The 56925-nt window shown below is 69.4% G+C and carries 53 protein-coding genes, 1 tRNA gene and 1 pseudogene (2 of these 55 cut by a window edge); 39 read left to right on the top strand and 16 right to left on the bottom strand.

Annotation, left to right across the window (positions count from 1 at the left end; all coding sequences use genetic code 11):
* From MMA15_RS20185 to MMA15_RS28300, 8 genes are all read left to right on the top strand, one after another.
* Window positions 1-4: the 3' end of an SCO3933 family regulatory protein gene (locus tag MMA15_RS20185; RefSeq protein ID WP_241061544.1), read on the top strand. It extends 341 nt beyond the left edge of the window; 4 of the gene's 345 nt are visible here — the last part of the coding sequence; its start codon lies off the left edge, out of view; the stop codon is at window positions 2-4.
* A gap of 20 nt (window positions 5-24) precedes the next feature.
* Window positions 25-1380 (top strand): FtsK/SpoIIIE domain-containing protein, encoded by a 1356-nt coding sequence (locus MMA15_RS20190; RefSeq protein WP_241063318.1) that lies wholly within the window; start codon window positions 25-27, stop codon window positions 1378-1380.
* A 12-nt stretch (window positions 1381-1392) separates the two neighbouring features.
* Window positions 1393-1587, top strand: a complete 195-nt coding sequence (locus tag MMA15_RS20195) for a hypothetical protein (RefSeq protein ID WP_241061545.1) — start codon at window positions 1393-1395, stop codon at window positions 1585-1587.
* 139 nt (window positions 1588-1726) lie between these two features.
* Window positions 1727-1972, top strand: coding sequence for a hypothetical protein (locus MMA15_RS20200; protein WP_241061546.1), 246 nt, complete (start codon window positions 1727-1729; stop codon window positions 1970-1972).
* Complete coding sequence (locus tag MMA15_RS20205) at window positions 1969-3318, top strand: replication initiator (protein ID WP_241061547.1); 1350 nt, start codon at window positions 1969-1971, stop codon at window positions 3316-3318. Before MMA15_RS20200 ends, MMA15_RS20205 begins: the two co-directional genes overlap by 4 nt.
* Entirely contained in the window at window positions 3308-3505 is a 198-nt protein-coding gene (locus MMA15_RS20210) for a helix-turn-helix transcriptional regulator (protein WP_241061548.1), read from the top strand. Before MMA15_RS20205 ends, MMA15_RS20210 begins: the two co-directional genes overlap by 11 nt.
* Window positions 3502-4875: a tyrosine-type recombinase/integrase gene (locus MMA15_RS20215; protein WP_241061549.1), complete on the top strand. Its 1374-nt coding sequence runs from the start codon at window positions 3502-3504 to the stop codon at window positions 4873-4875. The genes MMA15_RS20210 and MMA15_RS20215 overlap by 4 nt, the downstream gene beginning before the upstream one ends.
* A gap of 194 nt (window positions 4876-5069) precedes the next feature.
* The gene (locus tag MMA15_RS28300) at window positions 5070-6032 is read left to right on the top strand and encodes a restriction endonuclease (RefSeq protein WP_241061550.1); all 963 of its coding nucleotides are present in this window, start codon (window positions 5070-5072) and stop codon (window positions 6030-6032) included.
* A 156-nt stretch (window positions 6033-6188) separates the two neighbouring features.
* Here MMA15_RS28300 and MMA15_RS20225 read toward each other — a convergent pair.
* A tRNA-Arg gene (locus tag MMA15_RS20225) sits at window positions 6189-6260 on the bottom strand.
* 194 nt (window positions 6261-6454) lie between these two features.
* Between MMA15_RS20225 and MMA15_RS20230 the strand changes: the two genes are divergently transcribed.
* The 24 genes and pseudogenes from MMA15_RS20230 to MMA15_RS20345 all read left to right on the top strand — a co-directional run bounded on the left by MMA15_RS20230 (window position 6455) and on the right by MMA15_RS20345 (window position 32507).
* Window positions 6455-6961 carry a response regulator gene (locus MMA15_RS20230; RefSeq protein WP_241061551.1) on the top strand — a complete coding sequence of 169 codons (507 nt, stop codon included), beginning with the start codon at window positions 6455-6457 and terminating at the stop codon, window positions 6959-6961.
* Window positions 6962-7105: 144 nt separating this feature from the next.
* Window positions 7106-8083: a DALR anticodon-binding domain-containing protein gene (locus MMA15_RS20235; protein WP_241061552.1), complete on the top strand. Its 978-nt coding sequence runs from the start codon at window positions 7106-7108 to the stop codon at window positions 8081-8083.
* A gap of 220 nt (window positions 8084-8303) precedes the next feature.
* Window positions 8304-9719: a diaminopimelate decarboxylase gene (lysA, locus tag MMA15_RS20240; RefSeq protein WP_241061553.1), complete on the top strand. Its 1416-nt coding sequence runs from the start codon at window positions 8304-8306 to the stop codon at window positions 9717-9719.
* A gap of 96 nt (window positions 9720-9815) precedes the next feature.
* Window positions 9816-11105, top strand: coding sequence for a homoserine dehydrogenase (locus MMA15_RS20245; RefSeq protein ID WP_241063319.1), 1290 nt, complete (start codon window positions 9816-9818; stop codon window positions 11103-11105).
* Window positions 11106-11211: 106 nt separating this feature from the next.
* On the top strand, window positions 11212-12291 hold the full coding sequence (gene thrC, locus MMA15_RS20250; RefSeq protein ID WP_241061554.1) for a threonine synthase: 1080 nt from the start codon (window positions 11212-11214) through the stop codon (window positions 12289-12291).
* A gap of 543 nt (window positions 12292-12834) precedes the next feature.
* Complete coding sequence (thrB, locus tag MMA15_RS20255; RefSeq protein ID WP_241061555.1) at window positions 12835-13782, top strand: homoserine kinase; 948 nt, start codon at window positions 12835-12837, stop codon at window positions 13780-13782.
* A 435-nt stretch (window positions 13783-14217) separates the two neighbouring features.
* Window positions 14218-16242 carry a transcription termination factor Rho gene (rho, locus tag MMA15_RS20260; RefSeq protein ID WP_241061556.1) on the top strand — a complete coding sequence of 675 codons (2025 nt, stop codon included), beginning with the start codon at window positions 14218-14220 and terminating at the stop codon, window positions 16240-16242.
* A gap of 584 nt (window positions 16243-16826) precedes the next feature.
* Window positions 16827-17954 carry an LCP family protein gene (locus tag MMA15_RS20265; protein WP_241061557.1) on the top strand — a complete coding sequence of 376 codons (1128 nt, stop codon included), beginning with the start codon at window positions 16827-16829 and terminating at the stop codon, window positions 17952-17954.
* A gap of 208 nt (window positions 17955-18162) precedes the next feature.
* Window positions 18163-18387 carry a 50S ribosomal protein L31 gene (gene rpmE, locus MMA15_RS20270; protein WP_070010905.1) on the top strand — a complete coding sequence of 75 codons (225 nt, stop codon included), beginning with the start codon at window positions 18163-18165 and terminating at the stop codon, window positions 18385-18387.
* Window positions 18388-18488: 101 nt separating this feature from the next.
* Window positions 18489-19565, top strand: a complete 1077-nt coding sequence (prfA, locus tag MMA15_RS20275; protein ID WP_241061558.1) for a peptide chain release factor 1 — start codon at window positions 18489-18491, stop codon at window positions 19563-19565.
* A 33-nt stretch (window positions 19566-19598) separates the two neighbouring features.
* Complete coding sequence (gene prmC, locus MMA15_RS20280; protein WP_241061559.1) at window positions 19599-20480, top strand: peptide chain release factor N(5)-glutamine methyltransferase; 882 nt, start codon at window positions 19599-19601, stop codon at window positions 20478-20480.
* Entirely contained in the window at window positions 20480-21127 is a 648-nt protein-coding gene (locus MMA15_RS20285) for an L-threonylcarbamoyladenylate synthase (RefSeq protein WP_241061560.1), read from the top strand. The genes prmC and MMA15_RS20285 overlap by 1 nt, the downstream gene beginning before the upstream one ends.
* A gap of 152 nt (window positions 21128-21279) precedes the next feature.
* Complete coding sequence (locus MMA15_RS20290; protein WP_241063320.1) at window positions 21280-22017, top strand: arsenate reductase/protein-tyrosine-phosphatase family protein; 738 nt, start codon at window positions 21280-21282, stop codon at window positions 22015-22017.
* A gap of 211 nt (window positions 22018-22228) precedes the next feature.
* Window positions 22229-23680, top strand: a complete 1452-nt coding sequence (locus MMA15_RS20295) for an MraY family glycosyltransferase (RefSeq protein ID WP_241061561.1) — start codon at window positions 22229-22231, stop codon at window positions 23678-23680.
* A gap of 236 nt (window positions 23681-23916) precedes the next feature.
* Window positions 23917-24372 carry a Cg1360 family ATP-synthase-associated protein gene (locus tag MMA15_RS20300; RefSeq protein ID WP_241061562.1) on the top strand — a complete coding sequence of 152 codons (456 nt, stop codon included), beginning with the start codon at window positions 23917-23919 and terminating at the stop codon, window positions 24370-24372.
* A 285-nt stretch (window positions 24373-24657) separates the two neighbouring features.
* Complete coding sequence (gene atpB, locus MMA15_RS20305; RefSeq protein ID WP_241061563.1) at window positions 24658-25464, top strand: F0F1 ATP synthase subunit A; 807 nt, start codon at window positions 24658-24660, stop codon at window positions 25462-25464.
* An 85-nt stretch (window positions 25465-25549) separates the two neighbouring features.
* Window positions 25550-25792, top strand: coding sequence for an ATP synthase F0 subunit C (gene atpE, locus MMA15_RS20310; protein WP_241061564.1), 243 nt, complete (start codon window positions 25550-25552; stop codon window positions 25790-25792).
* Between the two features lie 42 nt (window positions 25793-25834).
* The gene (locus MMA15_RS20315) at window positions 25835-26374 is read left to right on the top strand and encodes a F0F1 ATP synthase subunit B (RefSeq protein WP_241061565.1); all 540 of its coding nucleotides are present in this window, start codon (window positions 25835-25837) and stop codon (window positions 26372-26374) included.
* Window positions 26371-27180 (top strand): annotated as a pseudogene (locus MMA15_RS20320) (F0F1 ATP synthase subunit delta); the annotation flags it as partial. The gene MMA15_RS20315 and the pseudogene MMA15_RS20320, both read left to right, overlap by 4 nt.
* A gap of 125 nt (window positions 27181-27305) precedes the next feature.
* Complete coding sequence (atpA, locus tag MMA15_RS20325) at window positions 27306-28877, top strand: F0F1 ATP synthase subunit alpha (protein WP_241061566.1); 1572 nt, start codon at window positions 27306-27308, stop codon at window positions 28875-28877.
* A 3-nt stretch (window positions 28878-28880) separates the two neighbouring features.
* Entirely contained in the window at window positions 28881-29825 is a 945-nt protein-coding gene (locus tag MMA15_RS20330) for a F0F1 ATP synthase subunit gamma (RefSeq protein WP_241061567.1), read from the top strand.
* A gap of 2 nt (window positions 29826-29827) precedes the next feature.
* Window positions 29828-31270 (top strand): F0F1 ATP synthase subunit beta, encoded by a 1443-nt coding sequence (gene atpD / locus MMA15_RS20335; protein ID WP_241061568.1) that lies wholly within the window; start codon window positions 29828-29830, stop codon window positions 31268-31270.
* 105 nt (window positions 31271-31375) lie between these two features.
* Window positions 31376-31756 carry a F0F1 ATP synthase subunit epsilon gene (locus MMA15_RS20340; protein ID WP_241061569.1) on the top strand — a complete coding sequence of 127 codons (381 nt, stop codon included), beginning with the start codon at window positions 31376-31378 and terminating at the stop codon, window positions 31754-31756.
* A gap of 187 nt (window positions 31757-31943) precedes the next feature.
* Window positions 31944-32507: a DUF2550 domain-containing protein gene (locus MMA15_RS20345; protein WP_241061570.1), complete on the top strand. Its 564-nt coding sequence runs from the start codon at window positions 31944-31946 to the stop codon at window positions 32505-32507.
* A gap of 39 nt (window positions 32508-32546) precedes the next feature.
* Here the strand turns inward: MMA15_RS20345 and MMA15_RS20350 are convergent, their stop codons facing one another.
* The 3 genes from MMA15_RS20350 to MMA15_RS20360 all read right to left on the bottom strand — a co-directional run bounded on the left by MMA15_RS20350 (window position 32547) and on the right by MMA15_RS20360 (window position 35726).
* Window positions 32547-33485 carry an AEC family transporter gene (locus MMA15_RS20350; RefSeq protein ID WP_241061571.1) on the bottom strand — a complete coding sequence of 313 codons (939 nt, stop codon included), beginning with the start codon at window positions 33483-33485 and terminating at the stop codon, window positions 32547-32549.
* A gap of 118 nt (window positions 33486-33603) precedes the next feature.
* On the bottom strand, window positions 33604-34272 hold the full coding sequence (locus tag MMA15_RS20355; protein ID WP_241063321.1) for a response regulator: 669 nt from the start codon (window positions 34270-34272) through the stop codon (window positions 33604-33606).
* Between the two features lie 65 nt (window positions 34273-34337).
* A complete protein-coding gene (locus MMA15_RS20360) occupies window positions 34338-35726 on the bottom strand; it encodes a sensor histidine kinase (RefSeq protein ID WP_241061572.1) in 1389 nt (462 codons plus the stop codon).
* Window positions 35727-35923: 197 nt separating this feature from the next.
* On the opposite strand from MMA15_RS20360, the gene MMA15_RS20365 reads away from it, so the two are divergent.
* Window positions 35924-36526: a hypothetical protein gene (locus MMA15_RS20365; RefSeq protein WP_241061573.1), complete on the top strand. Its 603-nt coding sequence runs from the start codon at window positions 35924-35926 to the stop codon at window positions 36524-36526.
* 76 nt (window positions 36527-36602) lie between these two features.
* Here the strand turns inward: MMA15_RS20365 and MMA15_RS20370 are convergent, their stop codons facing one another.
* The 5 genes from MMA15_RS20370 to MMA15_RS20390 all read right to left on the bottom strand — a co-directional run bounded on the left by MMA15_RS20370 (window position 36603) and on the right by MMA15_RS20390 (window position 40574).
* The gene (locus MMA15_RS20370) at window positions 36603-36824 is read right to left on the bottom strand and encodes a hypothetical protein (protein WP_241061574.1); all 222 of its coding nucleotides are present in this window, start codon (window positions 36822-36824) and stop codon (window positions 36603-36605) included.
* Window positions 36825-37028: 204 nt separating this feature from the next.
* Entirely contained in the window at window positions 37029-38249 is a 1221-nt protein-coding gene (locus MMA15_RS20375) for a senescence-associated domain-containing protein (protein WP_241061575.1), read from the bottom strand.
* Between the two features lie 233 nt (window positions 38250-38482).
* Entirely contained in the window at window positions 38483-39100 is a 618-nt protein-coding gene (locus MMA15_RS20380; protein ID WP_241061576.1) for a hypothetical protein, read from the bottom strand.
* Between the two features lie 185 nt (window positions 39101-39285).
* On the bottom strand, window positions 39286-39903 hold the full coding sequence (locus tag MMA15_RS20385) for a hypothetical protein (RefSeq protein ID WP_241061577.1): 618 nt from the start codon (window positions 39901-39903) through the stop codon (window positions 39286-39288).
* A gap of 62 nt (window positions 39904-39965) precedes the next feature.
* Window positions 39966-40574, bottom strand: coding sequence for a hypothetical protein (locus tag MMA15_RS20390; RefSeq protein ID WP_241061578.1), 609 nt, complete (start codon window positions 40572-40574; stop codon window positions 39966-39968).
* Between the two features lie 801 nt (window positions 40575-41375).
* On the opposite strand from MMA15_RS20390, the gene MMA15_RS20395 reads away from it, so the two are divergent.
* Window positions 41376-42551, top strand: a complete 1176-nt coding sequence (locus MMA15_RS20395) for a glycoside hydrolase family 3 N-terminal domain-containing protein (RefSeq protein ID WP_241061579.1) — start codon at window positions 41376-41378, stop codon at window positions 42549-42551.
* 224 nt (window positions 42552-42775) lie between these two features.
* Here MMA15_RS20395 and MMA15_RS20400 read toward each other — a convergent pair whose 3' ends face one another.
* Window positions 42776-43348 (bottom strand): cob(I)yrinic acid a,c-diamide adenosyltransferase, encoded by a 573-nt coding sequence (locus tag MMA15_RS20400; protein ID WP_241061580.1) that lies wholly within the window; start codon window positions 43346-43348, stop codon window positions 42776-42778.
* Between the two features lie 185 nt (window positions 43349-43533).
* Window positions 43534-45237 (bottom strand): APC family permease, encoded by a 1704-nt coding sequence (locus MMA15_RS20405; protein ID WP_241061581.1) that lies wholly within the window; start codon window positions 45235-45237, stop codon window positions 43534-43536.
* A 679-nt stretch (window positions 45238-45916) separates the two neighbouring features.
* On the opposite strand from MMA15_RS20405, the gene MMA15_RS20410 reads away from it, so the two are divergent.
* The 3 genes from MMA15_RS20410 (at window position 45917) to MMA15_RS20420 (ending at window position 50263) form a co-directional block, all read left to right on the top strand.
* Window positions 45917-46765, top strand: coding sequence for a 3-hydroxyacyl-CoA dehydrogenase family protein (locus MMA15_RS20410; RefSeq protein ID WP_241063322.1), 849 nt, complete (start codon window positions 45917-45919; stop codon window positions 46763-46765).
* Between the two features lie 203 nt (window positions 46766-46968).
* Window positions 46969-47322 (top strand): STAS domain-containing protein, encoded by a 354-nt coding sequence (locus MMA15_RS20415; RefSeq protein WP_241061582.1) that lies wholly within the window; start codon window positions 46969-46971, stop codon window positions 47320-47322.
* A gap of 121 nt (window positions 47323-47443) precedes the next feature.
* On the top strand, window positions 47444-50263 hold the full coding sequence (locus MMA15_RS20420; RefSeq protein ID WP_241061583.1) for an ATP-binding protein: 2820 nt from the start codon (window positions 47444-47446) through the stop codon (window positions 50261-50263).
* 125 nt (window positions 50264-50388) lie between these two features.
* On the opposite strand, the gene MMA15_RS20425 is transcribed toward MMA15_RS20420, so the two are convergent.
* Together MMA15_RS20425 and nucS are read right to left on the bottom strand one after the other, a co-directional pair.
* Window positions 50389-52083, bottom strand: coding sequence for a hydrogenase maturation protein (locus MMA15_RS20425; RefSeq protein WP_241061584.1), 1695 nt, complete (start codon window positions 52081-52083; stop codon window positions 50389-50391).
* 245 nt (window positions 52084-52328) lie between these two features.
* A complete protein-coding gene (nucS, locus tag MMA15_RS20430; protein ID WP_241061585.1) occupies window positions 52329-53000 on the bottom strand; it encodes an endonuclease NucS in 672 nt (223 codons plus the stop codon).
* Between the two features lie 233 nt (window positions 53001-53233).
* On the opposite strand from nucS, the gene MMA15_RS20435 reads away from it, so the two are divergent.
* Window positions 53234-53626, top strand: coding sequence for an SCO5389 family protein (locus MMA15_RS20435; RefSeq protein WP_241061586.1), 393 nt, complete (start codon window positions 53234-53236; stop codon window positions 53624-53626).
* Between the two features lie 137 nt (window positions 53627-53763).
* Here the strand turns inward: MMA15_RS20435 and MMA15_RS20440 are convergent, their stop codons facing one another.
* On the bottom strand, window positions 53764-55026 hold the full coding sequence (locus MMA15_RS20440; protein ID WP_241061587.1) for an LLM class flavin-dependent oxidoreductase: 1263 nt from the start codon (window positions 55024-55026) through the stop codon (window positions 53764-53766).
* A 210-nt stretch (window positions 55027-55236) separates the two neighbouring features.
* Between MMA15_RS20440 and MMA15_RS20445 the strand changes: the two genes are divergently transcribed.
* Entirely contained in the window at window positions 55237-55569 is a 333-nt protein-coding gene (locus tag MMA15_RS20445) for an Rv1322 family protein (RefSeq protein ID WP_241061588.1), read from the top strand.
* Between the two features lie 97 nt (window positions 55570-55666).
* Here MMA15_RS20445 and MMA15_RS20450 read toward each other — a convergent pair whose 3' ends face one another.
* Both MMA15_RS20450 and MMA15_RS20455 read right to left on the bottom strand, forming a co-directional pair.
* Window positions 55667-56683, bottom strand: coding sequence for an ABC-2 membrane transporter-related protein (locus tag MMA15_RS20450; RefSeq protein ID WP_241061589.1), 1017 nt, complete (start codon window positions 56681-56683; stop codon window positions 55667-55669).
* Window positions 56680-56925 carry the end of an ABC transporter ATP-binding protein gene (locus MMA15_RS20455; protein WP_241061590.1) on the bottom strand. The gene runs 705 nt beyond the window's last position, so the window shows 246 of its 951 coding nt (coding positions 706-951); the start codon falls outside the window, past its right edge; its stop codon occupies window positions 56680-56682. Before MMA15_RS20455 ends, MMA15_RS20450 begins: the two co-directional genes overlap by 4 nt.

The following is a 56925-nucleotide window of genomic DNA, read 5'->3' on the forward strand; positions in this document are numbered from 1 at the left end:
GTGATCCATTCGGCAACCGCTTCTATGCACTCGGCCGGTAGCGGCTGGCCGAGTGGCGTGCTGGTGGTCGCCGCCGCGCTTGCGTCGGGCCTGCTTATCGCGGGCCCGGCCCTGCGCCGGCACTACCCGGTGGTCTGGTGGGTGTGCATCGGCTTCCCTGCCGCATGCATACGCGTCGTACGGACCTGGCGCCCTCTGATGGCCGGATGTGGCCTGGCGATCAGCCGTAGGGCCGCGCTGACGGTGGTCTCCGGCCTCGTCGGCAACGGTGCCCCGCCGCCTCAACCGCGCGTACCGCGACGGGGGTTGGTGATTCCCACACGCGACGGCTTCCGTCTCCTCATACGCATGCTGCCCGGTCAGGTGCCGGAGGACTTCGTCAAGGCGGCTCCGGCCATGGCGCATGACTGGGAGGTCCATGCGGTCCGCGTGAGCACATGGAGGCCGGGTGTTGTACGGGTCGTCGCCTCGGCAACGGACCCGTTGAGGGAGCCGCGCATACCGCGACAGCGAACGCCTGGGCGTCTGCTTCGCGTCACTGTGGGCGTCCTGGAGACCGGCGCTCAGTGGGTCATGGATCTCCGGCAAGTCCCGCACTGGCTGATTGTGGGCGCGACTCGTTCCGGAAAGTCCACGCTGATCAACGCCCTGGTCGCAGGTCTCTCGCGACAGCGAGTGGCGCTGGTCGGTATCGACTGCAAGGGCGGGATGGAGCTTTCGCTCTACGGGCCTCGGCTGTCGGCGCTGGCGACCAACCGCGGGCAGGCAGTGAAACTGCTTCGTGCGCTGGTCGACCTGACCTTGGACCGAATGACGATCTGCCGCGAAGCACGTGTACGGAACGTGTGGGGACTGCCGGAGAAGCAGCGTCCGGTCCCGGTCGTCGTCATCGTCGACGAGCTGGCGGAGCTGTTCCTCGTTGCGAGCCGGGGTGAGAAGGGCGAAGCGCAGGCAGCGGCAACAGCGCTCATCCGGCTCGCTCAACTCGGTGCCGCGCTCGGGGTGTTCCTCGTCGTGGCCGGGCAACGGGTCGGCTCTGATCTCGGACCCGGCGTGACAGCGCTAAGGGCGCAACTCGGCGGCCGGATATGTCACCGAGTGGCCGACCCGGGCACGGCAGAGATGGCTCTCGGCGACCTCAATCCGGACGCCCTGCATGCGGCTCAGTCCATCACCCCGGAGCAAGCCGGCACGGCGATCCTCGCCTCGGCGGACGGGTGGGACCGCGCTCGATCCCATCTGGTCTCCGAGATGGAGGCGGAAGCTATCGCGGCCGAGTGCGCCCATCTGACGCCGTGCGTACCGGAGTTGGCGGAAGCCGTCGGCGCCACCTCAGCCGGACCGTTCACGCACATCGAACGACTCGACAGCGACGAATGAGAGGGGAAGAGCGTGCTCGTAACGATGTCAGGTGCGCTGCTGCTCGGCCTGCTGATCGCACTTCTGATCCGTGTCCGCTACCTGCGGTGGCTCGAAGTCCTGCTCTGCTCGGTCTTCGGCTTCCTGCTCGCGAAGACCGCCGCGGCGCCGGTCGTACAGGCCGTGATCGAAGGCGTCGGCGGATTCCTCGGCCAACTCCAGTTCTGAAACCGGACCTCTGGAGACGGTCATGACCTACCCGCTCACTTGCAAAGCGGGCTCCCGACGGGGCGCGAAGTCGCCAAACCCGACCCCGTCAGGGCCCTACTCCATCCACCTCATGAACAGCGAAAGGAGCAGCCTCACCTTGTCCACTGCGCCTCGATCGCGCAAATCGCCGCGCCCCTGGTGCGAACTGAGAGACGACGAGCGGCCGGCCTGTGCCGGACAGGAACAGGTCGTTCTAGTCAGCACCGACGACGAAGAGCACTGGACGTGCCCCGAGCACGCCGCCGCTCTGTGGCTGACCGAGCCGACGCTGCGCTTCTCCGCCAAGTCGCGGCAGGGAGCCATCGCGGAAGCGATGCGGCACGCCTTCGGGGGTGGCCGATGACCGCACACCACGTCGCCGGCCTTCTCGACCGTGCCACCCGACCCGACTTCGACGCATGGCGCCGACACATCGTCCGGCTCGGCGGGTGCACGAATCCCGTGCACCTCATCGGTCGGTCGGTACTCGTCGATACGGCAACCGGGGAAGCCCTGCACGAAGTCGGTCTGGACGGTGCCGACGGTCGGCTGGTGACAACTTGCGGCAACCGCCGAGCCACTGTGTGCCCCGCCTGCTCACGCGTCTACCGCGCGGACACGTATCAACTGATCCGTGCCGGGCTGGCGGGTGGGAAGGATGTGCCGAAAGAAGTGGACGCGCACCCGCGGGTGTTCGCCACTCTGACGGCTCCGGGCTTCGGCGCGGTCCACTCTCACCGCGAAAGGGACGGTCGCCGTCTGGCCTGTCGTCCCCGCCGGGCGGGGGAGAGGTGCCCACACGGGGCCTTCGTCGGCTGTCATCTGCGGCATGTGGAGCATGATCCGCGGCTCGGCGAACCGCTCTGCGCTCGTTGCTACGACTACGCGGGCGCAGTGCTCTGGCAGGCGCAGGCGGGGGAGTTGTGGCACCGGTTCACGCTGGAGCTGCGTCGGGAACTCGCCCGCATGGTCGGGCTGTCCCGTACGGACTTCGCGAACTCGGCTCGACTCTCGTACGCCAAAGTCGCGGAGTACCAGCGGCGGGGCTTGGTCCACTTCCATGCCGTGATCCGCCTCGACGGTCCGGAAGGGCCGGAGATGGGGCCGCCTGGGTGGGCGACAACGGATGTGCTGTCGCCGGCAGTTCGGCAAGCCGCCGAACGTGTCAGAGTTCTGGCAGTCGGGTCGGACGTCGTAGGCCGACGGCTGCTGCGTTTCGGACCGCAGGTCGACGTACGGCCTGTGACGTCGGCCGACATCGGCGGCCTGTCGTCGGCTGCCGTCGCTGCCTACATCGCCAAGTACGCGACGAAGGGAGCCGAGAGCGCCGGCGCTGTAGACCGACGCATCTACCGGTCTTCCGACCTGGCCGAGCTACCCGTGCGAGACCACACGCTGCGCATGATCGGCACGTGCTGGTGGCTCGGCGGGCTGGAGCCCTTCGAGCCGCTACGGCTGCGCCGCTGGGCGCACATGCTCGGCTATCGGGGTCACTTCTCGACCAAGTCACGCCGCTACTCGACCACGTTGACGACGCTGCGCAACGCCCGCACCGAGCATCGCGCGGAGGAACAGCGGCAGAGGCTCGGCCTGACTGATCGCTCGACCGCTCTCGTCGGCGACTGGCGCTACGCAGGTCGCGGCTACAGCGCGGAGGCTGCCCTCATCGCCGCTTCGCTACGTGAGGGGGGTGGCGGGCATGGCACGTAGCAGAAGCGAACTCCTCACGGTCCGAGAGGTCCTGGACGAGCTGGGTGGAGTGTCGCGGCGCACCTTCTACCGCTGGCGCGAACTGCGTATCGCTCCGCGCTGCATACGGCTGCCCAACGGCGAACTTCGCGTACGACGCGATGCGCTGGACGACTGGCTCAAGGACAGGGCGGAGGGGGCCGTATGAAGTCGTACAAGGTCTCCGTCTGGAAGCTCAGCGCGAACCGTTCCGCCAAGAAGCCCACGTACTTGGCTCGTTGGTCCGTGGACGGCCAGCCATTCCACGAGACGTACAAGACGAAGGCACTTGCGGATCGCTTTCGGGCCAAGCTCCTTCGAGCCGTCGACAAGGGCGAACCCTTTGACACGGTGACGGGCCTGCCCGATTCGCTGCGCAGCGGCAAGGCAGCGCTGAGCCTGCTGGAGCTTGCAGTGAAGTATGTGGATCACCGGTGGCCCACCTCGTCAGCGAAGCAGCGCGACAGCATGACCGATGCCTTGGCTGTTGCGGTCCCGGCCCTGACCAGAGCAGTTCGGAGTCGACCTGAGCCGCCGGTGCTTCGCCGGGCAATTCGTTCCTACCTGCTGCCCACTCCGCGACGTACACGAGAGAGGCCGGAGGAGATCGAGGGAGCTGCCCAGTGGTTGGAGCGGGCATCCCTGCCTGTCGCTGAGCTGACTGACGTCGACCGTGTCCACACGCTCGTGGATGCCTTGGGTCGGAAGCTCGACGGGAAGCCGGCGGCCAATCAGACCTACCGGCGGCGTCGAGCCGTGACATACAACGCGCTCGAATATGCGGTGGAGCTAGACCTGTTGGCGGCCAACCCGCTCGACAAGGTTCGGCGGAAGCGCGGTCAACGACCCGTGCAGGAAGTCGACAACCGCGTTGTGGTGAACCCCCGACAAGCGCGGGAACTGCTCACCGCGGTCACGTACGTCGGGGGCTGGGAGCGGGCTTCCGGCCGGCGGCTGAGGGCGTTCTTCGGGTGCCTGTACTACGCGGCAATGCGTCCCGGCGAAGCTCTTGGTCTCCGAGATGGTGACTGCGATCTGCCGGAAACGGGGTGGGGACGCCTCACAGTGGAGGAGACCCGGCCTTCCGTCGGAAAATCCTGGACTGATTCGGGTGAGGCGCACGACCGGCGCGGACTCAAGCAGCGCAGCCCGGGTGAGGTACGTATCGTGCCGATCCCTCCGCCACTGGTGCGCATGCTGCATGAGCACCTGGAGGAGTTCGGCACGGCCGACGACGGCCGGATCTTCGCGAGTGAGCGCGGCAACGTCGTCGCGTCCTCGTCGTACTACCGCGTCTGGCGACAGACCCGAGAACTGGGGCTCCAGCCGGACCAAGTTGGCACGGTGCTGGCGGCCAAGCCGTACGACCTGCGGCACGCCTGCGTCTCCCAGTGGCTCAACTCCGGTGTCCCTGCTCCCGAGGTTGCCCGACGAGCTTACCACTCGGTGGAGGTTCTGCTCAAGATCTACGCCAAGTGCATCGACGGCCAAGAGGAGGAGATGAACGACCGGATCATGAGGGGACTGCAAGAGATCTGACTACGCCGCCAACCAGTATGGGGAGCTCTCGTGATCTTGAGAGCTCCCCTCTCGTCGTAAAACATGATGTGTCCTGTCAGTTACGCTTAGCATCGCTTAATGACGTTGTGAGTTGAACGTTGACGGGCGTATCGCGCTGAGACGGCCAAGCAGCTAAGCCTGAAGGGACGGGCCTTGGGGTGACGACGAGGGTTGTGCACGACGACTCTTACCACTGGACTCCTGAGCTGCTTGAACTACTCATCGAGACCATCCCGTTGCTGTGTAGGAGCAAGGTTTCGGTTCTGGACTTTTTGCGCAGCGCAGGTGTTGATGAGCAACTTCTGGCTGGACTTCGCCGCCGGGTGCGCCAGGACCGTGACTCCATCAGCAAGTATGCGATCGCTCGAGATGTTCTGCGTCAGCTGAATGAGCGGGGAGACCGGGGCTTGGGAGTGCGCCGTGAGGTGCTCCGCCGTGTCACCGAGTTCGAAGACTTCGCCACCTGTTGGCCGGATGACCAGTTGAAGGCGGAGGGACTGGTCGCCAAGATCCGCAAAGTTGTCGACGTCAAGGACTCGTTCACCCGCATGCGGTTGCAGCAAGAGGAGGAGCGGAAACGAGGTCAGTCTGAGCGCCAGGCACGTCAGCAGCAAGCGGCTCAGCGGCGTCAGCGATACGCAACCCTGCGTGCAGAGCTGTCGGCCTTGTTCAGCATGCCAGATCCCCACGAACGCGGCGTGGCTCTCGAGGCCCTGCTCAACAAGATCTTCGCTGTGGATGGCCTGTTGATACGTGAAGCCTTTGTTCTCCGCACGGAGGATGGCCAAGCGGCTGAGCAGATCGACGGTGCTATTGAGCTCGACGGTTCGCAGTACCTCGTAGAGGTCAAGTGGTGGGGTGCGCCGCTAGGGAAGGGGCCTGTTGCGGAGCACTTGGTCCGGGTCTATGGCCGGGCTGAGGTGCGTGGCCTCATGATCTCAGCCTCCGGTTTCACTGGCCCGGCTGTTGAAGAATGTACTCGTGTGTTGGCGCAGCGAGTGATGGTCCTGGGGGAACTGCGGGAGCTCGTGCTCCTGCTTGAGCAGGAACGTGACCTCGTGGAGTGGCTGCGCGAGAAGGTTCGCCGCGCGGTGATCGACCGCGAGCCCCTTCGGCTCCTCGGTGTCGACTTCTAACCGGTTGACCTGGAACTACGCCAACAAGATCATTACGTCGTCATTACGTGATCACTGTCATGAGGCTGCTCCGAGCCGCATCCGCCTGCACACGCAACAACGCCCCGCAACCAATATCAGCACTGGTCACAGGGCGTTTCGGCACTTGATGAGAAGTACCCCCGGCAGGATTCGAACCTGCGCACACGGCTCCGGAGGCCGTTGCTCTATCCCCTGAGCTACGGGGGCTCGTCGCGCTGTCAGCGGCGACAGGAAGAACAGTACCAGCTTGGCGGTGGTGCACCGGAACCGGGTTTTAGGGGTGCGAGGCCGGGCGACGGGGGTGGTGGGAGGGTCGCACGAAGGGGTGGAGGGTACGGCCCGCAGGGGTGGAAAAGGGCAAAAGCCGGACGCCGGGGGAGGGGTGTGCCTAGGCTCGGTGTGTGCCAGGTACCTCTGGCCGGGTCCTCGTCGTGGACGACGACAAGGTCATCCGGCAGCTCATCAAGGTCAATCTCGAGCTGGAAGGCTTCGAGGTGGTGACCGCTGCCGACGGTGTCGAGTGTCTGGACGTGGTGCACGGAGTACGGCCGGATCTCGTCACCCTCGATGTGGCGATGCCCCGGCTCAACGGGCTGCGTACCGCAGAGCGGCTGCGTTCCGATCCGCGCACCCGGCACATCCCGGTCGCGATCGTCAGCGGACGTTCGCAGCTCGACGGAGAGGACGGCAAGGAGCCGCAGGTCGACGCGTTGCTGGCGAAGCCTTTCGAGCCGTCCGAACTCGTGCGCATGGTACGGCAGTTGACGGGGCGTACCGGCGGTGGCGAGGACCGCAGGGGGGACGCGGGCGAACAGGAGAGCCGGTTGGTTGGCCGGCTCACCACTGAGCCCTCTGAGTCCTCCTTGCCGAGGCTTCCGTCGAGCCTTCCGCTCCGAGCGTCTTCGTGAGTCTTCGAGCGCTGCGCCTGGGGTGCCCCATCGCCCCGCGTCGACGCGTCGCCGTGGCCGTCGCCGCGCCACCGTCTCACCGTCGACGCCCGCCAGCTGAATCCCGTTCGCGCCGACCCACCCCCTCTCCCATACGCTTGCTCTGTGACACCCGCCCAGCTCTCCCGCACCGTGCTGCACGCCGTACGTCGTGCCGCCGAGGACGGCGAACTCGGGGCGGTACGCACGAGCACCGGGCTGCCACAGCGGGTGACCGTCGAGTCGTCGCCGCGGCGCGGGCCGGGGGACTACGCGGTGAGCGTGGCCTTCCGGCTGGCGGGTCCTTCGGGGATGACGCCGTACGACGTGGCCTGCGTGCTGCGGGCCAGGCTCTTGCGGGAGGACGGAGTCCGTGCTGTGGAGATCGCCGGGGGCGGGTTCCTCAACGTCACCCTCGACGGCCGTGCGCGGGCGGACCTCGTAGCGGAGTTGGCACGGCCGTCCCACCGGCGGTCACACCAGCCGTCCCACCGGCGGTCACACCGGCCGCTCCACCGCGAACCCGAGACGCACCTCGCGCCCGACCCCGAGACCGACCCTGAACCCGATCCCGGACCCGGGACCGAGGTCACCGACACCCCCGCCGTCGACATCGCGCGCTGGAGTGCCGTCACCGGTGAGGCTCCGGCGGCGCTGACCGTACGTACGGCGGAGGCGAGCACTCTCTTCCGCGTGCAGTACGCGCACGCGCGGGCGTGCGCGCTCGTACGCAACGCCCATGACCTGGGATTCGGCAGCGAACCGCACGCGGCACACGAGGCGCACGAACCGCACGAGGCGCACGAACCGCACGAGGTGCACGCCGCACACGAGGCGCACGCGACGGACGGCGGCGCGCTGCTCTCGTTGCTCGCCGACCATCGGCGCGTCAGCGAGGAGTCGGCACCCGCGCAGCATGCGCGCCATCTGGTCGCCGTGGGCGACGCCTTCTTCGACTTCCACGACCAGTGCCCGCCGCTGCCCAGCGGTGACGAGAAACCCGGGGCCGCCCACCGTGCCCGGCTGGCCCTCGTCGAAGCCACCGGGACTGTGCTGGCAGGCGGCCTGAACCAGCTCGGCGTGAGCGCACCCGCGCATCTCTGAACACCCGGGACCGCAGAACCACGAGACCTGAGAGCCGGAGGAACAGGGGCCGGGTGAGCCCGCCGTCTACGGCGAGCGCCCGAGTCATCCGAGAGCCCCCGACCCCCCCCCAGACCCCCAAGTCCTAGGCCCATCTCCGGGCCATCCCCGGGACCATCCCCAGAGCCAGTCCCGACACCAGCCCCCAAGACTTCGTACGACATCGCAAAGGACCCACCGCATGAGCCGCTCCGCGCACCCCGCAGGGCCCCGCTACGCCGACGTGCTTCCCGAGGGCCACTACACCGCACCCCCGGCCGACCTCAACGAGCTGGACGCCCGCGTCTGGTCGAAGACCGCTGTGCGTACTCCCGCCGGTTCGCTGTCCGTCGGCGGGATCGATGTGAAGGATCTGGCCGAGGAGTTCGGCACCCCTCTCTTCGTGCTCGACGAGGCCGACTTCCGCTCCCGCTGCCGTGCTTGGCGTGACGCCTTCGGCGACGACGCCGACGTCTTCTACGCGGGCAAGGCCTTCCTCTCCCGTGCCGTGGTGCGCTGGCTGACGGAAGAAGGGCTGAATCTCGACGTCTGCTCCGGCGGCGAGCTGGCCGTCGCCCTCGCCGGCGGCATGCCACCGGAGCGGATCGCGCTGCACGGCAACAACAAGTCGTACGCGGAGATCGAGCAGGCGATCGAGGCGGGAGTCGGCCGGATCGTGCTGGACTCCTTCCAGGAGATCGTCCGGGTCGCCCATATCGCGGACCGGCTCGGGCGGCGTCAGCCCGTACAGATCCGGGTGACGGTCGGAGTCGAGGCGCACACGCACGAGTTCATCGCCACGGCGCACGAGGACCAGAAGTTCGGGCTGGCGCTGGGCGGCGGCTCCCATCCGGACGCCGGGGGCGGGCAGGCGGCCGAGGCCGTACGGCGTGTGCTGAAGCTGGACAGTCTCGAACTGGTCGGCATCCACTCGCACATCGGCTCGCAGATCTTCGACACCTCGGGTTTCGAGGTGGCGGCGCACCGCGTCGTCGGGCTGCTCGCCGACATCCGGGACGAGCACGGCCTGGAGCTGCCCGAGATCGACCTGGGCGGCGGTCTCGGCATCGCCTACACGCCGGAGGACGACCCGAGCGAGCCCCACGACATCGCGGCCTCGCTCCGCGAGATCGTCCGCCGGGAGTGCCGCGGGGCCGGGCTCGCCGTGCCGCGGCTGTCCGTCGAGCCGGGGCGTGCGGTCGTAGGCCCGTCGGCGTGCACGGTCTACGAGACGGGCACCGTCAAGGAGCTTCAGGGGCTGCGTACGTATGTGAGCGTGGACGGCGGAATGTCCGACAACGTCCGTACGGCGCTCTACGACGCCGAGTACAGCGTCTCGCTCGTCTCGCGGGCCTCGACCGCGGGGCCGATGCTCTCCAGGGTCGTCGGCAAGCACTGCGAGAGCGGCGACATCGTGGTGCGTGACGCGTTCCTGCCCTCCGATGTGGCGCCGGGCGACCTGCTCGCCGTACCGGCGACGGGGGCGTACTGCCGGTCGATGGCCAACAACTACAACCACGCGCTGCGTCCGCCGGTCGTCGCCGTGCGGGACGGTGGGGCGCGGGTGATCGTGCGGCGGGAGACGGAGGAGGATCTGCTGCGGCTGGATGTCGGTTAGCGAGACATTCGTCCCACATCCTGGAACGAGCGTGGAATCTCCGTACCCGTACGTGAGACTGACAGCACAGGAAATGACGAAAGGCGAGGTCGGATGATGCGTACGCGTCCGCTGAAGGTGGCGCTGCTGGGCTGTGGGGTCGTCGGCTCAGAGGTGGCACGCATCATGACGACGCACGCGGACGACCTCGCCGCCCGGATCGGCGCCCCCGTAGAGCTGGCCGGCGTCGCGGTACGGCGCCCCGACCGGGTGCGCGAGGGAGTGGACCCGGCGCTGGTGACGACGGACGCCGCCGCGCTCGCCCGGCGCGAGGACGTCGACGTCGTCGTCGAGGTGATCGGCGGCCTCGAACCGGCACGCAGGCTCATCACCTCCGCCTTCGAGCACGGCGCGAGCGTCGTCACGGCCAACAAGGCGCTGCTCGCCGAGGACGGCTCGACCCTCCACGAGGCGGCCGAGAAGCACGGCGGCGACCTCTACTACGAGGCGGCCGTGGCGGCGGCGATTCCGCTGGTCAGGCCGCTGCGCGAGTCGTTGGCGGGCGACAAGGTCAACCGTGTGCTCGGCATCGTCAACGGCACCACCAACTTCATCCTCGACCGCATGGACTCCACCGGCGCCGGCTACGGCGAGGCGCTGGACGAGGCCACCGCGCTCGGTTACGCCGAGGCCGATCCGACGGCCGACGTCGAGGGCTTCGACGCCGCGGCCAAGGCGGCCATCCTCGCGGGCATCGCCTTCCACACCCGCGTACGCCTGGACGACGTCTACCGCGAGGGCCTCACCGACGTCAGCGCCGCCGACATCGCCTCCGCGAAACGCATGGGCTGCACGGTCAAACTGCTCGCCATCTGCGAACGGGCCGCCGACGGCCGCTCCGTGACCGCCCGCGTGCATCCGGCGATGATCCCGCTCGGCCATCCCCTCGCGGGCGTACGAGAGGCGTACAACGCGGTCTTCGTCGAATCCGACGCGGCGGGCCAGTTGATGTTCTACGGGCCGGGCGCGGGCGGCGCCCCCACGGCCTCCGCGGTGCTGGGCGACCTGGTGGCCGCCTGCCGCAACAAGCTCAACGGGGCCCGGGGGCCCGGCGAATCGGCGTACGCGCAGCTTCCGGTCTCACCGATGGGCGAGGTCGTCACGCGCTACCACATCAGCCTCGACGTGGCCGACAAGCCCGGCGTCCTCGCCCAGGTCGCCACCACTTTCGCGGAGCACGGCGTCTCCATCGACACCGTGCGCCAGCAGGGCAAGGACGGCGACGCATGGCTCGTCGTCGTCACCCACAGCGCGCCCGACGCGGCGCTGAGCGCGACCGTCGAGGCGCTGCGCGACCTCGAGACCGTGCGTGGCGTGGCCAGCATCATGCGGGTCGAGGGCGAGTGAGCCTCATGGGCGTTACGGGCTCCACGACGCGGACGAGGCGTGAGAGGCGTAGATGCGGGGACCCGAACGGGCCCCGGGCACAGGGGAATCGAGGACAGTGACCACCATGGAATCCGCACCACCCGCCACCTCCCGCCAGTGGCGAGGCGTCATCGAGGAGTACCGCGACCGGCTTCCCGTCCGCCCGGGGACCGCTCCCGTCACCCTGCGCGAGGGCGGCACACCGCTCGTGCCCGCGCAGCTCCTCTCCGAACTGACCGGCTGCGACGTCCACTTGAAGGTCGAGGGCGCCAACCCCACCGGCTCGTTCAAGGACCGCGGCATGACGATGGCGATCACACGCGCCAAGGAGGAGGGCGCGCAGGCGGTCATCTGCGCCTCCACGGGCAATACTTCGGCGTCCGCGGCCGCCTATGCCGTACGTGCCGGGATGGTGTGCGCCGTGCTGGTCCCGCAGGGCAAGATCGCGCTGGGCAAGATGGGCCAGGCGCTGGTGCACGGCGCCAAGATCCTTCAGGTGGACGGCAATTTCGACGACTGCCTCACGCTGGCCCGGGGCCTGTCGGAGAAGTACCCGGTGGCGCTTGTCAATTCGGTCAACCCCGACCGCATCGAGGGCCAGAAGACAGCGGCGTTCGAGATCGTCGACATGCTCGGGGACGCACCGGACGTACATGTCCTTCCCGTAGGCAACGCGGGCAACATCACGGCGTACTGGCGTGGTTACGGCGAATACCTCGCCGACGGCCCCGCGACCCGCACCCCGCGCATGTGGGGCTTCCAGGCGTCCGGTTCCGCGCCGATCGTGCGCGGGGAGCCGGTGAAGGACCCGAGCACGATCGCCACCGCCATCCGGATCGGCAACCCGGCGTCATGGGAGTCGGCGGAGCGCGCGAGGGACGAGTCGGGCGGCTTCATCGACTCCGTGACGGACCGTCAAATCCTGCGTGCGTACAAGCTGTTGTCGTCCCGCGAGGGCGTCTTCGTCGAACCGGCGTCCTCCGCCTCCGTCGCGGGACTGCTCCAGGCCGCCGAGCAGGGCCGGCTGGAGCCGGGCCAGCGCGTGGTGTGCACGGTCACGGGCAACGGCCTGAAGGACCCCGACTGGGCGGTGGCGGGGGCCCCGCAGCCCGTCACGGTGCCGATCGACGCGGACGCGGCAGCCGAACGCCTCGGCCTGGCCTGACAGTTGGCCGGACGTCGGCAGCTCCGCACCGACTGCCCGCCGCTCGTGCGGCCGCACGTCCGGCCGCACGTGAGACCGCACGGCCGGGGCCGCCACCGCGGTCGCGTTCCTGCCTGCGGCTTCGCCTCCCGCGTTCCGCAGGCACGCGTCCGGGCCCGCTTTTCGGCCTGATCCCGTACGGGTCCCGGCCATACGGTTCGTACGCGCCGGCGGCGGGCAGTCATCCGTCGACCGGCGCGGCACCCCGCGTCCGGCGATGAAAGCCGTCCGGTACGGAGACCGGTGGCGAGGGAGCGCGCAGCCGCTTGCGACACGCATCGTGCGCCTCCCGTGCGCCCTGTGTCGCCACTGAACCTTCCTTCGATAAGCTTGCGTTCATCCCACCCCCCGTACTCACTCCGGGGCATCTGCTCGTCCTGCGCGGGAGGCCCCACCCGGTCCGGCGGGCCGGAACGCAACGGGTCGCGTGGCCGTGACCCTCCCGGCGTCGCCGCCGTGGTCCATGGGAAATCGCGTCAACAATCCAAGGAGAGTCATCGGGAGATGGCCGGTCCCGCCTTCCGCGCCGCCGCTGTCCGCGTGCGCGTTCCCGCCACCAGCGCCAATCTCGGCCCCGGCTACGACGCGCTGGGCCTCGCGCTGGGTCTCTACGACGACGTCGTCGTCCGGGTCGCCGACTCCGGCCTGCACGTCGACATCGCGGGAGAGGGCGCCGAGACGCTGCCGCGCGACGAGGACCATCTGCTCGTACGTTCCCTGCGTACCGCCTTCGATCTGCTCGGCGGCCAGCCGCGCGGACTTGAGGTCGTCTGCGCCAACCGCATCCCGCACGGACGCGGGCTGGGCTCCTCCTCCGCGGCGATCTGCGCGGGCATCGTGGCCGCCCGAGCGGTCACCACGGGCGGCGACGCCAAGCTGCACGACGCGGCGATGCTGGAGCTGGCCACCGAGATCGAGGGCCACCCCGACAACGTGGCGGCCTGTCTGCTTGGCGGCTTCACGCTGGCGTGGATGGACGCGGGCGCGGCTCGTGCGATCAGGATGGAGCCCTCGGAGGCGGTCGTGCCGGTGGTCTTCGTACCCGCGAAGCCGCTGCTGACGGAGACCGCCCGTGGCCTGTTGCCCCGTCATGTCCCGCACGTGGACGCCGCGTTCAACACCGGCCGTGCCGCGCTGCTCGTAGAGGCGCTGACGAGGCGCCCCGACCTGCTGCTGCCGGCGACGGAGGACAGGCTGCACCAGGAGTACCGCGCGCCCGCCATGAAGGAGAGCGTGGAATTGGTGAACCGGCTGCGGGCGGACGGCGTCCCAGCAGTTGTCTCGGGTGCGGGCCCCACGGTGCTCGCACTGCCCGAGGGCCACGGAGCCGCCGACAAGGTGGCTCAGCTCGCGGGCGAACAGTGGACGGCGAACAGATTGAGCCTCGACACCGCGGGTGCCAGCGTCCTGCCGCTGAAGGCGGACGGCGCGGACCGCGGCGCATCTCAGTGACGACGTTGTACGGCCCGGCGGAGCCGGTGAGGGCCTGGGAGAGGCCCATGATCCAGGAAGGGGGAATGTTTGTTGGGTCCGGTAGTGTTAACCTCAAGTCAGTGCTCGCAGTCTCGTGATCCACACGTGAAACTCTGTGGTGGTCCGTAGAGTGCAGTGCTTGAGTGATCCCCCAGGGCACAGGCCCAGGATCGCCTCTTCCTCCAGGAGCCTCCCACGCTGCTTCGCCTTGCGGAGCGGTCCTGAGCACGCTCCGGAGCCGACGTGCAGGACGCACATTCTCCTTGCACGCCGAACCATGAATCGATCTCCCCGCCACACATCCAGGCGGGAACCACCGTTTCGGCCAGGTCCGCGCGCACAGGACCATTGCCGGACAGCACGACCGGTCGCCGAGCCAGACAGGCCGACGTCCGCTCCAGGGAAGGACCCTTTGTGAGCGACACCACCGATCTGATGGGCGTGAACGCCGCTCCCCCTGAGTCCGACGGCTCGGGTGGCGACTCCTCCGGGAGCGCAGCGGAGAAAGCCGACGCGCCTGCCACGGACGCTGCTGCCGCGCCTGCAACCGGTGCTGCGCCCAAGCGCCGGCGCTCCGGCACCGGGCTCGAGGGCATGGTGCTCGCCGAGCTTCAGCAAGTTGCCTCCGGTCTCGGTATCAAGGGCACCGCACGTATGCGCAAGAGCCAGCTGATCGAAACCATCAAGGAGCGGCAGGCGGGCGGGAGTTCGTCCGGCGGTGCCGACTCCGCCGCCCGTGGCGGTGGCTCGGAGAGCGGCGCCGCCGAAGGCGACGAGCAGTCCGCCAAGCCGAAGCGCCGGACCACCTCCCGGGCGCGTACGGGCGAGGGCGAGGCGGACGCCCAGCAGGACTCCGCCCAGATCGACATTCCGGGACAGCCCGCGAACGAGGAGAAGCCCGGCGGCGACCGCCGGGGCCGGCGCGAGCGCGGCGAGGGCGGCGGCAAGGCCGAAGCCTCCGCGGACACCGCGGAGGGCAAGAGCGACGGCCGCGACGGGGGCGGTCAGCAGAACAAGGGCGACGGCGGCGGCCGTGGCGACGGCTCCCGCGGTGACCGCGGCGAAGGCGGCGGTGGCCGTCAGCAGCAGGACCGCCCCAAGCGTGACCGCCAGCGCGGACGCGGCGGCAAGGGCGGCGAAGGCGGCGGCCAGAACCAGGGCAACCAGAACCAGGGCGGCGGACGCCGTGACGACGACGACTTCGAAGGCGGCCGTCGTGGTCGGCGGGGTCGTTATCGGGATCGTCGTGGGCGTCGTGGTGGTCGTGAGGATGCGGAGCCGCAGATCGCTGAGGATGATGTGCTGATCCCGGTGGCGGGGATCTTGGACATTCTCGATAACTATGCGTTCGTGCGGACGTCGGGTTATCTGCCGGGTCCGAATGATGTGTATGTGTCGTTGGCGCAGGTGCGGAAGAACGGTCTGCGTAAGGGTGATCACGTCACGGGTGCGGTGCGTCAGCCGCGTGAGGGGGAGCGGCGGGAGAAGTTCAATGCGCTGGTGCGGCTGGATTCGGTGAACGGTGCGTCGCCGGAGGGTGGTCGTGCGCGGGCGGAGTTCAACAAGCTGACGCCGTTGTATCCGCAGGAGCGGCTGCGGTTGGAGACGGAGCCGAACCGGTTGACGGCGCGGATCATCGATCTGGTGTCGCCGATCGGGAAGGGGCAGCGGGGTCTGATCGTGGCGCCGCCGAAGGCGGGGAAGACGACGGTTTTGCAGTCGATCGCGAATGCGATCACGGTGAACAATCCGGAGTGCCATCTGATGGTGGTGCTGGTCGATGAGCGGCCGGAGGAAGTCACCGATATGCAGCGGTCGGTGAAGGGTGAGGTGATCTCCTCGACCTTCGATCGTCCTGCGGAGGATCACACCACGATCGCGGAGTTGGCGATCGAGCGGGCGAAGCGGCTGGTGGAGCTGGGTCACGATGTGGTGGTGTTGCTGGACAACATCACGCGGCTGGGCCGGGCGTACAACCTGGCGGCTCCGGCGTCGGGGCGGATTCTCTCCGGTGGTGTGGATTCCACGGCGTTGTATCCGCCGAAGAAGTTCTTCGGTGCGGCGCGCAACATCGAGGACGGGGGGTCGCTGACGATTCTGGCCGCGGCGCTGGTGGAGACCGGGTCGCGGATGGATGAGGTGATCTTCGAGGAGTTCAAGGGCACCGGGAACATGGAGTTGAAGCTGGACCGGAAGCTGTCGGAGAAGCGGATCTTCCCGGCGGTGGATGTGGATGCCTCTGGTACCCGTAAGGAGGAGATCCTCATGGCGGGTGACGAGTTGCAGATCATCTGGAAGCTCCGCCGGGTGCTGCACGCCCTGGATCAGCAGCAGGCCATCGAGTTGCTGCTGGACAAGATGAAGCAGACCAAGTCCAACACCGAATTCCTCCTCCAGATCCAGAAGACCACGCCCACACCGGGCAACGGCTCCGACTGACGGACGGTACGGACAGCGCGTACCCGGCGGACAGCGCATGCCGGTTCGCGAAGGCACAGCGGCGAGGGCCGTCCCACCACGAGAGGTGGGGCGGCCCTCGCCGTGTGTGACGAGGAGTGAGACCTTGCACACAGCCGCCTCCGCGCCGCGGGCGTCCCCGTACCCCCGCCGTGGATGCAACGTCCCAGGTCGAACGGGGTGAAGCGCCTCATCGGTGCGAAACGGCGCATCCTCACCGACGGGGCATCCCGGTCACGCGGTGTGCAACCCTTCCGGTTGGCGTTCACGTACGCGTGGCGTTCTCACGGCCCCTCGTGCCGCGCGGGCAGTCCGGCGGCACCGGCCACAGCCCCCCGCAGCACGGCGGTCACGCCTTCGTCGCCGCCTCTTAGGTACAGGGCTCACGAAGGGCGTAGAAAACAAGCACGCTCGCAGCGCATCCATGGCAGTTCCCCACCCGCAGCCGGGAGGGCGGAGCCCGTAACCGCACGGCGGGCGACGCGGCGCACCCCCACCCACACCCCCACATCAGGCACACCGGCGCACACCACGAACGAACCCGGGCACGACTGAGGCAGGCGAAGATGGCGGACGACAGCACGAGCGGGCAGGGCGCGGCCACGGGCCGCTCCGGCGGCGGATTCCGCGCCACCGGCCGCCGTCGCAAGCCGCACGGCCGCAGACGCCGGGTGCTCAAGGCCGTGGCCTGGAGCGTGGTGGCCGCCGCCGTCCTCGCAGGCACCGGTCTCGGCTTCGCCTACTTCAAGCTCGACGGCAACATCTCCGGCGTCGACATCGACGCCAAGCTCGGCAAGCACCGGCCGGGGAACACCCCCGACGGCTCGATGGACATCCTCGTCCTCGGCTCGGACTCCCGCTCGGGCACCCACGGCAAGTACGGCAAGGACGGGGGCGGCGCCCGTTCCGACACCGCGATGGTCCTGCACGTCAACAAGGAGCACGACAAGGCGAGCGTGGTCTCGATACCGCGCGACACCATCGTCGAGCGCCCCGAGTGCGTAAGGAACGACGGCGGCGGCACCGCACCCGCGCAGCGCACGATGTTCAACTCCGCGTACGAGACGGGCGGCCCGGCCTGCGCCGTGAAGACGGTGGAGTCGATGTCCGGCGTGCGCATGGACCACTACGCGGAGGTCGACTTCGCCGGGTTCAAGAAGCTGATCGACCGCCTCGGCGGCGTCGAGGTCACCACCAAGAAGCCGATCGACGACCCGGACAGCCATCTGAAGCTGAAGCCGGGCGAGCACAAGCTCGGCGGCGAGCAGTCCCTCGGCCTGGTACGTACGCGCCACGCTGTCGGCGACGGCAGCGACCTCGGCCGGATCCGGCTACAGCAGGCGTTCGTGAAGGCGCTGATGGACCAGGTCGACAGCGTCGGGGTGTTCAGCAGCCCGAAGAAGCTCTACGAACTGGCCGACAGCGCCACATCGGCCGTGACCACCGACTCCGACCTGGACTCGGTCGGCGACCTCGCCGGGCTGGCGAGCATGCTCAAGGGCGTCGAGTCCGAGGACGTACACATGTCGACGCTGCCGGTGACGTACGACCCGCAGGACCCCAACCGGGTCGTGCCGATGGAGTCCAAGGCGGCGAAGATGTGGGCCGCGATCAAGCGGGACGCGGCCGTGCCCGAGTCCGCCGAGAAGGGCTCGGCGAGCGACGGGAACGACGCGGGGAGCGTCGTCGGCTGAGGCGCCAGGGGCCGGGCGCCCGGGCCCCGCGTTCGGCGCGACGAACCGCCCCCGCGCCCCCGCCGGGCGCCTCCGCAGCGGGAATATCCGCCGCCCGCCCCCGGTTTTGGGAGGTACGGCCAGTGATGGCAGACTGGACCGTCGGCCCCGGTTCACGGTGGACAAGCCCGTCCTCCGACCCGGTGCCCTCCAGGAAATAGGAGACACCTTGAAGCGCGACATCCACCCCGAGTACGTAGAGACCCAGGTGAGCTGCACCTGCGGCAACTCCTTCACGACTCGCAGCACCGTGAGCGGCGGCCAGATCCGGGCCGACATCTGCTCCGCGTGCCACCCCTTCTACACCGGCAAGCAGAAGATCCTCGACACCGGTGGCCGTGTGGCCCGGTTCGAGGCCCGCTTCGGCAAGGGCGCCGGTTCCGCCAAGAAGTAGCACCTCCCGAGCGCCGGTCCTCGGCACGCCCCGCCGGGCGTGCGGGGCCGGCGCTCTTTCGCGCTGCCTGGCTCTTCCTTCTTCACGTAAAGGGACAAACGATGTTCGAGGCGGTCGAGGAACTGATCGGTGAGCACGCCGAGTTGGAGACACAACTCGCCGATCCCGCGATCCACGCCGACCAGGCGCGCGCCCGCAGGCTCAACAAGCGCTACGCGGAACTCTCACCGGTGATCGCCACGTACCGCTCGTGGAAGCAGACCGGGGACGACATCGACACGGCACGCGAACTCGCCTCCGACGACCCGGACTTCGCCGCCGAGGTGAAAGAACTCGAAGCCCAGCGCGAGGAGTTGACGGAGAAGCTGCGTCTGCTGCTCGTGCCGCGCGACCCCAGCGACGACAAGGACGTCATCCTGGAGATCAAGGCCGGGGAGGGCGGCGACGAGTCCGCTCTCTTCGCCGGGGATCTGCTGAGGATGTATCTGCGCTACGCGGAGCGCGTCGGCTGGAAGACGGAGCTGATCCAGTCCACCGAGTCCGACCTCGGCGGCTACAAGGACGTCCAGGTCGCCGTGAAGACCAAGGGCAACGGCGCCGCCGAGCCCGGCCAGGGCGTGTGGGCGCGGCTGAAGTACGAGGGCGGGGTGCACCGGGTGCAGCGCGTGCCCGCGACCGAGTCGCAGGGCCGCATCCACACCTCAGCGGCGGGCGTGCTCGTACTGCCCGAGGCCGAGGACGTCGACGTCGAGATCAACGCCAACGATCTGCGCATCGACGTCTACCGCTCGTCCGGGCCCGGCGGCCAGTCCGTCAACACCACCGACTCCGCGGTGCGCATCACCCACGAGCCGACCGGCATCGTCGTCTCCTGTCAGAACGAGAAGAGCCAGCTTCAGAACAAGGAGCAGGCGCTGCGCATCCTGCGTGCCCGGCTGCTGGCCGCCGCGCAGGAGGAGGCCGACCAGGAGGCGTCGGACGCCCGCCGCAGCCAGGTGCGTACGGTGGACCGGTCGGAGCGCGTGCGGACGTACAACTTCCCGGAGAACCGGATCTCGGACCACCGGGTCGGCTTCAAGGCGTACAACCTCGACCAGGTGCTCGACGGCGATCTCGACGCGGTGATCCAGGCGTGCGTCGACGCCGACTCCGCGGCCAAGCTGGCCGCGGCCCAGTAAGCGCGCGTACGGACGGCTGGTACGGAAGAGAAGATGCTGCATTCGTCCGGGGGGCGGCCCCAGAACCCACGCGGCCTGCTGATCGCCGAGGTGGCGCAGGCGACTCAGCGGCTCGCCGACGCCGGTGTGCCCTCGCCGCGGTTCGACGCCGAGGAGCTGGCCGCGTACGTGCACGGCGTCAAGCGCGGCGAGCTGCATCTGGTGCCCGACTCCGACTTCGACGCCCGTTACTGGGAGGCGGTCTCCCGCCGCGAGGCACGTGAGCCGCTTCAGCACATCACGGGCCGTGCCTTCTTCCGCTACCTCGAACTCCAGGTAGGGCCGGGGGTGTTCGTGCCCCGCCCGGAGACCGAGTCGGTGGCCGGCTGGGCGATAGACGCGGTAAGGGCGATGGACGTCGCCGAACCGCTCATCGTCGATCTGTGCACCGGGTCGGGAGCCATCGCGCTCGCCCTCGCACAGGAGGTGCCGCGCTCACGTGTGCACGCCGTGGAGCTGGACGAGGGCGCCTACGGCTGGGCCGCGAAGAACGTCGAGGGCAGCCGCGTCGTCTTGCACCACGGCGACGCGCTGACCGCCCTCCCCGAACTCGACGGCCAGGTCGACCTGGTGGTCTCCAACCCGCCCTACATCCCGCTCACCGAATGGGAGTATGTGGCACCCGAAGCCCGCGACCACGACCCGGAGTTGGCGTTGTTCTCCGGAGAGGACGGGCTGAGCACGATCCGCGGCCTGGAACGCACGGCACACCGGCTGCTGCGCCCCGGCGGCCTCGTCGTGGTCGAGCACGCGGACACCCAGGGCGGCCAAGTCCCCTGGATCTTCACCGAGGACCGCGGCTGGGCCGATGCGGCGGACCACCCCGACCTCAACAACAGGCCCCGATTCGCCACAGCCCGCAGGGAGGTGCCGTGATGGCACGGCGTTATGACTGCACCGACGCGACAGACCGCAAGACCGGCCTGCGCGAGGCCGCCTCCGCGGTACGCCGCGGTGAACTCGTCGTGCTTCCCACGGACACGGTGTACGGCATCGGTGCCGACGCCTTCAGTCCCGACGCCGTCGGCGATCTGCTGGAGGCCAAGGGCCGTGGCAGGAACATGCCTTCGCCGGTGCTCGTCGGCTCCCCGAACACGCTGCACGGACTGGTCACGGACTTCTCCGAGTCCGCCTGGGAGCTGGTCGACGCGTTCTGGCCGGGCGCGTTGACGCTTGTCGCGAAGCACCAGCCCTCGCTGACGTGGGACCTGGGCGACGCCCGCGGCACCGTGGCCGTACGCATGCCGCTGCACCCCGTGGCGATCGAACTGCTCAAGGAGTTCGGCCCGATGGCCGTCTCCTCCGCCAACCTCACGGGACACCCCGCGCCGCAGGACTGCGACGCCGCGCAGGAGATGCTGGGCGACTCCGTGGCCGTCTACCTCGACGGCGGGCCGACGCCCGACTCCGTGCCGTCCTCGATCGTCGACGTCACCGGCACGAAGCCGGTGCTGCTTCGTACGGGTGCGGTGAGCGCGGAGGAGCTGCGCAAGGTCGTGCCCGATCTGGAGGTGGCGCCATGAGCGCGGCGGGGGCGTCCGCGGGGGCGGTACGGGCGGCACGGGAGACCACAGGGGTACGGGAGACCGGAGCGGTACGGGAAGCAGGCGCCGCGGAGGCGGCACGGGGCCGGCGGCGCCCCCGGGCACGGGCGGCGGGCCGGGAGATGCCCGCAGTGAACACCCCGTACGGGCGTGGCACCGCGGACTCGGGCGGCATAAGCGGCGCCAACGGGCCCGGCTGGGGCGCCGGTTCGGGCCAGGGCTCCGGCCCGGGGTCGGGCGCGGGCTCGACCCCCGGCGCTTTCCGCATCCTCCACGTCTCCACCGGCAACGTCTGCCGCTCGCCCCTGACCGAGCGGCTGACCCGTCACGCCCTGGCGGAGCGGCTCGGGGACGGCACAAGCGGCGGCATCGTCGTGGAGAGCGCCGGCACCTGGGGCCACGAGGGCGCACCGATGGAGGACCACGCGGCCGAGGTGCTGCTGGAGCACGGAGCGGACCCGGAGGGCTTCCGCGGCCGCGAGCTGCTCGACGAGCACGTCATCCGCGCCGATCTCGTGCTCACCGCGACCCGCGACCACCGGGCGCAGGTCGTCTCCATGGGGCACTCGGCGGGTCTGCGTACGTTCACGCTCAAGGAGTTCACGCGCCTCGTACGGGCGATAGACGCGGCGACCCTGCCCGATCCGCGCTCCTCCCAGGGCGTCGTCGAGCGTGCCTACGCGCTGGTGCAGGCGGCTGCGGCACTGCGCGGCTGGCTGCTGGCGCCCAGTCCGGAGGCGGACGAGATCCACGACCCCTACGGTGCCCCCATTCCGTACTTCCGTTCCGTGGGTGACGAGATCAGCAAGGCACTCGATCCGGTCGTCACGGCGCTGACGGGAGTCCCCGCGCGGAGCCGCCGTACATGACGCCGCTCGTGATCCAGTACGCGATCCGGTACGGGCCCGCGCGCAAGCCCGCGCACGGGCCGGGGTACAAGCCCGGCTACGAGCCCCCGCCCACGGCGGCCTCGTCCATGGGCCGGACGGTGCCGCGGAAGCCGGAGGACGTGAAACCGCCGGTCCCGCGCAGGTGTCCTATGGTGTGGGGCCAAGGAACAGCGAAACCCCTGGGGAACCCGTGCGTGAATATCTGCTGACGCTCTGTGTCGCGGCGGCGGTCACCTACCTTCTGACCGGGCCGGTACGGAAGTTCGCCATCGCGGCGAAGGCCATGCCGCAGATCAGGGCGCGCGATGTGCACCGCGAGCCGACGCCGCGCCTCGGCGGCATCGCGATGTTCGGCGGTCTGTGCGCGGGTCTGCTGGTGGCGTCGCAACTCACCAACATCGGCGAGCTGTTCGTCCTCTCCGACGAGCCGCGTGCGCTGCTGTCGGGCGCCGGTCTGATCTGGCTGCTCGGCGTGCTCGACGACAAGTGGGGCGTGGACGCCCTGGTGAAGCTGGGCGGGCAGATGATCGCCGCCGGCGTCATGGTGCTACAGGGGCTGACGATCCTGTGGCTGCCGGTCCCGGGCGTGGGCAACGTCGCGCTGACGCAGCTCCAGGGCACGCTCCTCACGGTCGCGCTCGTCGTGATCACCATCAACGCCGTGAACTTCGTGGACGGTCTGGACGGTCTGGCCTCCGGCATGGTCACCATCGCCGCCGCCGCGTTCTTCATGTACGCGTACCGGATCTGGTACGGCTACGGGGTCGAAGCCGCCGCGCCCGCAACGCTGTTCGCTGTGCTGCTGATGGGCATGTGCCTGGGCTTCCTGCCGCACAACATGCATCCCGCGCGGATCTTCATGGGCGACTCGGGATCGATGCTGATCGGTCTCGTACTGGCCGCGGGCGCGGTCTCGATCACCGGTCAGGTGGACCCGGACCTCATGGTGCAGCACACCGGGTCCGTGCGTTCCGCGGTGCACACGATGGTTCCCCTGTACATGCCGCTGCTGCTGCCGTTGACGATCATCGCGATCCCCGTCGCGGACCTGGTGCTCGCGATCGTGCGCAGGACGTGGCGCGGTGAGTCGCCGTTCGCGGCGGACAAGGGGCATCTGCACCACCGGCTGCTGGAGATCGGGCACTCGCACAGCCGCGCGGTGCTGATCATGTACTTCTGGTCGGCGCTGATCGCCTTCGGGGCGGTGGCGTTCTCCGTGCAGAGCTCCAGCCTCGCCATCGTGCTCGCGATCGTGCTGCTGAGCGCCGTCGGGCTCGTGGTGCTGCTGCTGCCGCGCTTCACGCCTCAAGTTCCGCGCTGGGCCTATGCGTTCGTACCGCCGAGGTATCGGCGTGCCGAAGAGCTCGCGACGGAGGGTGCGGAGACGAATACAGAAAGCATCGGACCGGAATCCAGTATTCCGTCCGATACGCCTTCTTTGGTGAATTTCGAGAAGAATGCCCAATTCCCAACAGGGAACGGGAATTCGCCCGCGACCGCCGCCGCCGAGGGCGCGGAAAAGGCCGAAACCGCACCTCAGCCCGCATTCGCGGGGCTCAACGGCGCCACCGCGATCGGCCGCAACGGCGGCCGGGAGTCCAGGAGTTCGGACCCTGCGTGTGACAGCGAGCACACCAAGTAGGTAAAGACCTCATCAAATAGTTTGTGATAGCGTTCACGAAAGCCGGTTGAACCGGAGACCGAAGCGGATGACGCCGTGCCGGATCTGCGGTTTCGACTCCTCGTCCCCGAGTTCGCAAGCGAGCCGGAGAGAGGGTGTCTTCACCGGCGGTCAGCCATCGGCAGGCGTACGGCTTCACCGGCCGTGGCAGGCCGAGGCAAGCGTCAACCGCCCCCGACCTCGCCGGAGCTGCCCTCATGCAGTCCAACGATGCCCGGATCCTCCGGGGCGCGGCGGTCTTCGCCGCCCCTGTGGGAATCGTCGCCACCGTTGTCAGCGCAACGGTCGCAGGCGGTAAGGGCCTTGCCGGCGCGCTCGTCGCGCTGACGGTCGTCGCCGTCTTCTTCGGCCTGGGGTTCGCGGCGCTCATGCGCATCACGCAGGACAAGCCCCAAGTGACGATGATGGCCGGGATGTTAGTCTACACGGTGCAGATGCTCCTGATCGGCGTCTTCATCATCGTCTTCGACGGGACCACGCTCTTCAACAGCCGGGCGTTCGCCCTCACTCTGCTCGTCACCGCCCTCGCATGGGTGGGAGGCCAGGTCCGCCACAGCCTCACGAGCAAGATGCTCTACGTCGATCCCGTTCCTTCCGTGCCGGCCGAAGAGCCCGCGCACGCAGGGAGATCGGAGTCGCGCGATGAGACATGAGGGGAGGCGAAAGGGGCTTGATCCGCATCTGCTATCGTCCGGAAGCGCATCCGGCCGTGTGGGGCCCGCTCGTCTCAAGAGCGCAGCGCCCCGGCGGCCTGCGGTGTACTCGGATCCCAAGCTGTGGCCGCAGCGTGGATCCCGGGTGCCCGGTCCTCGGTGCACTCTCCGAGTCGACCGCAGTGGCACCGCCACACTCTGTCCCCCGTGCCGACAAGCGGTCTCACCAGCCGCGCTGACACACAAGGTTGCCGTCACTTATGCGTCACGACGAAGGAGTCACGGGTGAGCGCCCTAACGCTGCTGGCTAACACCGATTGCCACATCAACGCAGGCTGCGCTTTTCCCGCGCCGGGCCTCCACTCGTTCGAGTTCAAGCCGCTCTTCACCGTCGGCGGCTACGAGTTCACCAAGCCGAGCCTGATCGCCGTGATCTGCATGGTGATCGTCGTCGGCTTCTTCTGGGCCGCGTTCAGCAAGCCGAAACTGGTTCCGGGGAAGCTCCAGTTGATCGGTGAGATCGGCTACCAGTTCGTCGCGCGGAGCATCGCCACCGAGGTGATCGGCAGGAAGGGCAAGCAGTACGTCCCCTTCCTGATGTCGATCTTCTTCTTCGTATGGCTCATGAACATCATGGCCATCGTGCCGCTGGCGCAGTTCCCCTCGACGTCACGCTTCGCGTACCCGGTCGCACTCGCCGCGCTGGTGTTCGTGACGTACATGTTCCTGACGTTCAAGACCCACGGTTTCCGTGGTGGCGTCAAGAACCTGGTCTGGATCAGCGGGCTGCCCAAGCCCCTGGTTCCTCTGATGGTGCTCCTGGAGTTCATCCAGAACGTGATCTCGCGGCCGTTCACCCTCGCGGTGCGGCTGTGGGCCAACATGTTCGCCTACCACATGCTGATCGTGATGTTCAGCATCGCCGCCTGGTATCTGGTCACGCCGTCGTTCCTGGCGGCGGCAGCAGGCGGTTCCTTCCTCCTGGCAGTAGGCATGACCGCCTTCGAGGTCCTGATCCAGTTCCTTCAGGCGTACATCTTCACGCTGCTCGCCGCGATCTACATCAGCGGAGCGCTCGAAGAGGCCCACTGACCGACAGCCCGACCGAACTCCCCTCGTACCAACGGAACTTCGCTGGGAAGCACCCCAGCGGACCGCATCACACAGGAAGAAGAAGATGTCTGCTGAGCTTGTCAACCTCGCTGCCGTCGACATTAAGGGCAACCTCGGAGCCGTCGCGTACGGTCTCGCCGCCATCGGTCCCGGTGTGGGCATCGGCGTGGTCTTCGGCCACTCCATCGAGGCCATGGCCCGTCAGCCCGAGGCCATGGGCATCATCCGCACCAACATGTTCCTCGGCTTCGCGCTCTGTGAGGTGCTCGCGCTCCTCGGCCTCGTCGTCCCCTTCATCTTCAAGTAAGCCCGGGACGGCCCGTAGCCACATTCGACGAAAGGTTCGGACATGATGACTTTCCTGGCTGAGGAAGGAGCGCAGAACCCGCTCATTCCCGAGCCCGTGGAGCTGGTCATCGGCCTGATCGCCTTCTTCATCGTCTTCGGCGTCCTCGGTAAGAAGCTGCTGCCCACCATCCAGAAGACCCTGGACGAGCGGCAGGACGCGATCGAGGGCGGACTGGAACGAGCGCAGGAGGCCCAGACCGAGGCCAACCAGACCCTCGAGCAGTACAAGGCCCAGCTCGCCGAGGCCCGTCACGAGGCGGCACGGATCACCGAGCAGGCACGTGAGCAGGGTGCGGCCATCATCGCGGAGATGCGCGAGGAGGGTCAGCGCCAGCGCGACGCGATCATCGCGGCGGGCCACGCACAGACCGAGGCGGACCGCCGCCAGGTGACCGTGGCACTGCGCCAGGAGGTCGGCCGGATGGCCACCGACCTGGCCGGCCGAGTCGTGGGCGAGTCCCTTGAGGACGCCGCACGGCAGAGCCGCGTCATCGACCGCTTCCTCGAGGACCTCGAGGAGAAGGCCGAGGCCGCACGATGATCGGCGCGAGCCGCGACGCACTCGCCACCGCCCGCGAGAGCCTTACGGCGCTGACCGACAGCACGTCGGCAGACCCGAAGGCACTCGCGGACGAACTGGCCGCCGTGACGGTGCTGCTGGACCGCGAGGTCTCGCTGCGCCGGGTGCTGGCCGACCCGTCGCGCAGCGGCGAGCGCAAGGCGGAGCTGGTCGCGACCGTGCTCGGCGAGCAGGTGGGCGGAGCGACCGTCGACCTGGTCTCCGGAATGGTGCGGTCCCGCTGGTCCGCGCCGCGCGACCTCGTGGACGCGACAGAGGAGCTGGCGGACACCGCCGACCTGATCGCGGCCGAGCGCGACGGGACGCTGGACGAGACCGAGGACGAGCTGTTCCGGTTCTCCCGCACCGTCGCGTCGGCACCCGAGCTGCGGGCGGCACTGGCCAGCGACACGGCCGCGCCCTCGGCGAAGGTGCAGCTCCTGCACACGCTGCTCGGCGGCAAGTCCCGGGACGCCACGGAGCGGCTGATCACGCGGCTCGTGGCCCAGCCGCGTGGACGTAGCCTGGAGGGCGGGCTCGAAGCCCTCTCCCGGCTCGCGGCGGAACGGCGCGGTCGCTCGGTGGCCGTCGTCACCTCCGCGGTGCCGCTGAGTGACCGGCAGCGGCAGCGTCTCGGTTCGGCGCTGGCGAAGCTGTACGGGCGCCAGATGCATCTGAATCTCGACGTGGACCCGGAGATCCTCGGCGGGATCAGGGTGCGCGTCGGCGACGAGGTCATCAACGGCTCCATCGCGGACCGGCTCAGCGAGGCCGAGCGGCGGCTGGCTAGGCTGACACCGGCGACGGGGCGCGGCGGCGTTCGCGCCCACACCAACTCAACAGCATCACTTAGCGGCCCGAGTTGGGCCGTAGAAGATCGATACGGTCCCAACAAGGAGAGCAGGGAACCCAGATGGCGGAGCTCACGATCCGGCCGGATGAGATCCGGGACGCGCTGGAGAATTTCGTCCAGTCGTACGAGCCGGACGCGGCCTCGCGCGAAGAGGTCGGGACGGTCAGCGTTGCCGGTGACGGCATCGCGAAGGTCGAGGGTCTTCCCTCGGCCATGGCGAACGAGCTGCTGAAGTTCGAGGACGGCACCCTCGGCCTCGCCCTCAACCTCGAGGAGCGCGAGGTCGGTGCGGTTGTCCTCGGTGAGTTCAGCGGCATCGAGGAGGGCCAGCAGGTGCGCCGCACCGGCGAGGTCCTGTCGGTTCCGGTCGGCGACGGCTACCTCGGCCGCGTCGTGGACCCGCTGGGCGCCCCGGTCGACGGCCTCGGCGACATCGAGTCCGAGGGCCGCCGCGCCCTCGAACTCCAGGCCCCCTCGGTGATGGACCGCAAGTCGGTCCACGAGCCGATGGAGACGGGCTACAAGGCCGTCGACACCATGACCCCGATCGGCCGCGGCCAGCGTCAGCTCATCATCGGCGACCGGCAGACCGGCAAGACCGCGCTGTGCGTCGACACGATCATCAACCAGCGTGACAACTGGCGCTCCGGCGACCCGGAGAAGCAGGTCCGCTGCATCTACGTGGCAGTCGGCCAGAAGGGCTCCACCATCGCGTCCGTACGCGGCGCCCTGGAGGAGGCCGGTGCGCTGGAGTACACGACGATCGTCGCGGCCCCGGCGTCCGACCCGGCGGGCTTCAAGTACGTCGCCCCGTACACCGGCAGCGCCATCGGCCAGCACTGGATGTACCAGGGCAAGCACGTCCTCGTCGTCTTCGACGACCTGACCAAGCAGGCCGACGCCTACCGCGCCGTGTCCCTGCTGCTGCGCCGCCCGCCGGGCCGCGAGGCCTACCCGGGCGACGTCTTCTACCTCCACTCCCGTCTGCTGGAGCGCTGCGCCAAGCTCTCCGACGACATGGGCAAGGGCTCGATGACGGGTCTGCCGATCGTCGAGACGAAGGCGAACGACGTGTCGGCGTTCATTCCGACCAACGTCATCTCCATCACCGACGGCCAGTGCTTCCTGGAGTCCGACCTCTTCAACGCCGGCCAGCGGCCCGCGCTGAACGTCGGTATCTCCGTCTCCCGCGTCGGCGGTTCCGCACAGCACAAGGCGATCAAGCAGATCACCGGTTCGCTCCGTGTGGACCTCGCCCAGTACCGCGAGCTGGAGGCGTTCGCCGCCTTCGGCTCCGACCTGGACGACGCCTCGAAGGCGGCCCTGGAGCGCGGTAAGCGGATGACGGAGCTGCTCAAGCAGCCGCAGTACAACCCGTATTCGACCGAGGACCAGGTCGTCTCCGTCTGGTCCGGCACCAACGGCAAGATGGACGACGTACCGGTCGAGGACATCCGCCGGTTCGAGCGCGAGCTGCTGGAGCACATGCACCGCGAGAACAAGGGGCTGCTCACCAGCATCGTCGAAGGCGGCAAGATGACCGACGACACGCTCCAGGAGCTCGGCGAAGCGGTCGACGCCTTCAAGAAGCAGTTCGAGACCTCGGACGGCAAGCTGCTGGGCGAGGACTGAGCCATGGGCGCTCAGACCAGGGTCTACAAGCGGCGGATCAAGTCCGTCACGGCGACCAAGAAGATCACCAGGGCGATGGAGATGATCGCGGCCTCGCGCATCATCAAGGCGCAGCGCCGGGTGGCGGCCTCCGAGCCGTACGCCGAGGAGCTGACCAACGCCGTGCGCGCGGTCGCCACCGGCTCGAACGTGAAGCACCCCCTCACCACGGAGGCGGAGCGCCCGACGCGGGCCGCGGTCCTGCTCATCGTGAGCGACCGCGGTCTGGCGGGCGGCTACAACTCCAACGCCATCAAGGCGGCCGACCGGCTGACCAACCGGCTGATCGGCGAGGGCAAGGAGGTCGTCAACTACATCGTGGGCACCCGCGGTGTGACGTACTACCGCTTCCGTGAGCGTGCGATCAAGGAGTCCTGGAGCGGCTTCACCGACAACCCGACCTACGCGGACGCCAAGGCCGTGGCCGCACCGCTGATCGAAGCGATCACGGCGGACACGGGCGCCGAGAACGCCGTGGACGAACTCCACATCGTCTACACGGAGTTCATCTCCATGATGACGCAGACGCCGATCGGCGACCGGCTGCTTCCGCTGAGTCTGAAGGAGACCGCGGAGGAGTCCGCGGGGGTCATCCAGGACAACATCAAGCGAGGCCCGGAGGTCCGTCCGCTCTTCGACTTCGAACCGTCGGCCGAGCAGGTCCTCGACGCGCTGCTTCCGCGGTACGTCGAGAGCCGCATCTACAACGCGCTGCTCCAGGCCGCAGCTTCGAAGCACGCCGCCACGCGCCGTGCGATGAAGTCGGCGACGGACAACGCCGAAGACCTCATCAAGTCGCTCACGCGGCTTGCCAACGCGGCCCGCCAGGCCGACATCACCCAGGAAATCAGCGAGATCGTCGGTGGCGCGAGCGCGCTGGCTGACGCTTCTGCGGGGAGTGACCGCTAACCATGACCGAAACTCTTGAGAAGGCCACGGCGGCGGGCCGCGTCGCACGCGTCATCGGCCCGGTGGTCGACGTGGAGTTCCCCGTCGACCAGATGCCGGAGATCTACAACGCGCTGACCGTCGAGGTCGCCGACCCGGCCCAGGCCGGCAAGAAGAAGACCCTCACCCTCGAGGTCGCACAGCACCTCGGCGAGGGCCTCGTAAAGGCGATCTCCATGGAGCCCACCGACGGTCTGGTACGCCAGGCCGAGGTGACCGACACCGGCGAGGGCATCACCGTGCCCGTCGGCGACGTCACCAAGGGCCGGGTGTTCAACACCCTCGGCAAGATCCTCAACGAGCCCGAGGCCGAGTCCGAGGTCACCGAGCGGTGGTCCATCCACCGCAAGGCCCCGGCGTTCGACCAGCTCGAGTCCAAGACCGAGATGTTCGAGACGGGCCTGAAGGTCGTCGACCTGCTGACCCCGTACGTCAAGGGCGGAAAGATCGGCCTGTTCGGCGGCGCCGGCGTCGGTAAGACCGTTCTCATCCAGGAAATGATCATGCGTGTGGCGAAGCTGCACGAGGGTGTTTCCGTCTTCGCGGGCGTCGGCGAGCGTACTCGTGAGGGCAACGACCTGATCGACGAGATGGCGGAGTCCGGCGTTCTCCCGCAGACCGCGCTGGTCTTCGGTCAGATGGACGAGCCGCCGGGCACGCGTCTTCGCGTCGCCCTGGCCGGTCTGACCATGGCGGAGTACTTCCGCGATGTGCAGAAGCAGGACGTGCTGTTCTTCATCGACAACATCTTCCGCTTCACGCAGGCCGGTTCCGAGGTCTCCACGCTGCTCGGCCGTATGCCCTCCGCGGTGGGCTACCAGCCGAACCTGGCGGACGAGATGGGTGTGCTCCAGGAGCGCATCACCTCGACCCGCGGCCACTCCATCACGTCGATGCAGGCGATCTACGTGCCTGCGGACGACCTCACCGACCCGGCCCCGGCCACCACGTTCGCGCACCTCGACGCGACGACGGTGCTCTCGCGGCCGATCTCGGAGAAGGGCATCTACCCGGCGGTGGACCCGCTGGACTCGACGTCCCGCATCCTGGACCCCCGTTACATCTCGCAGGACCACTACGACTGCGCCCAGCGCGTCATCGGAATCCTCCAGAAGTACAAGGACCTCCAGGACATCATCTCGATTCTCGGCATCGACGAGCTGTCCGAGGAGGACAAGCTCACCGTCAGCCGGGCCCGCCGTATCGAGCGCTTCCTGTCGCAGAACACCCACGCGGCGAAGCAGTTCACGGGTCTCGACGGATCGGACGTGCCGCTGGACGAGTCGATCGCCGCGTTCAACGCGATCGCCGACGGTGACTTCGACCACTATCCGGAGCAGGCGTTCTTCATGTGCGGCGGCCTCGACGACCTGAAGGCCAAGGCCAAGGACCTCGGCGTCTCCTGACGCACGGGTCCGGCGCCGGGCGGGGCGGGACCGAGGGCCACAGCCCTTCGGTCCGGCCCCGCCCCCGCACCCCTTATCCTTTTCCTAACCTACGAAGGAGCCACAGTGGCTGAGCTGCACGTCGAGTTGGTCGCCGCGGACCGCAAGGTCTGGTCCGGCGAGGCCAGCCTGGTCGTCGCGCGCACCACGTCCGGCGATATCGGCGTCATGGCAGGCCACCAGCCGCTGCTCGGTGTGCTGGAGCCGGGGGCGGTGATCATCCGTACCGCCGGTGAGTCCGGCGAGGGCACGGTCACGGCGGCGGTGCACGGCGGCTTCATCTCCTTCGCGGACGACAAGATGTCGCTGCTGGCGGAGATCGCCGAGCTGTCCGACGAGATCGACGTCGAACGGGCCGAGCGGGCGCTGGAGCGGGCCAAGTCGGAGGACGACTCCGCAGCCGAACGGCGTGCCGAGGTCCGTATGCGAGCGGTGGCGGTCCGCTGAGGAGGCGGCCGACGCCGGGCGCGGAGCCGGGCACGACAGGTACGAAGCTCAGCCGCGGGCTGTTCCGGGTCACCAACCCGGAGCGACCCGCGGCTGAGCCCATACAGAGGGGGGCGCGGGATCCACGAGATCCCACGGCTCCGCGAGCACCGCGCCACGCGTGGTACGAGAGAGTGCGAGGAGGTCGGTGTTGATGGTCCTCGTTCTGTCCCTGTGCGGCGTGGCCTTGCTGCTGGCGCTGGCGGGTCTGTTCGCCTTCGGTCTGCGGCGCCGTCTGCTTCAGCGCTCGGGCGGCACCTTCGACTGCAATCTGCGCTGGAACGCTCCTGCTCCGCCCGACGAGTACGGAGGCGAGTACGCCGGCGAATCCGACGTCGAAGAGCAGGGCCGCGGCAGCGGGCAGGGGTCCGGGGGCGCGCAGGGCGCGCATGGCGCCGGCGGCCGTGGAGTGGGCGGCGGCAAGGGCTGGGCGTATGGGATCGCGCGTTACAACGGTGACCAGATCGAGTGGTTCAGGGTCTTCTCCTATGCGCCGCGCCCCCGCCGGTTTCTGGAGCGCAACCGGATCGAGGTCCTGCAACGGCGGAATCCGGAGGGCGAGGAGGAGTTGGCGCTGCTCTCCGACGCGGTGATCCTCGCTTGTTCCCTGCACGGCGTACGCGTCGAACTCGCGATGAGCGAGGACGCGCTGACAGGTTTCCTGGCCTGGCTGGAGGCGGCGCCTCCCGGGCAGCGGGTGAACGTGGCCTGAGCCCGTGCGACCGCGCCACGGTCGCCCTCGTGCGGGCCGTCAGCCGAGCAGCGCGGCGACGATGACGAGTACGGGTGCAGCCGCCAGCGTCGAGATCAGGATGGATTCGCGGGCGATGCGGGTGCCCGTCGCGTAGCGCGAGGCGTATGCGTAGAGGTTCTGCGCCGAGGGCAGGGCCGAGGTCACCACGACCGCGAAGAGCGCCGCACGAGGCAGATGGAAGACGCCCGCCCCCAGCGCCCACGCCACCAGCGGCTGGACCGCGATCTTGAACACCACCGCCACCAGCACCGGCAGCCGGTCGTGTTCGCGGGAGAGCACGGCACTGCCACGCAGCGACATTCCGAAGGCGAGCAGCACCGCGGGCACCGACATCGCTCCGACCAGGTGGAACGGTTCGAGCACGGGAGCCGGAAGGCGGACCCCCGAGGCCGCGACGGCGACGCCGCCGAGTGAGCCGATCACAATGGGGTTGCGGACGGGAGTCGTCAACATCCGTATGACGCCGCGGCGTTGACCGGGCGCACTCCCGGCAGGCGCGGAGAGGACTTCGAGTGCCGTCAGCGCGATCGGTGACACCACCAGAAGCTGGAAGAGGATCACGGGAGCGACGATCGAGGCGTCGCCCAGCACGTAGGCGGAGATGGGGATGCCGAGGTTGCCCGCGTTGACGTAGCAGGCGCACATGGCGCCCACGGTGCTCTCCCCGGCGGGCCATCGGCGCAGCGCGGCCACCGCACAGTAGAGCGCCGCCACCGCGAAGGTGGTGAGCGCGGTGATCAGGACCTGACCGGAGACGAGCACACGGAGATCGGCGCGTGCCATCGTCTCGAACAGCAGCGCAGGCGTCGCCACATGGAAGGCGAGCCTGGTGAGGATCTCAGGGCCGTTGCTGCCGAGCAGCCCGCGTCGTCCGAGTACGTAGCCGGTGGCGATGACGCAGGTGATGACGGCGAAGCCCGCTATCACTCCACCCACGGCGGACCGTTCCATGGCAGGTGGGCCGGTGTCGTTGCATGGGTCACGGATCGATTGTGCGTGTCTGCCCGAAAACGTTTGCGGGCGGGTGTGCGTAGGGGCGGTCTGGCCGCGTTTCTCAGTTGCCGGTGAGGCCCGACTCCTGTGCCAGCACTGCGGCTTGAGTGCGGCTGCGCAGGCCCAGTTTGCCCAGCAGGCGGCTGACGTGCGTCTTCACCGTGGCCTCCGCCATGCCCAGACGCTGTGCCGTCTCTGCGTTGGACAGGCCGTGCCCGAGGCAGCGCAGCACGTCGTGTTCGCGGCGGGTCAGCTCGTCCAGGCCCGGTACGGCGACCGCTGCCGTGCGCGGGAGGGGCGGGCGTCCGGCGCCGCCGGGGCGTGCGAACTCCGCGATCAGGCGCCGCGTCACCGCGGGCGCGATCATGCCCTCGCCGCGGGCGACCGTGCGTACGGCCTCCACGACCTGGGACGCCTCGCTGTCCTTCAGCAGGAACCCAGAGGCCCCGGCGCGCAGCGCGCCGAAGACGTACTCGTCGAGGTCGAACGTGGTCAGCACCAGCACGTCGGCCAGGCCCTCGCCGGTGATGCGTTCGGTGGCCGAGACCCCGTCGAGCCGGGGCATCTGGATGTCCATCAGCACGACGTCGGGCCGCAGTTCGCGAGCGCGGCGCACGGCCTCCTCGCCGTCGCCGGCCTCGCCCGCGACCTCGATTCCGGGGGCGCCGCGCAGGATGAGGACGAGTCCGGCACGTACGGCCCGCTGGTCCTCGGCGACGAGTACGCGGATCGCGGGGGCAGCATCGCCTTGTGCGGGCCGGTGCGTTGCGTTCGGCGCCGTCGGCTCCTGTGCCGTCAACCGGGACTCCCTTCCTCGACGGGCAGTTCGGCCCGTACGACCCACACCCTCGTGGCGCCGTAGCCGGTCTTGCCTGTGCCCTGCGTGGCCCTGGTGTCCTGCGTGGCCTCCGAGTCCCCTGCGTCCTCTGCGTTCTCTGTGTTCTCTGTGTCGTCCGAGTCTGCTGTGCCGTACGAGCCGTCCGCCGTCGGGCCCACATGGAGCTTGCCGCCGAGCAGTTCGACGCGTTCGCGCATGCCGATCAGGCCAGTGCCGGAGCCGGGAGCGCGCGGTTCGGTGCCGACTGAGCCATCGGCTTCGTGAGGGCCGCCGGTGTCGCGGAGGGGGCTGGTGACGCGGACCGTGAGCGGTCCGGGAGTACGGTCGCGGGCCAGCTCCACGGTGACCGTGCCGGGCGCCGAGTGCTTGAGGGCGTTCGTCAGCGACTCCTGTACGACGCGGTACGCGGCGAGTTCGACGGGCGCGGGCAGCGAGGCGCCGCCGGGCCCGCGTCGATCCCGTAGCGAGAAGCTGAGACCGGGGTTGCCCGCGCCCGCGCGTGCCCGCTCCAGCAGGGCGTCGAGACCGGCGAGCGTCGGGGAGGCCGCGGGCTGTGCCGCGTCCTCCCCGGAGGCGTCGCGCAGCAGCCCGATGAGGCGCCGCATCTCGGCCAGGCCCTGCACGCTGTTCTCCCGTATGACGCCGAGAGAGTCGCGGGTCGCCGCCTCGTCCGGGGGGTCGAGGGAGAGGGCGGCGGTGGAATGGATGGCGATGGCGGAGAGGTGGTTTGCGATCAGGTCGTGCAACTCCCGTGCCATACGGGCGCGTTCGGCACCGACAGCCTGTACGCGGTCCATCTCGGCCAGCAGCGCGGTCTGTTCGGCACGCAGGCGCTCGGCCGCGGCGGCGTTGCGGTGGTCGCGGATGATCAGACCCGTCCAGGCGGGCACGATGGTGATGGCCGCGCAGAACGCCCCGAGCAGCAGCGTCGCGGGGGAGCGGAAGGCGGCCATGGTGCCGAGCGTCACCGCGACCGTCACGGCGACGCTCGCGGGCAGCAGTGCGCGGGCGGATCGCCTCGGCCCGTAGAGCACCGCCGCGTAGACGATATCGGTGAAGACGACGACGGTCGCCAGCAGCGATCCCATCGCGAAGTCCGCGACGAGCGCGGCCACCGCCACCAGCAGCGCCCATGGCTGTGCGGATCTGCGTCCGAGCGCGGTCAGGCACATCACGGCGAGGGGTAGCAGCAGCCAGGCGCCGAACTCACGGCCACGCTCAGGGGTGTTGTAGAGCCCGAACCGCCACAGCACGAGCCCGCCGGCGAGCCCGGCGAGCGCGATGAGCACTCCGTCGCGGTGCGGGCGCAGCGACGGAGGCGGAAGCAGCGGCGGACGGCGTGGCATGGGTCCATCTCAGCACGCCGCGCGGGCGGGGGCGTCGGCCTCGGGAACCAGTGCGCTCGCTGCGTACTACATCGAAGGATGCAGGCCCGTACGGAGGGATCGTCGCTGGTGAGGACGTGCTGGGGCCTGCCGGGGTGGGACCGTCGAGACGACAGCGGGAGCAACAGCCGAGGGAAGAACGGGAGAAGGGGGCAGGCGTGATCGTCACGCTGATCGTCGTCTGTGAGGTCGCCTTCTGGGTGCTGCTGGCGGCCGGGCTGGCGTTGCGCTACATGGCGCGGATGCCGAGGTCGGGAGCCGCCGTACTGCTCTGCGAGCCGCTGCTGGAGGTGGTGCTGCTGATCGTGACCGCCGTCGATCTGCGAGGCGGAGCGGAGCCGGACTGGAAGCACGGCCTGGCAGCGGTCTACATCGGCTTCACCGCGACCCACGGGCACTACATGGTCAAGTGGGCCGACGGCCACTTCCTGCACCGCTTCGCCGGTGGCCCGCCGCCGGTCAAGCCGCCCCGCTACGGCATGCCGCGTGCGGTGCACGAGTGGAAGATGACCGCACGCGCCATCGGCGGTGCGGGGATCGCGGCGGCCCTGCTGCAACTGGCGATCTGGTACGTGGGGGACGCCGGCCAGAGCGAGTCGCTGCTGATGTGGCAGCAGAAGATGGGCCTGGTCGCGGGCATCAGCGTGATCGTGGCGCTGAGTTACACGATCTGGCCGAAGCGGGAGCCCAGGCGCGGACCGGAGGGGGAGCGGGAGAAGTCCGGTACGGCACCGCACGGTCCGGTCGGCGGGCGGCGCTGACGGGGGAGCACGGGGGGCGACGCGGGAGTCGGGACGGGCGGGGCGCCGACGGGGGGCCTCGCCGCTCCGGTCTCTTCTAGGACCGGCCCTTCTTCGGCTCTTTGCTGCGGGCGTCGTCGCGGCGTGCGTCGTCGGGCCCCTGCTCCGGTTCCGGAAGCTCATCGGGGCGGAGCGCGGTCGCGAGCCGGTAGTCGACGCGTACGTCGTGATAGTCGGTGCCGGGCTCGACGGGCTCGGGAAGGTTCGTACGCTCGGCGCCCGAGAACGTCTCGCGCCCGCGTGAACCGTGGAAGCGCACGTCGGTCTCCGGCTCGTCGCGGAAGCGGAGCCGGTCGGCGGCGACCGAGGTCGTCAGCTCGATGTCCGGCCCGGCGGCAGGAGCGGCGTCCCGACCGGCTTCCGGGTCGGCGTCCGGCGTCGCATCCCGTGTACCGCCCGGTGTGCCGTGCGGCCTGCCGTGCCGCGTGGTGCGAGGAGCGTCGTCAGGCGTGTGCTCGCCGTTTCACGGCGGCTCGTCGCGCTCGCGCTTACGGATGGGGCGCCGCCTGGGCCGCTCGTCCGACCGGCCCGAACGCTCCGCTCCGCCTGCGCCCTCACCCGTCCTCTTCGCCGTGCGTGAGGCCGACTTCGCGGTCTTGCGCACGGGACGTCCGGACTCGTCGATGGTCTTTCCGGCGCTGCCGCCGACGTCGCGGGTGGTCTCCGCCGCGGTCTCCGCGACGTCGCGGGTGGTCTCCGCCGCGCTGCCGCCGACGTCGCGTGCGGCCTCGCCCGCTTCCTCGCCGACGTCCTCGACGGCCCGGCCTGCTCCGCCGCCGACCTCCCGCGCGGCTTCGCCTGCTCCGCCGCCGACTTCCTTGGCGGTCTCGCCCGCGCCCTCGCCGACGTCCTCGACGGCCTTGCCGGCGCCCTTGCCGACTTCCTTCGCCGTCTCACCGGCGCCTTCGCCGACGTCCTTTACGGCTCCGCCCGCGCCTTCGCCGACATCTCTGACTGCTCCGCCCGCGCCTTCGCCGACGTCCTTTACGGCTCCGCCCGCGCCCTCGCCGACGTCCTTTACGGCTCCGCCCGCGCCCTTGCCGACCTCCTTGACCGTCTCACCTGCGCCTTCGCCGACGTCCTCGACCGCGGAGCTGGCGCCCCGGCCCAGTTCGCCGACCGCCTCGCTCGCGCCGCTGCCCAGCTCACGCGTCGCGGAGCCGAGACCGGCGGTGATGTGCTCCAGGATCTGGGGGTTGCGGTCGATGGTGGTCAGCACGCGGCCGATGACCTGGGCGACGTTGTCGAGGCGCACCTTCAGCAGCGCCTGTGCCTCGACGCCCTTGATGTCGAGCTGGACCTTGCCGAGGGCGACGTCCGCACCCACGTTGAGCTTGAGGATGTCCAGCACCTCGGCCTGGAGCGAGACGCGTGCCCGCAGGTCCTGGACCTCCAGGTTGATCTCCTCGACATGGACCTGCGGTACGTCGAGCAGGACGTCGGGGTCCTCGTGGCGGGGCACTGCGGGCAGATCCGCGGGGCCCTGCTCTCCGCCGCCCCCGCCCCTGTCACCGCCCCCGTCTGTCTCCCCGTTCTCCGGTCCGTAGGGCTCTTCCCCTCCGTAGGCGTCTCCTTCGTACGTGCCCTCGTACGGACCGTCGTCGTACGTCTCCTCGTACTCCTCGTCGTACTCTTCCGGCTCTGCCCGTTCCCCCTGCTCAGGGGCGTGGTCCTTGTCGTTCATGCTGCTCCCCCAGGGGTGCGAATGCATGCTTAAAGGCACTTTTCACCATAGAGCGGGTGCCCCGTGTGCGCCCGGGGTCACATGGATCGCGAAGCACACAGACGGCGCGGGCACGGGCAGGCGGTCACGGCCGCGCATGGATCGGCCCGGCCTCGCGTGCAGGGGAACGCGAAGCCGGGCCGGCGGTGTGGGGGGTGGGCTCCGGGGAGGTGAGCGGAGAGCCGTCGCGGGGGTCAGCCGCAGTGTTCCTGCTTCTCCTTCTTGGTCATCTTCCGGGTGTGCTGGGTCTTGGTGCTGGGTGCGTCGGCCTTGGGGCCCTTGGCGGTGAAGGGGACGTACCAGATGTGGTGGCCGTAGAACTTGTCCTCGAAGTGCATCTCGTACGTGCCGTTGACCTCCTCCATGGCCGCTTCACGTGTGATGTAGCCGACCTCGCCGGGCTTGACCTCGACGTTCGTCTGCTGCGTCTCGGTGTGCGAGCTTTCCCAACTGTGGCTGTAGCTGGCCTCGATGGTCACGCTGAAGAGCTTGGTGAAGCCGTACTGGGCCTTCATGCTCACGCCGACGGTGTTGGTCTCGCCTGTGGTGTCGGACCATCCGACGGTCGAACGCTGCATGTCCTTGGTGCAGTTGAAAAAGCTGTCGCCGACCTGGTGCGGTTCGCCCATGGAGTCGATGGGCGCGCCCGCGGGGTGGAAGACGCACTTGTCGGTGCCGTTGTCGCACTGGTCGAGCAGTTCTCTCGTGGTCGGCTGCTCCTCGTCGGCCTGCGCGGCGGACGGCGTCAACGCGGTGGCGCCTACGGTCGTGATGGCGACCACCAGCATCGACAGCTTCTTGCGGCGGTTCATGGTGCCTCCGATGAGGGTGGGGGTAAGGCAGTTGACTGCCGGTGGCGTCTCTGCGCGCGCTGTGCCTCAGCCGGGATCGATGGACCGCGCCCGGCGGTCCGTCAGGCTGCCGAGGTTCGGGATGCACTCATCGAAGGACCTGGCGCGCGGAGTACGGATGCCTTCGAGGAAGGTGGACCGAAGCTTCAGCCGCAGTGTTCCTGCTTCTCCTTCTTGGTCATCTTCCGGGTGTGCTGGGTCTTGGTGCTGGGTGCGTCGGCCTTGGGGCCCTTGGCGGTGAAGGGGACGTACCAGATGTGGTGGCCGTAGAACTTGTCCTCGAAGTGCATCTCGTACGTGCCGTTGACCTCCTCCATGGCGGCCTCACGCGTGATCCAGCCGACCTCGCCGGGCTTGACCTCGACGTTCGTCTGCTGCTCCTCGGTGTGGGAGCTCTGCCAGGAGTGCTCGTAGCTCGCCGTGATGGTGACCTTGAACAGCTCGGTGAAGCCGTACTCGGCGCTCATGGAGACGCCCACGGTGTTCGTCTCGCCGGTGGTGTCGGACCATCCGACGGTCGAACGCTGAAGATCCTTGGTGCAGTTGAAGGCGCTGTCTCCGACCTGGTGCGGTTCGCCCATGGAGTCGACGGGCGCACCGGAAGGGTGGAAGACGCACTTGTCGGTGCCGTTGTTGCACTGTTCGAGGAGTTCTCTCGTCGTGGGCTGCTCCTCGTCGGCCTGTGCGGCGGACGGCGTCAACGCGGTGGCGCCTACGGTCGTGATGGCGACCACCAGCATGGACAGTTTCTTACGGCGGTTCATGGTGCCTCCGGCGGTGGGGGTAAGGCGGACGACGCGGGCGTGTGCTCTTCGCGCGTCGCCGGTCAGCTGAAGCTGATGGACTTCGTGCGGTTGTCCATCACGTCGCCGAGGTTGGGGGTGAGCTCGTCGAAGGGCCCGTCACGGTCGCCGCTCTGGCCCGCCTCGGAGAAGAGGTTCAGCGTGCAGTTGCCCCACGGCTGGATGGAGGAGATCTTGTCCTTCCAGTCGTCGCTCAGGTCGATCTTGAAGTCCACGTCGTCGGCATCGCCGTCGCACAGCGCGGTGTTGGTGATCGTCAGGGAGGCGCCGCCGTACTTGGTGTCCTCGAAGACCGTCGCACCGATGACGCTGCTCTCGTCCTTCGTCGAGACACCGGAGGAGGCGACGGGCTTCTCCCCGGCGCGGGTCTCGCCGGTGGCCTTGGCCTTGCCGGTGGAGGCGTCGAGCAGGCGCTTGCTGCCCTGGATGCCGGTCGCCTCGTCGAGGCTCTCGAAGCACTGGGTCTCGCCGCTCTTCGCGTCCAGGGTGCAGTGGTTGCCCTGCCCCTTGGCGGAGCCTCCGCTCTCCTGTCCGGATACCGCGCCGTTCGCTACCGGTACGGCGACGACGCCTGCGAGCAGCGCCACGGCGGCGATGGTGATGCGAGTACGCCTTCTTGTGTCGGTGGCCATACGGGACTCCAACTCCTCATGCCTGACCAGCACTTTTTGGTCCAGGCCTTGTAGAAGTGATGGTACTCACAGAAAGCAGAATGGAAAGAGAATTCGGAAATCGATCGGCGAGCGACGGACGCTACGCGCGAAAACCACGAGGTCGCCCAGGGTGAATGTGGCGTAGCTCTCACCAGGTCGCAGCGGTGGTCCCGGGAACGGAAATGCAGTACGTCCGGATTCGGCGCTTCCGTCCGCCCGCCGGGTGTTTTGCAGAAAGTGTCGCCGCAATGCGGATTGCTTGCTGCGTACCGCCTCTGAACTGCGATCAAGCCTGGTACGACCGATGAGTGAGACGCTATTCGAAGAGAAACCTCAGTGCAGGCTCAAATTAACCTTAAGCCTTCCTTAAGAACGTGTCCCCGGCCGTTCCTCGGCTAAAAGGAAGAGGCTTGCGCCAGGTATCGGAAACGTTCTTCCCATTCGGCCGCGCTTGTATGCGGAAGCGGGCACGGCGGCCGCGGACACGGTAAGGAAACGGGCGTCGCACGGCAACGCGCGGGCCTCATTGGGCGTACCGGTGAACCGGGCGGGCACGGATCGGTCACGCGGAGGCGGGTTGCCGCGGAGTGATGCACGAGGGGCCGCGCGCCCCCTACTGTGCTGCGTGCGCAAGGTGTGCTGCATGCCCCCGCAGCACACCTTGCCTGCCGAACTCGCCGACGTACCAAGCCCGTTGGGGCCGCGGGCCGCGGCCTGCCGGGCCGTGCACACCGACGACCGGTCCGAACGCGCCCGCCCCGATCTGGAGGCCCCGGGAAGATGCCGAAGAAACCGACCGCCCGCGCCTCCGCCGCAGCGGCCGGCGCCGCCGCCCTCGCCGCAGTCGTCCCCTTCGCGCTCGACGCGGGCGCCTCCCCGGCGGGTCCGTCCGGACCGGGCTCCGCCGCGTCCGAGTGCGCGGCACGGCAGTCCGCGGAGATGAGCCTGGAGCAGAAGGCCGGACAGCTCTTCATCGGCGGCGTCGACGCGGACGAACCGGCGGACGCCGAGATCGCGGCCGTGAAGGATCTGCACCTGGGCGGCGTCATCCTCACCAACGGCAGCAGCGCGGGAGCGCAGACCACACGTCAGGTGAGCGACCGGGTGCGGGAGGCGGCGAGCACCGGCGGTGTGCCGATGTGGGTCTCCGCCGACCAGGAGGGCGGCAAGGTCCAGCACCTGAAGGGGCCCGGCTTCGACGCGATGCCCACGGCCGTGGAGCAAGGCAGGCTCGGCGCGGGGGAGTTGCGTACGAAGGCGAAGGGCTGGGGCGGACAGCTCAGCGCGGCGGGCGTCAACGTCAACCTCGCGCCCGTCCTGGACACCGTTCCGGCGGAACTCGGCGGCGACAACAAGCCCATCGGCTTCCTGGAGCGCAACTACGGCACCACACCCGCGGCGGTCTCCTCGCTGGGCACCGCCTACCAGGCGGGTATGACGGACGCGGGCGTGACACCCGCCGTCAAGCACTTCCCCGGGCTCGGCCGGGTGCTGGGCAACACCGACGACACCAAGGACGTCAGGGACGACGTCACCACCAGGGACGACGCCTACCTCGAACCCTTCCGCAAGGCGATCACCGCGGAGAAGCAGCCGCTGGTGATGATCTCAAGCGCCCGCTACACCAAGATCGATCCGGATGCCCTGGCCCCGTTCTCGTCGGCCGTCGTCACCGGCATGCTCCGTGAGGACCTCGGTTTCGACGGCGTCATCGTCTCCGACGACCTGGGTGCGGCGAAGGCGGTCGAGGACGTGCCGCCCGGCGAGCGCGCGCTGCGCTTCCTGTCGGCGGGCGGGACGGTCGTGCTCAGCGTGGACGCGGGCACGATGCCCGAGATGGTCGGCGCGGTGCTCCAACGCGCCCGCAGCGACGAGCAGTTCCTCGCCCGGGTCGAGGAGGACGCCAAGCGCGTCGTCGAGGCGAAGGCCGCCGCGGGACTGCTCGACTGCGGCTGACGGGGCTGCGAGCGTGGGCCTGTACGAGTGCGTACGGGCGGCGCCGGACCGGCGGAGGCAGCCTCGGAACGGTCCCGGGCCAGGCCGCGGCTCCGGTCCTGGTTCCTGGTCCCTGCCGCAGCTTCGGTTGGACCCGGCTCACCGTCCCCGGCCCCGGCTCGCCCGGTCCCGGTCCGTCCGGTGCCAGCTCGTCCGGCCCGGCTCCGGACGCTGCCCCTCTTCCCTCAGCGGTTCTCGCCCGGCACCCACATCACGTCGCCGACCGACTTGTTGGCCGAGCGCGCCAGGATGAACAGCAGGTCCGAAAGGCGGTTGAGGTACGTCGCCGTCAGCGGGTTCATGATGTCGCCGTGCTCGTCCAGCGCGGCCCACGTCGAACGCTCCGCCCTCCGTACGACGGTGCACGCCTGGTGCAGCAGCGCCGCACCCGGGGTGCCTCCCGGCAGGATGAAGCTGCGCAGCTTGTCCAGTTCCTGGAGGTAGGCGTCGCAGTCCGCCTCCAGCTTGTCGATGTAGCTCTGCTCGACGCGCAGGGGCGGGAACTCCGGGTCCTGGACTACGGGCGTGGCCAGGTCGGCCCCGACGTCGAACAGGTCGTTCTGCACGCGTACGAGCACGGTGACGATCTCCCGCGGCAGTTCGCCGAGTGCGAGGGCCACCCCGATCGCGGCGTTGGCCTCGTTGGCGTCGGCGTAGGCCGCGATGCGCGTGTCGGTCTTGGCGGTACGGCTCATGTCGCCGAGGGCGGTGGTGCCGGAGTCGCCGGTACGGGTGTAGATGCGCGTCAGATTGACCATGTAACGAGACTACGGCGTGCGACCTGGACCGGCCCGGGGGGAGGACGGAGATCCCTGCCGAGGGGGGAGCGGTCCCGGCCCGGCCCGGGGGAGGGAAGTGCCGTAGCGGCCGGAAGTACCTACGGCGAAGGGCGGGCCCCCGCGGCGTATGCACGCGGTGGGCCCGCCCTCGCAGCGGAACTCGCTCAGTGCTGCGGCGGTGCGTCCTCCGTGGTGTCCTGCTCGCTGAGGATCTCCTGGACGCGCTCCGTCGGCAGGGCCGCACGAAGCGCCATCCAGATCACGACGGCGGTGAGCGCCAGGCAGGCTACCGCTCCGAGGTTGAAGCCGAGCAGGCCGAGGTTTCCGGCCTTCTCCTCCTGCGCCGGGTAGTCGCCGAGGTAGCTGATCACTGCCAGGCCGCCGTACCAGACCAGCATCCACCAGCCGTGCTTGAAGTCGAGCGGCGGCGTCTGCTGCTTCGCGAACTGGTAGTACGCGGCCATCAGCACGTAGCCGAGCACGATCGCCAGGAAGAGCTTCCAGTTGGTGTCCCAGCCCGTCCAGTAGACGATGAGGTTCGTCGACCACAGGGCGAGGAAACCGATGATCCACACCCACTTGTCGCCGAGCTTGAACGGGCGGGGGTGGTCCGGCATCTGCTTGCGCATCGCCAGCATGACGAGCGGTCCGCAACCGAAGGAGAGGACCGTGGAGTTGGTGACGAACTCGACCAGCTTGCTCCAGCCGGGGAACGGCAGGAAGAAGAAGCATCCGACGATGAACGCGAGGATCAGGCTGACCCAGGGGACGCCGGTCCGGTTGACCTTGGCGAGGCCCGCGGGGGCGTTCTTGTTGCGGCCCATCGCGTAGGAGATACGTGCGGTGACGCCCGCGTAGATCAGGCCGGTGTCCCCGGGAGAGATGATGGCGTCCGCGTAGAGCACGCCTGCCAGCCAGACCGCGCCGAGGATTCCGGCGATGGCCGCGAGGGGGCCGAAGGTCGCCAGTACGTCGCCGTGCGAGCTGAAGTGCGCGCCGACGGCCTGCCAGCCTTCCGCCTTGATGGCGCTGCTGGGCACGGCGCCGAGGAAGGCGATCTGGAGCAGGATGTAGATGATGCCGCAGATGACGACGGAGCCGATCAGAGTCAGCGGCACATTCCGCTTCGGGTTGTCGGTCTCGCCCGCGAGTTCCACGCCCTGACGGAATCCGAAGAAGGAGAACGCGATTCCCGCTGTGGCTACCGCCGAGAAGACACCTTGTGATCCGTACGGTGCGAATCCGCCGAATTCAGGCGCGGTGATGTGGGCCGGGTTGAAGCTCAGCGCGAAGAAGACCGCGATGACGACCAGGATGACGACGAGTTTCCACCACACCAGCACGTTGTTGATGCGGGCGAACCACCGCACGCCGAAGAAGTTGACGATGACGAAGATCGCCATAAGCACGATGGAGACGCCGGTGCCGGCAGGAGTGAGGACCGCTTCCTTGTCCTGGATCTTCTGTAGCCACGGCACGTAGTTGGTGGAGTACTGGACGACTGCCAGGACCTCCACCGGCGCCACCGCGGCGGCGGCGATCCACGTGACCCACCCGATGGAGAAGCTCGTGAAGGAACCGAACGAATAGTGCGGATACCGCGCGACGCCGCCCGAGTGCGGGAACATCGTGCCGAGTTCGGAGTAGGTCATCCCGATGATGACGAACATGACGCAGCCGATGGCCCAGGAGATGATGGCCGCGGGTCCGGCGAGCTGGGCCGCGTCGAGCGCTCCGAACAGCCAGCCGGATCCGATGATGGATCCGACCGCTGTGAACAGCAGCCCGATGGTCCCGAATTCCCGTTTGAGTTTCTTGTCGTCGCCGCCCTCGTGAAGTGGTGCTTCGGGGCTGCTGTCCACGGCCATGTTTCGGCCTCCTCCTGTATTGCCGTGTCCTACGTGCCTGCACAGCCGTGATCGGGTACACGGCTCGGCGGAACCACAGCAGGGTGCGCGCACTACCCCATATCTGTCCAGTACGAGTCCTCTTTCGCGGAAAACTCCAGGAACTGCGGCCTCTATTTTCGGTCGAATTCCGGCAATGACGTGATGAAAGGAACACCCGGGCTTGTGTGCTTCGTGCACCGGCGACGCGTATGAGTTGTGAGCGCACGGTCATGGACACGGCACCGAGCGGGGCGGATTTGAAGAGTCAGCCGATTTCCGATATCGGAGGGGCTGATTCCTTCTCTCGCGCCATGGGGCGAATCGCCGGCGTGGCTCAACCGCTCACCTCTGCGCCGTCCTTCCGCCTCCATAAGAGGGGCGGGCCCGAAGAGGGGAAGGCGAGCGTGCTCAACTCCCCGCAGCCGCTCGGGAGATGGGACGGCGTTTCTCGGCCCGGGGCGGCGTGCGGCCCCGGCACGTACGGCCCGCGGGGCCCCGGACCCCCGCAAGACGCACGGATCGGACGCCCCCGATGTGATGTCCGCCATGTGAGACGTGACGCGTGTCTCTTAGCCGCCACAAGGTCAGCGCGAAGCGCTAATGTCCGCCCAACAGGCGTTCACACAAAGGCAAGGGCAGGTAGGGCCAGGTGGCAGTCGTGGGGAAGAAGCTCGCCGTCGTCGGTGCCGGACTCATGGGCTCCGGAATCGCTCAGGTCTCGGCCCAGGCGGGCTGGGACGTGACTCTGCGCGATGTGACGGGCGAGGCGCTCACCCGCGGCACGGACGGCATCAAGGCGTCGTACGAGAAGTTCGTGAGCAAGGGCAAGCTCGAAGCCTCGGAGGCGGAGGCGGCGCTCGGACGCATCACGACCACCACCGATCTCGACGCGGCCGCCGACGCGGACGTCGTCGTCGAGGCGGTCTTCGAGAAGATCGAGGTCAAGCGGGAGATCTTCGGCAGGCTGGACACGCTGGTGAAGGACGGCGCGATCCTCGCCTCCAACACCTCCGCCATCCCGATCACCAAGATCGCGTCGGCGACCTCGCGTCCCGAACGGGTCGTCGGCACACACTTCTTCTCGCCCGTACCGATGATGGCGCTGTGCGAGCTGGTGCGCGGTCACCGCACCAGTGACGAAACCCTCGCCGCCGCACGCGAGTTCGCGGAGTCCGTCGGCAAGACCTGTGTCGTCGTCAACCGCGACGTCGCCGGTTTCGTCACCACGAGGCTCATCTCCGCACTCGTCGTCGAGGCGGCGAAGCTGCACGAGTCCGGCGTGGCCACCGCGGAAGACATCGACACGGCCTGCAAGCTGGGGTTCGGTCACGCGATGGGCCCGTTGGCGACGGCGGACCTGACCGGCGTCGACATCCTTCTGCACGCCAGCGAGAACATCTACACCGAGTCGCGCGACCCGAAGTTCGCGCCTCCCGAGTCGATGCGCAGGATGGTCGACGCGGGCGACATCGGCCGTAAGAGCGGCCGGGGTTACTACGACCACTGACACACGCACACACACGCAAACGCACACACGACGGACCGACTGCCGCGCCAGCGGGGCGCGTTCGAGAGGGCATCGCCCGCGAGGGTGATTTCCGTATCGGTTCGAGCACGCACGGCAACCGGATTGCGGGAATCGCAGTCAGTTGTGGTGAGACATTCAGACGTGAAGGTACGCGCGGAAAAAGACACATCCGGGGAGCGGTTATGCAGATCAGGGGCGACCACGCCGAGCTGGCCGTCGGGGGTCGCCTCGACGTCCGGAGCGCGGCGGACGCCCGTACGGTCCTTCACTCCGCCGTCGACTCCGGCGACGGCGACCTGGTGCTGGATCTCGCCGGACTCGACTCCTGGGACGCGACGGGGCTCGGCGTCATCATGGGCGCGCACCGAAGGGCCGGCCGCTGCGGCCGCAGACTCGTGCTGCGCGACGTTCCGCCGCAGATGCAGCGGCTGTTGGTAGCCACCCGGCTGCACCGGATCCTCGCCATCGAGGGCGGGCTCTCGGCTTCGGAATCGCAGATTCTCACCAAGCTTGACGTGCACGGCGGTTCAGCCTGAGCGCTCGCGGTAATACTGTGCCGGAAGCAGCGCCCGGTGCTGCCGTTCGCGCCGACCTGCGACGGGAGAAGCCGATCTAGGCGGGGCGTGCTCGTACCGGAGTATCTGGGGGCATTCCACCATGGTTCAGCACGGCAACACTCAGCACGGCGGCGACAGTTACGGCGCGGACAGCGGCGGCACGGGCGCGGGAGGACCGGGCTTCGGCCGGCCGGTGAGGCTGGTCGTCGGCGGTCAACTGCTCACCGTGAACCCGGTCGACGGCAGCGAGGTCGAACCTTGCCCGCCCGACCAGAGACCCGGCGAACCGCGCAGACTGACGCTGCACGAACGCTCGGTGTACGCGCGTAACACGGCCGCGGAGCAGGCCGGTCCCGGAGACGGCGGCGGCCCGTCGTCACCGCCGGGCACCCAGGACAGACGCGCCATACCCATGCTCGAGCGCGACGAGGAGCGCGAACGTCTCGCGGGGCAGCTCGCCCGCGGACGTTCCATACGCCTTACAGGGCTTCACGGTTCGGGACGCACCACGCTCCTGGACGCCGTCGCGGCGGACGTCGCCGGCCTCGCGCCCTACGGCGTGATCCGGCTGAGCGGCTACCGGCGTACGGCCTCCGATCTTTTGCAGGAACTTTTCGCCGCGGTGCATGACGCGCCGCGCCACCGCCCCGACGACGAGGAGATACGCGCGGCGCTGCGCGACGTCGGCGCCGTGGTCGTCGTCGACGACCTCGCCTTCGGCGGTGAGGCGCTCGACCAACTCCTCGACGCCACGCCCGAATGCGCCTTCCTCTTCGCCGCCACTCCCGACGTCGCGCCGCCCTCCGGGGACGTGCACGTGGAGGAGTTCCGGCTCACCGGACTCAGCCGTACGGCCTGCCTGGAACTGCTGGAGCACGCCGTACGAAGACCGCTCACGAACGAAGAGACGGACGCGGCGCAGGACATGTGGTTCGCATCCGAGGAGTCTTCAGGTGGTCTGCCCCTGCGCTTCGTACAGGCGGGGGCACTGCTGCGCTACGGGGGCCGCGCGGGCGAGCTGAGCGGCAGCCGCGCGAGCGCGATGAGCGCTCGGGTCGCCGAGCGGCTGTCGTCGTCGGCGCGTGACGCACTGCGCCTGGCGCTCTCCCTCGGCGGCGAACTGCCGCACCGCACGAGGCTTCCTGCGCTCGTCGGCGATCCGCAGGGCGACGAGGCGGAGGGCGAGCTGGCACGCGCCGGGCTGGTCACCGCCGCCGGCAGCCAGTACCGGCTCGCGGACGGAGTGGGCGAGGCGCTCACCGCCGCGGGCTTCGCCGACGGCATCGAAGGCCATGCCCTGCTGGCGGCGCATCACTACGGCTGGTGGGCCGACCAGCGGTCGGTGACGCCCGCGGAGGTCGCCGCCGAGGCGGACGCGGTGGTCGCCGCGGTGCACGGGGCCCACCGGGGCGGCCATGCGAGCGCGGCGGTGCTGCTGGCACGCTCGGCGGCTCCGGTGCTCGCGGCGTCGCTGCGCTGGAGCGCCTGGGACAAGGTGCTGCGCGGTGGCCTCGAAGCGGCGCGCACATCGGGTGAAGTCGCCCAAGAGGCTTATTTCCACCATGAGTTGGGCGTGCTCGCCCTCTGTACCGGGCAGTTGCAGCGTGCGGCCGCCGAGCTTGAGGCGTCCATCGCGCTGCGCGGCGCCCTCGCCGATCAGCAGGGCACGCTCACCGGACGGCGGGCGCTCGCTCTCGCCACGGACCTTCTCGTCGCTCAGCACCCCGGCCCGCCGGTGCCGCCCGACGCCCCGGAGGGTCCCGGCGGCGCGCCGTCCGGCGTACCGGCCTCGGGCGCACCCGCTTCGGGCGTACCGGCTTCCGGAGCCAGGCCCGGCGCACGGCCGGATTCGGCGCCCGGCTTCCCGGCAGTACCGGCGGAGCGCACGCCCGCCGCAGCGAGCGCTGCCGCGGCTGCCGCTGCCGCGGGTCAAGATCCCGCGGGGGCGGCCCCGTTGGCGTATGACTCGGAGAGCGCCACGCGTTCGCTCGCCGCCTCGCTCAGAGGGCACAGGCGCGGGGAGCAGCGCGACCCCGAGCCCGAGACCGCCCGCACGGTCGCGGCCTCCATCGCCAACCCGATGGGCGGAGTGGTGGGCAGGCCCGGCGAGACCACGCCGGTGCTCGTCCACTACCCGCGCCACTCGGTCGCGTACGGGGCACGCAGGAATCTCGCCGCCGCGGGCGCGGGCGCGGTGCTCATCGCGGTGCTGGCCACGATCGTCGGGCTCGGGCGGATGCCGGACGACGGCACCGGGCCCCTGGACCGCGGCAAGCCGGGGTCGACCTCCCAGCGCGACGACCACAGCGAGCTGAACGCCGACGACCCCGACAGCGGTACTCCCAGCGTCGGGGAGAGCAGCAGATCGGCCAGCCCCAGCAAGTCCAGCGAGAGCCCCGAGGCTTCGGACAGCGCGAGCGAGGAGTCGCCCAGCGAGAGCAGCTCGGCGCCGGACGACTCACCGTCGGGCAGCGAGCCGGGCGACGCCGGAGGCTCGGACGGCGGCACTGACGACGGCGGCACCGATAACGGTGGCACGGACAACGGCGGTACCGACAACGGCGGCACGGACAACGGCGGTACCGACAACGGTGGCACGGACGACGGCGGTACCGACGACGGAGGAACCGATACGGGCGGTACCGACGACGGAGGCACCGACACCGGGGGCACCGACGACGGCGGCACCGATACCGGGGGCACCGACGACGGCGGTACGGACACCGGCGGCACGGACACCGGAGGCACCGACGCGGGCGGTACGGAGAGCGGCGGCTCCGACAGCGGAGGCACCACCGGAGGCACCGACAACGGCGGCAACGACAGCGGCGGTTCGAACACCGGCAGCGCCACCGGCGGCACGGTGCTGGGCGTCCTGGGCCTCGCGCCGTCGACGGACCCGGCGCACTTCGCCGTCTGAGCGGGCGGCCGCTGGACCGTCTCTGAGCGCCGGGAAGCAGGCGGGTCCCGCTCGCCGCGGAAGGGACGTCCGGCCCCGGGCCCGCCCCGGCGTGAGGCCGGCGGACGCTAAGGGCGGCGAGGACGCTAAGGGCGGCCGGGGACTCCCGCGCCGCCCGTCGGCTCCTTGCGTACGAACGCGCTCCGCAGCGTGTGATACGGCTCGTCCCGTCCGAAGAACTGCCGGTGCATGCGGGCCAGTTCCTCCCGGCGGTACTCCGCCAGCGGCTTCACGGACTCGTCGCGCTCGCGTGCCTGCGCCTTGCCCGCGAGGCGCTCGCGCAGCACGGGCATGCCCGCCAGCTCCACCGCCATCCGTGCCGTCTCGCCTGCGAAGTCCGCCGGAGCGGCGGCCACCAGACGGTCCACCAGGCCCGCCTCGGCGGCGGCCTGCGCGCTCATCGGCAGCGCCTCACGCATCAGACGTCCGGCCGCCGCCTCGCCCACGCGCCGGGGGAGTGTGTACGTCCAGAACTCCGATCCGTACAGGCCCATCAGCCGGTAGTGCGGATTGAGCACCGCGCCCTGTCTGCACCACACCTCGTCGGCGGCGAGGGCGAGCATCACGCCTCCGGCCGCCGCGTTGCCGCCCAGCGCAGCGACCACCACGCGGTCTGTCGTGCGCAGCACGGCCTCGACCAGGTCGTCCATGGCGCCGATGTTGGCCCAGGACTCCTCGGCGGGGTCCTCGGCGGCCTCGATGACGTTGAGGTGGATGCCGTTGGAGAAGAAGTCGCGGCGGCTGCCGAGCACGAGCACGGAGGTGGGGCGGGAGAGCGCGTAGCGGTAGGCCGCCAGCAGCCGGCGGCACTGGCCGGTGCTCATCGCGCCGCCGGGAAAGGAGAACCAGAGGAACCCGGCTGTGCCGCGCTGCTCGTAGCGGATGTCCGTCCATGTGCCGTCGCCGCACTCGATCGGCGCGGGCACCTCCGGCACCGACTTCGGCAGACGCGAACCCAGGGCGCCGACCGCGGGCGTCTTGAACGTCGCGGGTCCGCCCGGTGTGCGCCTCGGCCGCAGTTCGGGGATCCACACCGCGCCGTCGACGGTCGCGCGGCACACGGCTCCCGCACGGGTCGCGACGATCTCACCCGGGGCCGCGCCGTCCGTGTGCAGGGAGCGCTCGGGGTGGCCGCCGTGCAAGTACCAGTCGGCGCCCAGCAGTTCGTCGAGCACGCCCGGCTGGGAGTCGGCGGCACGCAGCTTGCGCAGCACCGTGCGGGTGGGGTCCGACGCCCAGTCGATACGGCGCGTCCTCTGGCGGAACAAGGGCCGCCGCACCACTTCACAGGCGGCCTCTTCCTGCGGCTGCGGCTTGTGGTCACCCGAGGCGAAGCGGCTCACGGCGAGCTTGACGGCGGCCGACGCGGCGTCGGACATCTCATTGCGGTAGACGTCGCTCTTGCCTGCTCCGGGCTCAGGCAGCGTGAAGGGGACGGTGGCCCAGACGTCGCCCGCGTCCATCTCGGCGTCGGCCTGAAGCACGGTCACCGCCCAGTGGCGGGCGCCGCCGTGGATCGCCCAGTCAAGGGAGGAGGGGCCGCGGTCGCCGGGCGGCCCGGGGTGCACCACGAGGCAGACGTGCCGCGACCACACCGCCTCGGGGATCGCGGTCTTGAGCATCGGCGCGACGATCAGCTCGGGCCGGTGCCGGTGTACCGCCTCCCGCAGCGCGCCGTCGTCGCCGCACACGTAGTCCAACTCGTGGCCGAGATCGGTCAGTTCGGCTTGCACGCGCTGGGTGAGGCTGTTGAACGCGCTGGCCACGAGCAGAATACGCACCGCACACTCCTGGTTCCGACGGGCCGGGGACCGGGCGGCTCCCCGGCCGAACAGCCGGACGCTATCCCCGTACGGCGGGACGCTCCGTGAACCGTGAGGTGTGTGGCAGGCACACGACCCGTACGGACGTGTGCCTCCCGTGGAAACGGAGGGTGCGGATCAACCACCGGCGGTGGACGGGGGGATGGGACACGGGCGCCGGGCCTCGGGGACCCGGCAGCCGTGACTTCCGGCCCCGGCGCCGCTCAGAACAGCCGCAGCTTGTCGTCCTCGATGCCGCGCAGCGCGTCGTAGTCGAGAGTGACGCAGCCGATGCCGCGGTCGGCCGCCAGCACACGGGCCTGAGGCTTGATCTCCTGAGCCGCGAACACGCCCTTGACCGGGGCGAGATGAGGATCGCGGTTGAGGAGGTCGAGATAGCGGGTGAGCTGCTCGACGCCGTCTATCTCGCCGCGGCGCTTGATCTCGATGGCCACCGTCGCGCCCGACTCGTCCCTGCCGAGGATGTCCACGGGGCCGATCGCCGTCGGATATTCGCGGCGGATCAGCGTCCAGCCCTCGCCGAGCGTCTCCATGCGGTCCGCGAGCAGCTCCTGGAGGTGCGCCTCGACTCCGTCCTTGATCAGGCCCGGGTCCGGGCCGAGTTCGTGCGACGAGTCGTGAAGGATCTCGTGCATCGTGATGATCAATTTCTCGCCCGACTTGTTCTGCACGGTCCACACCGGCCCTGTGCCCTCCTCGGACTCCTTCACGGTGCACGGCGGCGACATCCAGTTGAGGGGCTTGTAGGCGCGGTCGTCCGCGTGCACGGACACCGAACCGTCGGCCTTGACCAGGATCAGCCGTGGAGCCAGGGGGAGATGAGCGGTGAGCCTTCCGGCGTAGTCGACGGAGCACCGGGCGATGACGAGACGCATGAGCGGTCACGCTACTGGACCCGCCCGCGCGATGCGATTCGCCCCTGGATGGTCCTCTTCGACCGTGGCCGGATGTATGCCCATTCGCATGGTGCGGTCACTGTCCGCCCCTTACCGTTAACGATGGGGGGTGTCGCCGTACGGAGTCGTGTAATCACTCGGCGCCGAGCGGGGTCCCTTCCAATCCACCAGGAAGACCCCTAAATCCCCAGGGGTCGCGAGAGGAGATCCCTATGTCGCTCGACGTCTCACCGGACCTGCTGGCACAGGCGGAACGGGGCGAAGTCGACGAGCGTGACTTCGTCGACTGCGTACGCACGTCACTCCCATACGCATGGGAGATGATCAGCACCCTGGTGGCCAGGCTCAAGGTGGACGGCGGCGAATTCGCCGACAACCAGACGCCGCCACCGGACGAGCAGGCCCGTGGGCAGCTCTTGCGCGCTCTCGCGAGCGATGCGATACGCGGCTCGCTGGAACGTCACTTCGGAGTGCGGCTCGCCTTCCAGAACTGTCACCGGGTCGCGGTCTTCCCGTTGGACGGCGCGGTCGACGAGCGGCTGGCGCGCTTCACTTCCGTGCGCGGACAGTTGCTCAACCAGTCGCCGACGCTTCGCGACTGCTGACGCGGAGCGCGGCACTTGTGCCACGTTGCCGCTGCTCCCGTGGGCAGCGGCAGCGTGCCGTGGGGGAGAGCTCCGGAGCCGGCGCCGATGCCGGCCCGTGACGCGCGACGTGTGAACGGCGGGGAGGTTTCAGGGGGTCACGGCCCCGGGGGGAGCGACGCCACGACCTCCTCGCCCAGTCGCTGCACGTTGCGTTCGGTGGCCGCGAGGTCGCCGGTGCCCTCCACGAGAAGCGCGAAGCGGCCGATCCCGGTGCGCTCGTGCGTCGCGGCGAGCCTGTCCGCGCACAGCCGCGGTGTCCCCACCGGGTGCAGGCTGCACAGCAGTTCGGTGTAGGCGACCGGATCGCGCATGGTGCGGGCGCGGTCGTCGACGGTGCGATGGGCACCGAGTCCCTCGCGGAACCAGCCCGGCATCGACTTCGTAAGGGACTCGACGGCCTCCGCGGTGGTGTCGGCCACCTGTGCCACGCCCGCCGAGACGTGCAGCGAGGCGGCGCGTGCGATCTCGTCCGGGTCGTGCCCGGCGTCTCGGGCCTCGCGCCGCCACATCGTCACGGCCTCCGCCTTCTCCTCGTCGCCGCAGTGCATGCCGAGCAGCATCGGCAGACAGCGCCTCGCCGCGAGACGGACCGAGCCCGGGGAGGTGCAGGCGACGACGACCGCGGGGCCCTTCGCCGGGTGATCGGCGGAGGCGTCCGCGTGCGAGGCGTCGACGTGCGAGGCGTCGACGTGTGAGTCGTCTGCGGTCGAGATGTCTGCGGAGGGGGTGGCCTCTCCGGCGGTGCGTCCGGCGGGTGCCGTTTCCGTGCCGTCGGTGCCCGAACGGGCCCGCTGCGGGCCGGTGCCCGAACCGGCGTCCCACAGCGGCGAATTGGACCCCGCCCCGCCACGTGCGGGTGTGAACGTCTCGTCGCAGCGCGGCACCACGTCGACCTCGCGGAAGCGGTAGCGCTCGCCGTCGGCACCGACCCGCTTCTCCCTCAGCCAGCGCAGCAGCAGGTCCAGCGACTCCGGGAAGCCGTGCTCGTAGGCGTCGAGGCCACCGCCCAGCACCTCCAGATCGACCCACGGCCCGCCGCGCCCCACGCCGAGCGTGAAGCGGCCCCCGGACGTGAGATGCAGCAGCGCTGACTGCTCGCCGAGGGCGACCGGATGAGCGTTGGGCAGCACGGAGACGGCGGTGCCCACGCCGATGCGCCGGGTGCGCCCCAGCAGCAGGGCGGCGAGAGTCACCGCCGAGGGGCACACCCCGTACGGCACGAAGTGGTGCTCGGCGAGCCACACCGAGTCGAGCCCGGCCGCCTCCGCCGTCTCAGCCGTACGTACCGCGCGGTGCAGCGGTTCTGCCTGCCCCTGCCCGGGGAACTGTGCCGCCAGCACGAATGCTCCAACTCGCATGCTGCTCCGTCCTCTTGAGCTTCGCGGCCTCCTGGCAATAACGGCTGACACGTGCCAAAGGCACGGCCTTTCACAAGATTCTTCCGATGAACGTCAGGTGGCAACAGGCTGCGCACTCGTTCGGTCCGTCCCCGCGCCCGGACCCGGGGCATACCGGGGCCCGATGGCTACTGTGGAAGCCGTCCGCCCTACGAGCTCTCGAGGTGTTCCGTGTCGCCGCGTCGTAACCGCCCCCGCAGCGGTGCAGCCAAGTCCGCCGTGGGCAGCGGGAGCGAGGAGGGCCCCGGTACGCGCTACGGGATCGAGCGCACGGAGGAGTGGCGCGGCGAGGAGTGGGCCGTGCGGCAGATCGGCGGCGCGACGGGCAAGCGGTACCGCTGCCCCGGCTGTGACCAGGAGATCCCGCCGGGAGTGCCGCATGTCGTGGCGTGGCCGCGCCTCGGGGGCGTGGACGACAGACGTCACTGGCACAAGTCCTGCTGGAACGCCCGGGACAGGCGCGGTGCACGCGTCCAGCGCTCGCGCAACGCGCCCCGCTACTAGAGGCGCCCGCCGTCGATGCGCCGACGGAGCCCAGGCCCCGGTACCGGCCCCTCTCCCGTTCTCGGTCCCGGCCTCGGTCGCGTTCTCGGTCCCGGCCTCAGTACAGCCGCCGTCGGCCCCAGCAGCAGACGAACACCGCTATGGCGGCGGCGAGCGCGAACATGACCGCTGCTCCCGTCCACAGCATGGGAGTCAGCTCGGACGTGGGCAGATACTTCACCGACCAGCCGACGACGTCCTTGCTGTCCAGGCATGCGTCGATCGTCTTCCGGGTCCGCCCGGTGCAGGCGCTCTGGTCGAGCAGGCGGCCCGAGGCGGTCAGGTAGTAGCGGTCCAAGTCGTAGGCGGCGTCGGGCAGTCGGGGGAGGTCGCGTACGCCGTCGCTGGTGGTGGCCGTCCTCGTGTCGCCGAACTTCAGCCAGTTCAGCGCCCAGATCGCGGGCACCGTGACGGAGAAGCCGAACGCCACCACCATGGACAGCAGCGTGCGGCGCAGGATCATGCCGATCGCGACGCCGCCGACCAGCGTGAGCAGTGTCAGCGCCACCGGTACGGGCCCCGTCACGCCGCCCGCCACCCAGTAGAGGATCTTGTCGGCCTCGCGTGCGGGCCCGAGCCACCAGCCGAACGCGGCGGAGAGCGCCGTACTGCACACCGCAACGACGAGCACCGCCATGCCGAGCTTCGTGGCGATCCAGCGTCCGCGGCTGACGGCCTGCGAGTTGACGAGCCTGCCCGTGCCCTGTTCCAGATCGGCCGCGATCAGGGGGGCGCCCAGCAGTACGCCCGCGAGCACGGGCAGGAGGAGACCGAGCGCCGAAGCGGTGTCGGACAGGCGGGAGTTGTAGATCTGGAAACCGGACTCCCAGTCGGACGACGCCGGATGCGGCCAGCCGACCCTGTCGAGGAACGCCAGCATGTTCGTGCGCTGATAGGCGAACCATGCGACGGTCGCGCCCGTGGCGGCGATCGCGGTCCAGAACGCCGCACGGTGCTGGCGCCACACCAGCCACGTCAGCCCGCTGAGCCTCGGGCCGCGGGCGCGGCGCGCGGTGTGTGCCGTGGAGGCGGCGGACGCCTGGCCTCCGGTGTGGGGGGTTGTCGTGGTCGTCATGCTGCTGCCGCCTTCGGGTCGACATGGGCACTGGGGCTGATCAGCGGAGGTGTGCCGGGGGAGCGCAGATAGGCGAGCAGGACCTCCTCAAGGCTCGGAATCTCGGCCTGCCAGGCGCCCGCGACGGGACCGTCGGGGCGGATGAGCGCGGTGACCTGGCGGCCGTTGACGCGGGACTCGACGACGGTGTGCGCTGCGAGTTCGCGCGGCACGACCCCGTCGCCGGTGTGCGCCCCGGTGAG

It is taken from the genome of Streptomyces marispadix (genome assembly GCF_022524345.1).
In the GTDB taxonomy this organism is placed as follows: Bacteria; Actinomycetota; Actinomycetes; order Streptomycetales; family Streptomycetaceae; genus Streptomyces; species Streptomyces marispadix.

What these genes read in the sequence shown, in the direction of transcription:
- MMA15_RS20190 (WP_241063318.1), top strand. Translation starts at nt 25, where the DNA reads ATGCACTCGGCCGGTAGCGGCTGGCCGAGTGGCGTGCTGGTGGTCGCC.
- MMA15_RS20205 (WP_241061547.1), top strand. Translation starts at nt 1,969, where the DNA reads ATGACCGCACACCACGTCGCCGGCCTTCTCGACCGTGCCACCCGACCC.
- MMA15_RS20210 (WP_241061548.1), top strand. Translation starts at nt 3,308, where the DNA reads ATGGCACGTAGCAGAAGCGAACTCCTCACGGTCCGAGAGGTCCTGGAC.
- MMA15_RS20215 (WP_241061549.1), top strand. Translation starts at nt 3,502, where the DNA reads ATGAAGTCGTACAAGGTCTCCGTCTGGAAGCTCAGCGCGAACCGTTCC.
- lysA (WP_241061553.1), top strand. Translation starts at nt 8,304, where the DNA reads ATGAGCCGCTCCGCGCACCCCGCAGGGCCCCGCTACGCCGACGTGCTT.
- MMA15_RS20245 (WP_241063319.1), top strand. Translation starts at nt 9,816, where the DNA reads ATGCGTACGCGTCCGCTGAAGGTGGCGCTGCTGGGCTGTGGGGTCGTC.
- thrC (WP_241061554.1), top strand. Translation starts at nt 11,212, where the DNA reads ATGGAATCCGCACCACCCGCCACCTCCCGCCAGTGGCGAGGCGTCATC.
- thrB (WP_241061555.1), top strand. Translation starts at nt 12,835, where the DNA reads ATGGCCGGTCCCGCCTTCCGCGCCGCCGCTGTCCGCGTGCGCGTTCCC.
- MMA15_RS20265 (WP_241061557.1), top strand. Translation starts at nt 16,827, where the DNA reads ATGGCGGACGACAGCACGAGCGGGCAGGGCGCGGCCACGGGCCGCTCC.
- prfA (WP_241061558.1), top strand. Translation starts at nt 18,489, where the DNA reads ATGTTCGAGGCGGTCGAGGAACTGATCGGTGAGCACGCCGAGTTGGAG.
- prmC (WP_241061559.1), top strand. Translation starts at nt 19,599, where the DNA reads ATGCTGCATTCGTCCGGGGGGCGGCCCCAGAACCCACGCGGCCTGCTG.
- MMA15_RS20285 (WP_241061560.1), top strand. Translation starts at nt 20,480, where the DNA reads ATGGCACGGCGTTATGACTGCACCGACGCGACAGACCGCAAGACCGGC.
- MMA15_RS20300 (WP_241061562.1), top strand. Translation starts at nt 23,917, where the DNA reads ATGCAGTCCAACGATGCCCGGATCCTCCGGGGCGCGGCGGTCTTCGCC.
- atpE (WP_241061564.1), top strand. Translation starts at nt 25,550, where the DNA reads ATGTCTGCTGAGCTTGTCAACCTCGCTGCCGTCGACATTAAGGGCAAC.
- MMA15_RS20315 (WP_241061565.1), top strand. Translation starts at nt 25,835, where the DNA reads ATGATGACTTTCCTGGCTGAGGAAGGAGCGCAGAACCCGCTCATTCCC.
- atpA (WP_241061566.1), top strand. Translation starts at nt 27,306, where the DNA reads ATGGCGGAGCTCACGATCCGGCCGGATGAGATCCGGGACGCGCTGGAG.
- MMA15_RS20330 (WP_241061567.1), top strand. Translation starts at nt 28,881, where the DNA reads ATGGGCGCTCAGACCAGGGTCTACAAGCGGCGGATCAAGTCCGTCACG.
- atpD (WP_241061568.1), top strand. Translation starts at nt 29,828, where the DNA reads ATGACCGAAACTCTTGAGAAGGCCACGGCGGCGGGCCGCGTCGCACGC.
- MMA15_RS20360 (WP_241061572.1), bottom strand. Translation starts at nt 35,726, where the DNA reads ATGCCACGCCGTCCGCCGCTGCTTCCGCCTCCGTCGCTGCGCCCGCAC.
- MMA15_RS20375 (WP_241061575.1), bottom strand. Translation starts at nt 38,249, where the DNA reads ATGAACGACAAGGACCACGCCCCTGAGCAGGGGGAACGGGCAGAGCCG.
- MMA15_RS20380 (WP_241061576.1), bottom strand. Translation starts at nt 39,100, where the DNA reads ATGAACCGCCGCAAGAAGCTGTCGATGCTGGTGGTCGCCATCACGACC.
- MMA15_RS20385 (WP_241061577.1), bottom strand. Translation starts at nt 39,903, where the DNA reads ATGAACCGCCGTAAGAAACTGTCCATGCTGGTGGTCGCCATCACGACC.
- MMA15_RS20390 (WP_241061578.1), bottom strand. Translation starts at nt 40,574, where the DNA reads ATGGCCACCGACACAAGAAGGCGTACTCGCATCACCATCGCCGCCGTG.
- MMA15_RS20395 (WP_241061579.1), top strand. Translation starts at nt 41,376, where the DNA reads ATGCCGAAGAAACCGACCGCCCGCGCCTCCGCCGCAGCGGCCGGCGCC.
- MMA15_RS20400 (WP_241061580.1), bottom strand. Translation starts at nt 43,348, where the DNA reads ATGGTCAATCTGACGCGCATCTACACCCGTACCGGCGACTCCGGCACC.
- MMA15_RS20405 (WP_241061581.1), bottom strand. Translation starts at nt 45,237, where the DNA reads ATGGCCGTGGACAGCAGCCCCGAAGCACCACTTCACGAGGGCGGCGAC.
- MMA15_RS20415 (WP_241061582.1), top strand. Translation starts at nt 46,969, where the DNA reads ATGCAGATCAGGGGCGACCACGCCGAGCTGGCCGTCGGGGGTCGCCTC.
- MMA15_RS20420 (WP_241061583.1), top strand. Translation starts at nt 47,444, where the DNA reads ATGGTTCAGCACGGCAACACTCAGCACGGCGGCGACAGTTACGGCGCG.
- nucS (WP_241061585.1), bottom strand. Translation starts at nt 53,000, where the DNA reads ATGCGTCTCGTCATCGCCCGGTGCTCCGTCGACTACGCCGGAAGGCTC.
- MMA15_RS20435 (WP_241061586.1), top strand. Translation starts at nt 53,234, where the DNA reads ATGTCGCTCGACGTCTCACCGGACCTGCTGGCACAGGCGGAACGGGGC.
- MMA15_RS20440 (WP_241061587.1), bottom strand. Translation starts at nt 55,026, where the DNA reads ATGCGAGTTGGAGCATTCGTGCTGGCGGCACAGTTCCCCGGGCAGGGG.
- MMA15_RS20450 (WP_241061589.1), bottom strand. Translation starts at nt 56,683, where the DNA reads ATGACGACCACGACAACCCCCCACACCGGAGGCCAGGCGTCCGCCGCC.